At 41.6% G+C, this 57,671-nt stretch carries 47 protein-coding genes, 2 pseudogenes and 1 riboswitch (2 of these 50 running past the window's edge); of the genes and pseudogenes, 15 read left to right on the plus strand and 34 right to left on the minus strand.

What is annotated here, in order from left to right:
* Positions 1-146, plus strand: the 3' portion of a protein-coding gene (locus MCT08_RS14220; protein ID WP_274678708.1) for a PhoX family protein. 1,735 nt of this gene lie to the left of the window's left edge; 146 of the gene's 1,881 nt are visible here — the last part of the coding sequence; its start codon lies off the left edge, out of view; the stop codon is at positions 144-146.
* A gap of 83 nt (positions 147-229) precedes the next feature.
* Here the strand turns inward: MCT08_RS14220 and MCT08_RS14225 are convergent, their stop codons facing one another.
* Complete coding sequence (locus MCT08_RS14225) at positions 230-1,120, minus strand: LysR family transcriptional regulator (RefSeq protein WP_171980073.1); 891 nt, start codon at positions 1,118-1,120, stop codon at positions 230-232.
* A 180-nt stretch (positions 1,121-1,300) separates the two neighbouring features.
* A riboswitch (TPP riboswitch) is annotated at positions 1,301-1,422 on the plus strand.
* Between the two features lie 94 nt (positions 1,423-1,516).
* Here MCT08_RS14225 and thiD point away from each other — a divergent pair.
* Positions 1,517-2,362: a bifunctional hydroxymethylpyrimidine kinase/phosphomethylpyrimidine kinase gene (gene thiD, locus MCT08_RS14230; RefSeq protein WP_274678709.1), complete on the plus strand. Its 846-nt coding sequence runs from the start codon at positions 1,517-1,519 to the stop codon at positions 2,360-2,362.
* Between the two features lie 246 nt (positions 2,363-2,608).
* Positions 2,609-3,364: a phosphatase PAP2 family protein gene (locus MCT08_RS14235; RefSeq protein ID WP_168524879.1), complete on the plus strand. Its 756-nt coding sequence runs from the start codon at positions 2,609-2,611 to the stop codon at positions 3,362-3,364.
* A 128-nt stretch (positions 3,365-3,492) separates the two neighbouring features.
* Here MCT08_RS14235 and MCT08_RS14240 read toward each other — a convergent pair whose 3' ends face one another.
* Both MCT08_RS14240 and MCT08_RS14245 read right to left on the minus strand, forming a co-directional pair.
* The gene (locus MCT08_RS14240) at positions 3,493-4,197 is read right to left on the minus strand and encodes a DUF445 domain-containing protein (RefSeq protein WP_274678710.1); all 705 of its coding nucleotides are present in this window, start codon (positions 4,195-4,197) and stop codon (positions 3,493-3,495) included.
* Between the two features lie 98 nt (positions 4,198-4,295).
* Entirely contained in the window at positions 4,296-6,146 is a 1,851-nt protein-coding gene (locus MCT08_RS14245) for an ABC transporter ATP-binding protein (RefSeq protein ID WP_274678711.1), read from the minus strand.
* Between the two features lie 385 nt (positions 6,147-6,531).
* Here MCT08_RS14245 and MCT08_RS14250 point away from each other — a divergent pair, with 385 nt between their 5' ends.
* Entirely contained in the window at positions 6,532-7,512 is a 981-nt protein-coding gene (locus tag MCT08_RS14250; protein WP_274678712.1) for an arginine deiminase-related protein, read from the plus strand.
* A gap of 35 nt (positions 7,513-7,547) precedes the next feature.
* Here MCT08_RS14250 and MCT08_RS14255 read toward each other — a convergent pair whose 3' ends face one another.
* On the minus strand, positions 7,548-7,955 hold the full coding sequence (locus MCT08_RS14255; RefSeq protein ID WP_274678713.1) for a DUF2007 domain-containing protein: 408 nt from the start codon (positions 7,953-7,955) through the stop codon (positions 7,548-7,550).
* A 1,292-nt stretch (positions 7,956-9,247) separates the two neighbouring features.
* Between MCT08_RS14255 and MCT08_RS14260 the strand changes: the two are divergent.
* A pseudogene (locus MCT08_RS14260) lies at positions 9,248-9,436 on the plus strand (N-acetylglucosamine-binding protein GbpA); the annotation flags it as partial.
* A 61-nt stretch (positions 9,437-9,497) separates the two neighbouring features.
* Here MCT08_RS14260 and MCT08_RS14265 read toward each other — a convergent pair.
* From MCT08_RS14265 to MCT08_RS14295, 7 genes are all read right to left on the minus strand, one after another.
* A complete protein-coding gene (locus MCT08_RS14265; protein ID WP_053311623.1) occupies positions 9,498-9,920 on the minus strand; it encodes a hypothetical protein in 423 nt (140 codons plus the stop codon).
* Between the two features lie 186 nt (positions 9,921-10,106).
* Positions 10,107-10,988, minus strand: coding sequence for an L-ribulose-5-phosphate 3-epimerase (locus MCT08_RS14270; RefSeq protein ID WP_274678714.1), 882 nt, complete (start codon positions 10,986-10,988; stop codon positions 10,107-10,109).
* 8 nt (positions 10,989-10,996) lie between these two features.
* A complete protein-coding gene (locus tag MCT08_RS14275; protein ID WP_053311625.1) occupies positions 10,997-11,644 on the minus strand; it encodes a 3-keto-L-gulonate-6-phosphate decarboxylase UlaD in 648 nt (215 codons plus the stop codon).
* Positions 11,645-11,649: 5 nt separating this feature from the next.
* Positions 11,650-12,471 (minus strand): Cof-type HAD-IIB family hydrolase, encoded by an 822-nt coding sequence (locus MCT08_RS14280; protein ID WP_261916093.1) that lies wholly within the window; start codon positions 12,469-12,471, stop codon positions 11,650-11,652.
* Positions 12,472-12,476: 5 nt separating this feature from the next.
* Entirely contained in the window at positions 12,477-13,169 is a 693-nt protein-coding gene (locus tag MCT08_RS14285; RefSeq protein ID WP_053311627.1) for an L-ribulose-5-phosphate 4-epimerase, read from the minus strand.
* 10 nt (positions 13,170-13,179) lie between these two features.
* Positions 13,180-13,659 (minus strand): PTS sugar transporter subunit IIA, encoded by a 480-nt coding sequence (locus tag MCT08_RS14290; RefSeq protein ID WP_274678715.1) that lies wholly within the window; start codon positions 13,657-13,659, stop codon positions 13,180-13,182.
* A 61-nt stretch (positions 13,660-13,720) separates the two neighbouring features.
* Positions 13,721-15,481, minus strand: coding sequence for a PTS ascorbate-specific subunit IIBC (locus tag MCT08_RS14295; RefSeq protein WP_168524341.1), 1,761 nt, complete (start codon positions 15,479-15,481; stop codon positions 13,721-13,723).
* A 390-nt stretch (positions 15,482-15,871) separates the two neighbouring features.
* On the opposite strand from MCT08_RS14295, the gene ulaR reads away from it, so the two are divergent.
* Positions 15,872-16,627 carry an HTH-type transcriptional regulator UlaR gene (gene ulaR, locus MCT08_RS14300; RefSeq protein ID WP_053311630.1) on the plus strand — a complete coding sequence of 252 codons (756 nt, stop codon included), beginning with the start codon at positions 15,872-15,874 and terminating at the stop codon, positions 16,625-16,627.
* Positions 16,628-16,755: 128 nt separating this feature from the next.
* The gene (gene ulaG, locus MCT08_RS14305; RefSeq protein WP_053311631.1) at positions 16,756-17,823 is read left to right on the plus strand and encodes an L-ascorbate 6-phosphate lactonase; all 1,068 of its coding nucleotides are present in this window, start codon (positions 16,756-16,758) and stop codon (positions 17,821-17,823) included.
* A gap of 125 nt (positions 17,824-17,948) precedes the next feature.
* Here ulaG and glgX read toward each other — a convergent pair whose 3' ends face one another.
* Complete coding sequence (gene glgX, locus MCT08_RS14310) at positions 17,949-19,931, minus strand: glycogen debranching protein GlgX (protein WP_274678716.1); 1,983 nt, start codon at positions 19,929-19,931, stop codon at positions 17,949-17,951.
* Positions 19,932-20,408: 477 nt separating this feature from the next.
* Between glgX and MCT08_RS14315 the strand changes: the two genes are divergently transcribed.
* Entirely contained in the window at positions 20,409-21,752 is a 1,344-nt protein-coding gene (locus tag MCT08_RS14315) for a carbohydrate porin (RefSeq protein WP_176312278.1), read from the plus strand.
* 65 nt (positions 21,753-21,817) lie between these two features.
* A complete protein-coding gene (locus tag MCT08_RS14320) occupies positions 21,818-22,675 on the plus strand; it encodes a MalM family protein (RefSeq protein ID WP_274678717.1) in 858 nt (285 codons plus the stop codon).
* A 273-nt stretch (positions 22,676-22,948) separates the two neighbouring features.
* Here MCT08_RS14320 and MCT08_RS14325 read toward each other — a convergent pair whose 3' ends face one another.
* The 10 genes from MCT08_RS14325 to MCT08_RS14370 all read right to left on the minus strand — a co-directional run bounded on the left by MCT08_RS14325 (position 22,949) and on the right by MCT08_RS14370 (position 36,643).
* Entirely contained in the window at positions 22,949-23,884 is a 936-nt protein-coding gene (locus MCT08_RS14325; protein WP_274678718.1) for a LysR family transcriptional regulator, read from the minus strand.
* Between the two features lie 63 nt (positions 23,885-23,947).
* Positions 23,948-25,786 (minus strand): glycoside hydrolase family 13 protein, encoded by a 1,839-nt coding sequence (locus MCT08_RS14330; RefSeq protein ID WP_274678719.1) that lies wholly within the window; start codon positions 25,784-25,786, stop codon positions 23,948-23,950.
* A gap of 87 nt (positions 25,787-25,873) precedes the next feature.
* Entirely contained in the window at positions 25,874-27,847 is a 1,974-nt protein-coding gene (locus MCT08_RS14335) for an amylo-alpha-1,6-glucosidase (RefSeq protein WP_274678721.1), read from the minus strand.
* 85 nt (positions 27,848-27,932) lie between these two features.
* Positions 27,933-28,556 carry a hypothetical protein gene (locus tag MCT08_RS14340; RefSeq protein WP_274678722.1) on the minus strand — a complete coding sequence of 208 codons (624 nt, stop codon included), beginning with the start codon at positions 28,554-28,556 and terminating at the stop codon, positions 27,933-27,935.
* Positions 28,557-28,647: 91 nt separating this feature from the next.
* Positions 28,648-29,784 (minus strand): ABC transporter ATP-binding protein, encoded by a 1,137-nt coding sequence (locus MCT08_RS14345; RefSeq protein ID WP_274678723.1) that lies wholly within the window; start codon positions 29,782-29,784, stop codon positions 28,648-28,650.
* The gene (locus MCT08_RS14350; protein ID WP_176245774.1) at positions 29,784-30,698 is read right to left on the minus strand and encodes a sugar ABC transporter permease; all 915 of its coding nucleotides are present in this window, start codon (positions 30,696-30,698) and stop codon (positions 29,784-29,786) included. Before MCT08_RS14350 ends, MCT08_RS14345 begins: the two co-directional genes overlap by 1 nt.
* Complete coding sequence (locus tag MCT08_RS14355) at positions 30,698-31,996, minus strand: carbohydrate ABC transporter permease (RefSeq protein WP_274678724.1); 1,299 nt, start codon at positions 31,994-31,996, stop codon at positions 30,698-30,700. The genes MCT08_RS14350 and MCT08_RS14355 overlap by 1 nt, the downstream gene beginning before the upstream one ends.
* A gap of 111 nt (positions 31,997-32,107) precedes the next feature.
* Entirely contained in the window at positions 32,108-33,241 is a 1,134-nt protein-coding gene (locus MCT08_RS14360; RefSeq protein ID WP_274678725.1) for a sugar ABC transporter substrate-binding protein, read from the minus strand.
* 956 nt (positions 33,242-34,197) lie between these two features.
* A complete protein-coding gene (malE, locus tag MCT08_RS14365) occupies positions 34,198-35,376 on the minus strand; it encodes a maltose/maltodextrin ABC transporter substrate-binding protein MalE (RefSeq protein WP_274679070.1) in 1,179 nt (392 codons plus the stop codon).
* Between the two features lie 355 nt (positions 35,377-35,731).
* A complete protein-coding gene (locus MCT08_RS14370) occupies positions 35,732-36,643 on the minus strand; it encodes a LysR family transcriptional regulator (RefSeq protein ID WP_176245771.1) in 912 nt (303 codons plus the stop codon).
* 219 nt (positions 36,644-36,862) lie between these two features.
* On the opposite strand from MCT08_RS14370, the gene MCT08_RS14375 reads away from it, so the two are divergent.
* Positions 36,863-38,494: a glycoside hydrolase family 13 protein gene (locus MCT08_RS14375; RefSeq protein ID WP_274678726.1), complete on the plus strand. Its 1,632-nt coding sequence runs from the start codon at positions 36,863-36,865 to the stop codon at positions 38,492-38,494.
* A 312-nt stretch (positions 38,495-38,806) separates the two neighbouring features.
* On the plus strand, positions 38,807-39,958 hold the full coding sequence (locus tag MCT08_RS14380; protein WP_274678727.1) for a tetratricopeptide repeat protein: 1,152 nt from the start codon (positions 38,807-38,809) through the stop codon (positions 39,956-39,958).
* A gap of 54 nt (positions 39,959-40,012) precedes the next feature.
* On the opposite strand, the gene sstT is transcribed toward MCT08_RS14380, so the two are convergent.
* The 5 genes from sstT to MCT08_RS14405 all read right to left on the minus strand — a co-directional run bounded on the left by sstT (position 40,013) and on the right by MCT08_RS14405 (position 44,256).
* The gene (gene sstT / locus MCT08_RS14385; protein ID WP_168524336.1) at positions 40,013-41,230 is read right to left on the minus strand and encodes a serine/threonine transporter SstT; all 1,218 of its coding nucleotides are present in this window, start codon (positions 41,228-41,230) and stop codon (positions 40,013-40,015) included.
* Between the two features lie 484 nt (positions 41,231-41,714).
* Positions 41,715-42,158 (minus strand): copper chaperone PCu(A)C, encoded by a 444-nt coding sequence (locus MCT08_RS14390; RefSeq protein WP_171980058.1) that lies wholly within the window; start codon positions 42,156-42,158, stop codon positions 41,715-41,717.
* Between the two features lies 1 nt (position 42,159).
* On the minus strand, positions 42,160-42,765 hold the full coding sequence (locus tag MCT08_RS14395; protein WP_171980057.1) for an SCO family protein: 606 nt from the start codon (positions 42,763-42,765) through the stop codon (positions 42,160-42,162).
* Positions 42,762-43,190, minus strand: coding sequence for a hypothetical protein (locus MCT08_RS14400; RefSeq protein ID WP_168524333.1), 429 nt, complete (start codon positions 43,188-43,190; stop codon positions 42,762-42,764). The genes MCT08_RS14395 and MCT08_RS14400 overlap by 4 nt, the downstream gene beginning before the upstream one ends.
* 145 nt (positions 43,191-43,335) lie before the next feature.
* Positions 43,336-44,256, minus strand: a complete 921-nt coding sequence (locus MCT08_RS14405) for a polyprenyl-phosphate transporter (protein ID WP_274679071.1) — start codon at positions 44,254-44,256, stop codon at positions 43,336-43,338.
* 666 nt (positions 44,257-44,922) lie between these two features.
* Here MCT08_RS14405 and gltS point away from each other — a divergent pair.
* Entirely contained in the window at positions 44,923-46,149 is a 1,227-nt protein-coding gene (gene gltS / locus MCT08_RS14410) for a sodium/glutamate symporter (protein WP_053311640.1), read from the plus strand.
* 56 nt (positions 46,150-46,205) lie between these two features.
* Here gltS and MCT08_RS14415 read toward each other — a convergent pair whose 3' ends face one another.
* The gene (locus tag MCT08_RS14415) at positions 46,206-46,949 is read right to left on the minus strand and encodes a PilZ domain-containing protein (RefSeq protein ID WP_053311641.1); all 744 of its coding nucleotides are present in this window, start codon (positions 46,947-46,949) and stop codon (positions 46,206-46,208) included.
* Between the two features lie 137 nt (positions 46,950-47,086).
* Between MCT08_RS14415 and MCT08_RS14420 the strand changes: the two genes are divergently transcribed.
* Positions 47,087-47,374 carry a GNAT family N-acetyltransferase gene (locus tag MCT08_RS14420; RefSeq protein ID WP_168524331.1) on the plus strand — a complete coding sequence of 96 codons (288 nt, stop codon included), beginning with the start codon at positions 47,087-47,089 and terminating at the stop codon, positions 47,372-47,374.
* 37 nt (positions 47,375-47,411) lie between these two features.
* On the opposite strand, the gene MCT08_RS14425 is transcribed toward MCT08_RS14420, so the two are convergent.
* Complete coding sequence (locus MCT08_RS14425; protein ID WP_053311643.1) at positions 47,412-47,903, minus strand: GNAT family N-acetyltransferase; 492 nt, start codon at positions 47,901-47,903, stop codon at positions 47,412-47,414.
* A gap of 133 nt (positions 47,904-48,036) precedes the next feature.
* Here MCT08_RS14425 and MCT08_RS14430 point away from each other — a divergent pair, with 133 nt between their 5' ends.
* Complete coding sequence (locus tag MCT08_RS14430) at positions 48,037-51,309, plus strand: S41 family peptidase (protein ID WP_274678728.1); 3,273 nt, start codon at positions 48,037-48,039, stop codon at positions 51,307-51,309.
* A 185-nt stretch (positions 51,310-51,494) separates the two neighbouring features.
* Here the strand turns inward: MCT08_RS14430 and MCT08_RS14435 are convergent, their stop codons facing one another.
* Positions 51,495-52,466, minus strand: a complete 972-nt coding sequence (locus MCT08_RS14435; protein WP_274678729.1) for an endonuclease/exonuclease/phosphatase family protein — start codon at positions 52,464-52,466, stop codon at positions 51,495-51,497.
* 130 nt (positions 52,467-52,596) lie between these two features.
* Here MCT08_RS14435 and MCT08_RS14440 point away from each other — a divergent pair.
* Positions 52,597-53,786: pseudogene (locus tag MCT08_RS14440) on the plus strand (MFS transporter).
* Positions 53,787-53,862: 76 nt separating this feature from the next.
* On the opposite strand, the gene MCT08_RS14445 reads toward MCT08_RS14440, so the two are convergent.
* The 4 genes from MCT08_RS14445 to MCT08_RS14460 form a co-directional block, all read right to left on the minus strand.
* The gene (locus MCT08_RS14445) at positions 53,863-54,993 is read right to left on the minus strand and encodes an HlyD family secretion protein (RefSeq protein ID WP_274678730.1); all 1,131 of its coding nucleotides are present in this window, start codon (positions 54,991-54,993) and stop codon (positions 53,863-53,865) included.
* Positions 54,993-55,364 (minus strand): DUF3302 domain-containing protein, encoded by a 372-nt coding sequence (locus MCT08_RS14450; protein ID WP_274677377.1) that lies wholly within the window; start codon positions 55,362-55,364, stop codon positions 54,993-54,995. Before MCT08_RS14450 ends, MCT08_RS14445 begins: the two co-directional genes overlap by 1 nt.
* 92 nt (positions 55,365-55,456) lie before the next feature.
* Positions 55,457-57,037: a diguanylate cyclase gene (locus MCT08_RS14455; protein ID WP_053311649.1), complete on the minus strand. Its 1,581-nt coding sequence runs from the start codon at positions 57,035-57,037 to the stop codon at positions 55,457-55,459.
* A protein-coding gene (locus MCT08_RS14460; RefSeq protein ID WP_053311650.1) for a hypothetical protein crosses the window boundary here: on the minus strand, positions 57,018-57,671 show its 3' portion. Its footprint extends 834 nt past the window's final position; 654 of the gene's 1,488 nt are visible here — the last part of the coding sequence; its start codon lies off the right edge, out of view — the gene reads right to left on this strand; it ends in the stop codon at positions 57,018-57,020. Before MCT08_RS14460 ends, MCT08_RS14455 begins: the two co-directional genes overlap by 20 nt.

The following is a 57,671-nucleotide window of genomic DNA, read 5'->3' on the forward strand; positions in this document are numbered from 1 at the left end:
CGCCAGACCAAAAAACTATGTTTATTGGTGTGCAGCACCCCGGTGAAGATGGGGCTCCTTCTCATTTTCCTGACGGTGGTAGTACTAAGCCTCGTTCAACGATAATGATGATCACTCGCGAAGATGGCGGTGTTATCGGTGCATAACGACACCAGTTTAAGTCACTAAACCGTTCAAAAAATAATAACCAGTTGGCTATATGATATTCAGGGAGCTTCGGCTCCCTTTGTTAGTTTTGCATTAAAACTCGGATGCTTTGTAATACGGTTTTGTAGCGAGTGGGTAACTGTCGATGGTATTTCTGTAAACTATAGACCGTCTCATTAATACTGGTTTTAGGCTGGTGCAGCCTGACCTGCTGCTGCTCAACGTGAGCTTCTACCGCACCAAAAGGTAAGACAGTAAATCCAATTCCTTGTGTGATCGGCACTAAGATTTGACTAAGTTGATTGATATAACCGACGCTAGGTAATGAGTCAATGGCAATGCCTGCCAGCGCTTCATCTTGGCTATGTGCAAAATAGATCGAGAGGTAATGCTCGGCATCAGGGTGGCGAATGAGGCCAAGTTTTTGTAACAGTTCTGGCGTGACCTGCGTATTTTTGGTCGAATTTGGTATTACTAAGCACAGAGCCTCTTGACCAATTTGTTGCCATTGATAGGCACCTTGTGCAGGTTTTTGGGTAACAATACCGATGTCAGTCGTGCCATTTTTTATCGCCTCTACAATTTTATTGTGAGGTGCGACTTCGATATGAATGACTAGCTGTGGATGCTTCGTCTGTAGCGCAATGAGCGTCGGATAAATACGCATCGCCATTGCACCAGAACAGGAAATATAGCAGTTGCCAGCGTATGGGTCATCAAAACTCAGTTGTTCCAATAGCTGCAATTCGTTGCGCTTTTGTTCCAATGTGTACTGATACATCAATCGACCTTGCTCGGTAAGATCAAAACTCTTTTTTTCTCGCTTTATCAAAGCGTGGCCGCACGCCTCTTCTAATTTCTTGATGTGCTGACTGACGCCCGGCTGTGTCATATGTAGCTTTTCTGCCGTGCGGGTAAAATGACCGACATCGATCAGAGTTTTAAAAGTATTGAGCCAGATTGGGTTAAGCATCGTCAATCACACGGATAACAAAATATTCTTAATTTAAGATTAAATCATAAACGTATGTTTGCATACAATCATCTCGATGGATAAGAGCTAAACCTGAAAAACAACACGATAGGGTAATACATCGTAGCGTTACCACTCGCTTTTGCTTTTCTATTTTTGCTGACAATTGATATCATCACCGTTCTATAGTCGGGGAGCCAAATATCAAGCTTATTTTAGTTTGATTGGGCTGAGATCGCAGTGCGAGACCCGTTGAACCTGATTCAGTTAATACTGGCGTAGGGAACTATCCACTTTGTCATTGAAAATGAAAACTTGTTTCCTTTTCAATCATGTTGCGGATGTGGTGGACTAATATTAGTCATCATTCCTACGCGCTTACTTTTCGGAGCGTGTATGTTTCAAGCAAATCCTAACTCTCATATTCCTATTGTACTTACCATTGCTGGTTCTGATTCTGGTGGTGGTGCGGGTATTCAGGCCGATATAAAAGCCATTTCAGCGACGGGTGGTTATGCATGCTCTGTTATTACTGCATTAACGGCCCAAAATACGCAGCGAGTCAGTGGGGTCTTACCGATTCCTGTTACTTTTATTGAGCAGCAACTCGACGCCGTATTTACTGACCTCAACATTATTGCGGTAAAGGTTGGAATGTTAGCAGACGCTAATATCATTCAAATCGTTGCGCAGAAATTACGTCAGTATCAACCGCAATTTATCGTGCTTGATCCGGTGATGGTCGCAACCAGTGGTGATCTGTTATTGCAACCAGAGGCGATTGATTCTCTCAAAACCCATCTATTACCGATTGCCACTGTTGTGACACCTAATTTAGCGGAAGCTGCTGCTTTACTTGGTACTGCAATACCAGCTACTGAGGCTCAAATGCACCAAATGGTAGAAAAAATTCGTGGCTTAGATTGCTTTGCAGTATTGCTCAAAGGTGGCCATTTAGAAGATGAAGTGAATAGCAACGACTTATTGATAACAGCGGATAAGACTCACCTATTCCAAGCGCAGCGAATCGCAACGATGAATACCCACGGTACTGGGTGTACACTCTCTTCGGCTATCGCTTCATACTTAGCCCAAGGGGATGAGTTACAGGCCGCTGTTAGTGGTGCGAAACAGTATCTTTCACAAGCGATCAGCTGTGCTGATAGGTTACACGTGGGGCATGGGCATGGGCCTGTCGATCATTTTTATAACTTACGTACTGGTTTGGACTTTAAGCGTTAAATATATCCCCTTCCTACTTGAAGATGCAGCGGTGTTGGCTGCGTTCGTTTACCCCAATCACATAGCCTGCCTATGCTCAGGGGGATAAACTCATTTGCCGCCTACCTGCAACTCCAAGTAGTTTGGGTATAAAGTTGTCGTTTTTTGGCATTTCTTTGCCATCGAATTGACCGCGATTTGATACATTTTACACATCGGCCCCGTTATTATCTCTCTCTATTTTATAGTGCTGTGGTGAGTGATGTGTTGGGTGTAAAGAATCAAATTCATATCAAAAAAACGAGTATGGTTTTGTTGGCGTTGTTTGCCTTATTGTTAATTCCTATATCATATGCTGGTTTGCTGATTGATTTGACTGCACCGGTTAATGAGCAGTTAGGTGCGTTTTTTACTTATTTAACCGATTCAGCAGGTTGGCAGGGCTTTGGTTTGACTTTAGTAACGCTGGCTTTTTTGGTCACTCGCACCAAGTGTTCCAGGAAAATGATGCTTAATCGAGTAATTCAGCTTGGTTTACTGCTTGTGATTGGTATGGGTGCGAAAACTGGTCTAAAACACTTAACGGAAAGTCCGCGTCCCTATACGCAATTGATGACCCAGCAACTGCTTATTCCAAACCCAGAGCATTTTTATAAATTGGATGCTATACAAAAAGCGCAGGTTATTAAAAGTGTTTCGAGTCGAGTTAGCGAGTGGCGTTTGCGTCATTGGCAAGGGGAAATAGATTACTCATTTCCATCTGGGCACACCATTTTCGTCGCCATTTGTTTAGCTTTTTTTGGTGGATTATTGGTTGAACAAAAACATTATGCACTTGTGGCGGGTTTAATGTTGTGGGCCTGCGGCGTGGCGTTTAGTCGGCTGTGGTTAGGGATGCATCGACCTGCTGATTTATATGGCTCTTTGCTATTTGTTAGTATGATTTATCTGCTTGTACCGAGATACTATCCACTGGATCACCCTAAACTAAGGCCAATATTGAACAGATTTCATCTATGTTAAAGGTCAAAGTAAAGTGAGAAGTTACGGTTAAGAAAAATAACTAACCCAAACAACTTCAAATAGGAAAGGTATAATCCAGAAAAAAGAAGCCAGCAAGTTTGATGCTGGCTTTTTACATGTTGATGTGGTTAAGCGAAGAGTGACGAGATTACGCCAATTAAACCGCCGAACACACCGCCCCACACTACGAGCCAACCAAGGTGTTGTTTGATCATTTTTTGCACCATTTCTTTGACCAGTTTTGGGGTCAGTTCATTCAACCGTTGATCTATGATGTTTTCAATATTAGCTTTGATTTCTTCCATCATCGCTGGGGATTCAAACTGTTCTTTTAATGCTTGCTTAACACTCTCGCTTTGGCTGATTTCAACCACAGACTGCTGCATTTTTTCTACAAAAGGTTGTTTTAATGGCTGTAGTGCTTCAGTACCGCCAAACATCGCCAGCATGCCACCAAACGAAGACTGTGCAATGACTTCAACTAATGAATCAAAGGTTGGGTTGAAATCAACTTTGGCGATCACAGGTTCTAGGTTGAGTGTTTTGCTGCCGGTCATTTCTTTATTTAGGAAACGATCAATGTTGGACTCAGTGAAAAACTGTTCCATCATCAGGTTTTTTATTGCCGCTTTGAACTCTTCAAAACGCGCAGGAATGACCCCAGAGCCATACAATCCCGGTACTTTTTCAAACAGCATGTGAATGGCCAGCCAGTTGGTAATGGCTCCAGAGAAAGCAAAAAGGCCGGCGTATAATGCGATTTGGTTGTCCAACTGGTAACCTGCGCCTAATAATACAAGCGCAATAATATTGGTAACTAAGCTCTTATTCATGATCCGATTCTAATGAAGTGAGATTGATTGATGCGAATTCTAAGGAAAAATAGCGCAATGGGGAAGTATCAGCGAAGCAAGCCTCGCTGACTTAAGGTTTATGCGACTTCGTTATTTTCGTCGTCACAGCCAATAAAACCACCGGTTTGATGCGCCCAAAGGTGAGCATAAATACCGTTTTGAGCGATCAGCTCTTGGTGAGTGCCTTGTTCGATAATGTTGCCTTTATCGAGAACGATCAAGCGATCCATCGCGGCAATGGTTGACAGACGGTGAGCGATGGCAATCACGGTTTTGCCTTGCATCAGCTCATTCAAGCTCTCTTGGATGGCGGCTTCTACTTCTGAATCTAGAGCTGAAGTGGCCTCATCCAAAATCAACAATGGCGCATCTTTCAATAACACACGAGAAATCGCAATGCGCTGGCGTTGTCCCCCAGAAAGTTTTACACCACGTTCACCTACTTGCGCGTCATAACCCACGTTACCAAATGGGTCGGTTAGGGTTTCTATGAACTCATGGGCATGTGCTTGTTTGGTCGCTTGAATCAATTGCTCTTCACTGGCTTCTGGGTTGCCATACAAAATATTGTCGCGAATTGAGCGATGTAACAGAGATGTATCTTGTGTCACCATGCCAATTTTACTGCGTAGTGAATCTTGGGTTACTTGATCAATGGCTTGATCATCAATCTTAATTTGGCCGCTTTCTACATCATGAAAACGCATCAGCAAATTAACTAAAGTGGATTTTCCCGCACCTGAACGCCCAACCAGACCGACCTTTTCTCCGGGCTTGATATTGAGCGTTAAGTTACTGATCACTCCTTTGTTTTCACCATAATGAAAACTAACATCGTCAAACTCGATCCCACCATTTTGTACCACCAAAGGTTTGGCGTCTGGTTTATCTTGGATTGAAATGGGTTTCGACAGGGTTTTCATACCATCAACAACCGTCCCCATATTTTCAAACAGAGCACCGACTTCCCACATGATCCATTTCGACATGCCGTTGATACGCAGTGCGAGGCTGATAGCAATAGCGATTGCACCAATGCTGATTGCACTGGTCATCCATAGGTAAATCGATACCGCAGAAATGACAAAAACCAGAATATAGTTTGCTAGCTCAACACACAGATTAAAGCCAGTCACTAAGCGCATTTGACGGTTTACTGTATCTAAGAAACTTTCCATGCCTTGCTCGGCATACTCAGTTTCACGGCGGCTATGAGAGAACAGTTTAACGGTCGCAATGTTGGTGTAGCTATCGACGATACGCCCAGTCATGGTCGAGCGTGCATCGGCTTGCTCAGATGCTACTTTTTTCAGTTTGGGCACAAAATGGAGCTGAATACAGATATAAACGGCGAGCCAAGCCAGCATCGGCATCATTAAGCGCCAATCAGCTTGTGCGAGTATCACTACAATGGCAGTGAAATAGACGGAAACATAAACAAAAACATCAAGTGTTTTCATCACCGTTTCCCGAATCGATAACGCCGTTTGCATCACCTTTGTTGCGATTCGCCCGGCAAAATCATCTTGATAGAATGAAAGACTTTGCTTGAGCAAATAACGGTGCGCCAACCATCGAATGGACATTGGGTAGTTACCCAGCATAGTTTGGTGAATAAGCAACGAATATAGGCCAATCAAGAGCGGCATGATAACCAACAGCAATATTGAAAGGCCAATCAGCGTACTGCTGTTGTCGGCTAAAAAGGTTTCAGGGTTGCTGGTGGAGAGCCAATCAACCAATTTGCCCATAAAGCCAAACAGCGACACTTCAACAACAGCAATAATCGTGCTTAGCAGTGTCATAACAATCAATGGCTTTTCAAAACCACGTGTGTAATAGCGACAAAATGCCCACAGAGTATCAGGCGGCTGCTGTGGTTCCTCTTTTGGGAAGGCTTGGGTAAAGCTTTCAAATTTCTTATACATCGAAAATCCTTATGCCAATTCTCGCTAAAATGTGTGAGACCAAAAGCCTAAAGTGCGAGGATCAGACGTTGAATTCCAGTGAACTGGAAGAGATAGATAATTCGAACAGAAGTATAACGAAATCACCACATAAATGGCGGATTAGTTTTGATACCCCCCTCGTTTATACCCAAACAACTTAATGAGCACCGAGCACTGAATATTCTTTGCATATTCCATGCATATTTTTGAGTGGCGTCCCGTTTTAGCAGTAATTATTGCTGACAAATTTGTAATTTACAGAAAAAGAGTAAAGTTAAGCCGATGAAATAATCATAAAATCAGCAAATCTTTACTTAACATTATGTTTACAATTCAAGTTAAGTAAGTGGAAAGGATAAGTTCTATGATATTACAAGGACAATTGCTCTCACAGCCAGAATTGAAAAACGTACAAAACGCTAATTGCGTTGTGATGGTGCCACCAAAAGAGTTCAAGTTTAATGCACAAACCGCGCAAGATAATGAGTTTCAGCATCAAGTATCGCTAACAACAGCGCAAGTTCGTGAGCTTGCAATGGCCGAATTTAGAACGATGGTTGATTCATTGCGTAGCGAAGGTGTGCAGGTGGTCGAGTTTGATTATCCACTTTCCGAGCAGGAGACTCCAGATGCAGTTTTTCCTAATAACTGGTTCAGTACCACTGCTGATGGCAAGTTATTTTCTTTCCCAATGGCGTGTAAAAATCGTCAGCATGAGGTGAGGCCTAAAGCGCTTATTGAGGCGTTAAAATATGCCGGAAGAGTGGTGTCAGCACAAGATTCGTTACTTGATTATCAAGACAGCAACGCGTATCTCGAAAGTACCGGTGTGATGGTGATGGATCATAGTAACAGGACGATTTATGCTGCTTTGTCGCAACGTTGTGACCGTGAAGTGTTAGAAGATTATGCCAATCGAATCGGTTATCCGCGGGTTGTTTCGTTCCAAACGGCTTTGCCTTCAGGGCAACCAGTTTACCACACTAACGTGATGATGGCGGTAGGTGAAAACTTCTGCGTTATTTGTGATGAAGTGATTCCAGAATTTGAACGTCGATTTGTTGTGAAATCACTGGCGAAAGACAAGCAGGTGATTTCTATTTCATTGGATCAGATGAACCGTTTCTGCGGCAATATTTTGCAATTAGAGACTGTTAATGGTGATAAAGTGATTGCGATGTCGAAATCTGCCTTTGATGCTTTTTCTCCAGCGCAACGCTCACAGCTTGCGAGCCATGGTAAATTGTTGCCTTTTAACGTCAAAACGATTGAAAATATCGGTGGTGGTTCAGTGAGATGTATGCTCGGAGAGGTATTCTTGCCGCCTAGCTGCAACTCCAAGTAGTTCGGGTATAACTCATTTTTTTATTTACTAATAAATTACCTGTGGATGAAAAACTTGTTGCAATTTTTACATTTATAACCATGTTTGAATGGAAATAACGGAAAGCCAATAAGAATAAAAATAGCAAAAGCAAGAGACTTCCCCTTTGTGAATATTACTATTTCATTGCTATTACAGTCGTTGCAGCTGACGTTGTCATTCCCACTGTTGTCTGAAAATACAGCATCAACGTCATTTGAATAATCATGTGTCAGTATGGTGTTTGCTTTACCAAAATCTTGTTCAAATACCCACAGCTTTACTCCTCCTATTGCATCAGAGTAGAGCCACTGAGAATTTATGGTGTGTTCATAAGTTAAATGACAATCGATACCAAAAGAATGAAGCTTAGCTTTTGCTATATATGCCTCATGCGTAAAGGAATATCTAGAAACAATAACCATGACTAATAAATTATGACTTCTATCAATTCACACTCGGGGCCTGGTAAAATCGCATCTTCTGGAGGAGTAATACTTGGGTCACCATAAATAATCCCTATAAATTAAATATTTTATCCATTATCACTGATTCCAATATATAGGTGAACATATATGTATCACTGATGTGATGTATTTTTTAAAAGTTTTGTTTACTTGGCTTAATTTATAACTGTTTTATTGATTTTAATGTAGATCTGTAATTTATGAATAATGCAGAGACCGATTTTCATCATAGGTATCACCCATACTTTTTTGGGGCGGGGGAACCGCTTGCAGCGTTGAGAACTATTTTATAGTAAGTGATGGAGTCCATTACTTACCTTCTCCTTTCCTTAGTTTTTGTTTATTAAATATCTTGTCAGTTAAGAATTCACCGTACATTGCAAAGACATTCTTAGCGCTTCAATGTCGCACGTGGTAGGCGCTCTGGTGCATACTGTTGTGTTTGGTTGGTGATTGTATCTATATGTGGAATGGATTCTTTAACCAGATAAAAGCTTACCAAAGCCTGGATTATATAAAAATCTACATTTTAAGAGAGTAGTGTTAAGACATTAATTTTCGAAAATTTATAATGTGATTTTTGGTGATTTTAAGTGATTTAAAATGATGTTGAATATTAACTTGCGACAGGATTATTTGTTTTTTGATAGTGTTGTTAATAATGTTTTTCACATAAAGTTAATATTTGTTCATTATTTTTTACAAGTTACTAAGGATGTTATGACGTGAAGGGTTTAAGTAGATTTTTTTTGTTGGTTAGTGTTTTATTTTCATCTTGTGTTTTTTCAGAAAGCATTATTCATTCATCTAAGAAAGGAGTGGAGTCGATTATTCCATATAGAATGGAGTTTTTGATACATTTAAAATCTCGAGTTGAAGTTTACGGGGATATATTTTTAACCTCCATCAATGGCCAGCCGACGATGCAAAAAATATGGTCAGTAGATAGTGATCAAAATAACCGAGATTCTTTTGAGTTAGCAGTTCATTCTCAATCTGTATTCAGTGAGGTTAATCTCTCTCCCAATAATAGTTTTACTCTGCGTGGAACTCTTTTTAATAAAAATGCTCCGAATGGTGATAATGTGTTGTGTCATTTTAAAGAGGGAGTTTTTATTACAGAAGGTCAAATAGGTAATAGACTTCGTAATGTATTTGAGGCACCACATCGTGATTGTGATTATCTTCGCTTGCAGGTTTTTTCCCCTGTGGATTTCAACGGAACGCTACCACCAACAGCCGATGAACATGATTACATATTCCCAGAACATCTTGAAGACTATGTTGCTGGTACAAGAGTATTAGCAAGAGATGGCCATATTTATCAGTGCAAACCATTCCCGAACTCTGGTTACTGTGTTCAGTGGAATGAATATTCTAATCAATATGAGCCAGGTTCGGGTTCTGATTGGAATATGGCTTGGGATAAATGGAATTAAAGCCAGTAGTGGCTATGGTTGAAAACTAAGAGTTCAAGCCCACTTTTTTCAGCGGTGGTTATTATTTGGTTTGAATAAATTTGCTATAGGTACTTAATCGGCCATTGATATATTCAATACCACAATGAATATTTTGTTGCGTATTACCAACAATTTGGTATTCAACAATAAACTCACCGCTGATAACTTTAATAAATAAGAAACCATCGTTAACCTTCCATAAACCTTGCAGTTTTTTTTCACTAAATAGATCTTGCTCAACCAGCGTACCGTTAGGTTTGAGATGCAATGTAGAAGAGAAACCATCAACGTTTACTTTGACCCAAGGTTGCTGGTGCGCTTCGTAACTTAGGATTTTACGACGACATTTTACCCACTCTTTCAGTTCTTGTTCTTGTGTTGGAGTCAGTACTGGGAGATCTTCCATCTCTAAAAGAGTGTGATGTTTTTCGTACCAGAATAGTTGTAGATGAAGTAATTTCATTATTTAGTCGAGAATTATGCATCAAGGTGTTAGGCAGGGGGCAACTCTGCGTGATTGTCTTGGTGATGTCAATGGTCTTAAGGAAAACGTACAGCGCTCTCGGGGGAGGGAGCGCTGTACAATCCCTAGTGGGGATAAAATAGGCCCTGCGGTGAAGGACCTCGGAGCATGTTTTTGTTAAGTTATTTACAGGTTGAACAAACGTGGTAAGTCAGCAAAGTCGCAAGCTTGGTTTAGCCTGGCTTGGGCAACTCGAATATTGTGTTTCCATTGATCATCGTGTGCCCACATTTCAATGACTAATGGTACGACACACTGTGTTGCTTTTAAGGTATGGAAAATAGCATCGAAGTGAACCTCTCCCTCACCAATGACCAAATCTCGAAACTGCCCGGGAAACTCAGACGTGACACAATAGGTATCTTTAAGGTGGATTTGCGTGATGTGGGGCATACTCAGTGCTAGTTCTGTGCACACATCATAATTCCAACCTGAAATATTTCCAACGTCAGGATAAGCCGTAAAATAAGGTGACTGAATATCTCGGTTGAGAATTTCAAATTTACTGAGTGAGTTAAGGTAGTTTGTATCCATAATCTCAACAGCTAACATCACCCCAGCTCGTTCCGCCAGTTTTGCCGCATGACGCATGCCTTCAATAAAACGTTGATGTGTTGCTTTATTCGCTGGTTCGTAATAGACGTCATAACCAGCTAATTGAATGGTGCGTATACCCAATTTGTAGGCTAAGGTGATGGCCTTTTCCATGTGCAGCACTGCTTGTTCACGAATGGTTGGATCGGCTGAGCCAAAAGGAAACTTGCGATGTGCGCTTAAACACATCGACTGCAATGGTATTTGGTACTGTTCACATAAGCGGCGTAGCGTATAAATAGTATCGTCATCCCAGTCTAGGCGACGGCGGCGTTCATCAGATTCATCAACCGATATTTCGAGAAAATCGAAGCCAAGTTCTTTGGTTGCTGACAGTTTTTCTTCCCAGTTAAAGGCGTTAGGCAACGCTTTTTCATACAGCCCAACGCGATGACGTTGTAAGTGTTGATACATAACGCCTCCTAGTTCCAGAAACGATCGATTTGAGCGCGTAGTGCTTCAGCTGTTGCTCTTCCTTTTTCACCCGCAAGTGCGCGTCCTGCAATGAAAGTTTTGGCTTTGATGCCTTCGAATAAGTAAAGATCTTCAGGTACGATACCGCCAGTGATGGAAAGCTCTAAACCAAGCTCAGACAACTGACGCATTTTTTCTAGATCTTCATTGGTCCAACTGATTCCTGCCAATTCAGCATCTCTTGAACGATGATAAATGGCTTGTGTGATGCCTAAATCAACCCACGCTTGTGCATCTGCGAAGGTCCAGTTGCCGTAGATTTCAATTTGAATTTCTCTACCCAGTTCATCGGCAATATTTTTACACGCCCCAATGGTCGCTATGTGTGCTGCGGCTGATACGGTGATCCAATCGGCACCGGCTTCAAATGCCATACGAGCCAAAATAGCACCGCCATCGGTGGTTTTCATATCACAGACTAAGATATGATCTGGATGGTTGTTGCGCAGGGTTTTTACGGCGTTCATTCCTTCAGCAAAGGCGAGAATCGTGCCTACTTCAATAACATCAACAAAGCTTTCTACGTTTTTTGCTACTTCAATAGCGGAGATAAGATCAGTTTGGTCTAAAGCGATTTGGATCATTGGTTTGGTCATGATATTTATCCTTGAATTTTGTCACGTATCAGACGGGCAAGCCCATCGTGGTTATTGTTGGTTGCACAAATGAGTTTGGCGTGTGATTTGACTGTGTCATCGGCGTTGTGCATTGCTACACCAAGCCCTGCATACTCAAGCATGGAAATGTCGTTATGGTTGTCACCCACCGCCAGAACATGGTTGGCGTGATAACCAAGGTCGGCGACATATTCCGCAAGACGCAGCCCTTTATTGTTACCTTTTGCAGCAAAGTCGACTCGGTTTGACCAAGAACGTTCTCCGTTGAATTTTTCTTTAACCCACGCTTGTTGCGACAATCGTTCAATGGAACTTGGTAACCCTTCAACCACAAATTTCCAGATGAACGGCTCTTGTTTGGCTCGAGTACTGAATGAATCGATTTTTTCGATCTTTGGCCGATGTTCCGCAGGGTACTGGCTTGCCCATTTCTCCAGTGCTTGCATGTATGCAATCGGGTTACAGTTGGAATAGGTCATCGCATCGGTAACGTACATCACCAGTTTCATTTGAAACTCTTTGGCCAGTGAGAGAAACGTTAATGCATCTTGTTTGTCGATCGCGTTGTGTTTGAGCACTTGATCTTTTTGATAATCATAAATATACGTACCATTACAGCAGATAATAGGTGTGGTTAAGCCAAGCTCTGAGTAATACGGTTTTGCTGCCGTATGATGGCGACCGGTAACTATCACTACATGGCAATGCTGCTGCGCCTGTTGAATGGCCATTTTGACTTCGGGATGGATGGTGTGTTCATCCGTCAAGACGGTGCCATCAAGATCCAATGCGAGGACTTTATACATAGTGATTACCTTTGCCCGTAATAGGCGTTGTCGCCATGTTTACGCAGGTAGTGCTTATCAGACAGCTCTGGTTGAATCTTGATACCGCTATTAAGTGAACGGGTTGCTAACGCCATCGCAGAGATCTCTTCCAGTACTACCGCGTTATGCACTGCATCATTGGCATCTTTACCCCATGAAAATGGGGCGTGTCCTGCCACGATGACACTCGGAACCGCCATTGGGTCAATATTCCGATGTTTGAATTCTTCAATGATCACCAGCCCAGTGTTTTGCTCATAGGGACCAGAGATTTCATCGTAAGAAAGTTTGCGAGTGCAAGGAATATCACCGTAAAAATAGTCAGCGTGCGTGGTACCTAATGCTGGAATATCAATTCCGGCTTGAGCCCAAATAGTGGCGCTGCGCGAGTGTGTATGCACCACACCACCAATGCTTGGATATGCTTTATATAGTTCGATATGGGTGGCGGTATCGCTGGAGGGGTTGAGATGACCTTCAATGATATGACCATCGAGATCGACGACAACGATATCGTCCACTTTCATGCCATCGTATTCAACACCCGAAGGTTTAATGGCGATGACACCAAGTTGGCGATCAATCTCAGAGACGTTGCCCCAAGTAAAGGTCACTAAACCATATTTGGGTAGTTTGAGGTTTGCGTCGAGTACTCGCTGTTTCAATGCATTGTACATAATATCCTCACTAAGCCATTTGAGCTGCTAAAGCTTCATCAATCACTTTATAAACATCATCTTTGCTACGGCAACGGCGCAGTTTGTCGAGATCGACACCGCTTTCGCTTTCTTCATCGTCAAGCACTTGTGTTACTTCCATCAACCCTTCCATATGCTCATCAGAAGAGCTTCCCGCCAGTGTGATCAGCACATCGACAGGTTCATCTTCACCATCAAAATAAATCGGTGAGTCGAGTGTCACTAAGGCAAATGCGGTTCTAATGACACCATTTTCAGGGCGTGCATGGGGCAGGGCAAGGTTTGGTGCAATAACAATATAAGGGCCTAATTCTTCAACACTGCTGATGATGGCATCGTGGTAGCGTGGGTCTATCGCACCGGAGGCGATGAGCATATCGGTACCGATTTTGATCGCTTCTTTCCAGTTGTTAGCTGATGCTTGCAGTTGAACCGAGTTGTTATCGATTAATGACTGTTTGAGTCCCATAATTCTATCTCCAGAGGTGGTGCCAGTCGGGCTGGCACCTATTGTTTTTGTATTGAGTGGGTTATTTCAGTGTCACAAAGTTTTTGTCGATAATATCGAGTAGTTCATCACCGAAAGAGTTCGGGTTAAGCATGTTTTGTACACCGAGTACAAATTTGCCGTCACCGGGTTCCATCTCTCCAGATAGATGTTTTGACGATACAATGATGTCGGTTGAGGCCAGTTTTGACTTGTAGTCAGACACAGCACAGGAATCCATGACGTGTGGAATCCCTTTTTTCTCTAAGTATTTGCCAATTTTCATTTTCATCATCATCGAAGAACCTTGGCCGTTACCGCATACCGCTAAGATGCTGACAGGGCGAACACCATCACTCGCTTTAATTGCTTGCTCTACCGCCGCCATTACTTCTGGCTCTTCGGATACTTGCACCATGCCTTGTGCGTCTTCTTCAGCACGAAGTTGTTTCGAAGCAAAGAACATGTACACACCAGCTAGCGCTACAAGGACAAAGAAGAACAAGTTAGACGCTGACAAACCTTGCATAATAGGAGGGAATACCAATGCCCAGTCAGCCATGCCCATCCAACCACTAAACTCTGTACCGTGTTGGTTGAAGATATGAATAGCCCAAGCAGAGCCAACCACTTCGATAACACCCATCACAAAACAGATCTTCATTACTGCGCGCCAGCCGCCAAAGTGGTTGGCGAACACACCAATCGTTGCGTTAGAGAAGAACATCGGGATAAAGCCAGGAATGATCATGATTGGCGCATCAAATGCCAACATCGCAAGAACCGCGGTAAATTGGCCGATAGCACCCCACATGAAACCAAATACCATCGCATTGGGTGAAAAGGCATAGATAGCGGCACAGTCAATGGCTAGTACCGCATTAGGGATCACGCGTTCTGAAATGCCTTTGAACGCTTCAGAAAGTTCAGCCACAAACATACGCACGCCTGCGACAATGACTTGAATGGCTACCGCAAATTTCAGGCCCGTTTCAAGAATGTAGATAGACCAGTGGGTCTTACCTGCCATTTCTTGTAGGTTATCCAAGCCAAAAGAGAGCAAGATAATGCCGAAAAATACCGTCATCACGATGGCTGTTGCTGCGATGCTGTCATGGAAAATATGCAGCCATTTAGGCAATTCTAGGTGATCAACACTTTCATTTTTATCACCTAATTTCGGTGCCACTTTAGTGGCGATCCAAGAGGCAACTTGTTGTTGGTGACCAATCGAGAAGCCTGCGCCACCCGTGACCGCTTCGGTTGGTTTGAACATGATGTTTGAAGAGATCCCCCAGTACAATGCCATCAGTACTGCGGAATAGATGATGGTTTCCCACATGCTTGTGCCTAGCACTAGGTAGAACACTGCTATCAACCCAGCTTGCTGGAACATGATGTGCCCGGTAAGCATAATGGTGCGGATGCCCGTGTATCGGCGAAATAGGACCAGAAGAATGTTGATGCCGAGTGCAAGAAGAACGGTATAGCCTACCCAAGAGTAGTTATCACCCATGATCTCCATAGTTGCCATCATTGATGTATAGGGATCAATCACTGACCCGGTCAAACCGTGATATTCGGACAGCTTAGCAATCACAGGTTTAAAACCTGCAACCAATGTGCCTGCTCCGACTTGCACCAACATAAAACCAACGATGGTTTTAATTGATCCTTTGATGATGGTGGTCGCGTCTCTTCTTAATAACCAGTATCCAATTAAGGTGACTAAGCCTAGCAGCAAAGGTGCTTTAGTCATGACTTGGCTATAAAAAATGTAGAAGATATCGTACAAGAACTCCATATCTTTACCCCTTGATTATGTATTTGTAGTTATGTTTATTCCCGTCTTACTAGAAGCTGGGTGTAGGTTCGAGTGAATAAATCAGATTGTTTTGATCTTATTCAGTTTTTGCTCACGAAATAGACTTTACCAATCAAAAGTAATCATTCAATGCTCATTTGTGATTATTTTGATTTTTATCAATTTTGCCGTTAAGCGAAAGTATTATTTGATACACAGGTCACTAAAAAATATTTATTTCAATTTAAATCAATGACTTATTGTTTCTTGTGATCCGATAGGAAATTTTATCTGCATAGTGTTTGACATAATATGGTCTGAGAAATAGAATCAAAACAAATCATTAATAGTCACCAAGTAATCACTTGATGAAAAAATAAGGTGATAACCATGAACGAAGTACAGAGACATAATGAAATCCTGTCTTTGCTAGATAACATGCGCACCATTAATGTCGCGCACATTATCGACAAATTTAACGTGTCGCCTGCGACGGCAAGGCGTGACATTTCGAAACTCGATGAACTAGGTAAGTTAAAAAAGGTTCGTAATGGCGCAGAGCGTTTAGAGATTAAAAAAAGAGCTTGGACTCCGCTCAATATTGACAGTACGGATCATTTCCATGAGAAATCAAATGTAGCGATGGCTGCGGCAAAGTTGTGTAAACCCGGCGATAGCGTGGTGATCAACTGCGGCTCAACCGCTTTCTTGCTTGGGCAAGAGCTATGCGGCCAAGATGTACAAATTGTGACCAACTATTTCCCGCTCGCGAGCTATCTCATCAATGAAGATCATGACGATGTGATTATCATTGGAGGTCAATACAACAAAGCTCAGAATATTTTCCTAAACCCCGCACCGGATGCGTTAGGTGGTTATGCTGGCCATTGGATGTTTACCAGTGGCAAAGGTTTAACGGAAAACGGCTTGTATAAAGCCGACATGCTAACTGCCGTGGCAGAGCAACAAATGCTTGAACAGATTGGCAAGCTGGTTGTGGTGGTTGATAGTTCAAAAATTGGGCAGCGAACTGGTATGTTATTTTGCTCGGCGAACAAAATTGACATTGTGATTACGGGTAAAGATGCCAACCCCGATGTCATTGAAGGACTTCGACAGCAAGGAATAGAGGTCATGCTCGTGTAGATGACGTTTATTCTCTAACCCATTCTAATAAATAAAACATTGGCTCAGTGTCTTAATTTCAGATTAAGACGCTTAGCTCCCTACATCCTAAAAATTGTCTAACTTATTGTGAAATAAAAGGTATTGTTATGAGTAATGTGAATGAAATTACCCGCGAGTCATGGATTCTTAATACATTCCCAGAGTGGGGAACATGGCTAAATGAAGAGATCCAAAATACGGTTGTGGAAGCCAATACTTTCTCGATGTGGTGGCTTGGTTGTACTGGTGTATGGCTGAAAACAGAAGGGAACACCAATATTTCTATCGATTTTTGGTGCGGAACCGGTAAGAAAACGCAAAAAAATGCATTGATGAACCCTCAGCACCAAATGATGCGTATGGGCGGGGTGCGAGAACTGCAACCTAACCTCAGAACTTCGCCTTTTGTGATGGACCCATTTGGTATTAAAGAGATTGATGCGGTGCTAGCAACACATGACCATGCTGATCACATTGACATTAATGTTGCGGCAGCGGTATTGCAGAACTGTGGTGAGCATGTGAAATTTATTGGCCCGCAAGCTTGCGTCAATTTATGGCTGGGTTGGGGAGTACCAGAAGAGCGCTGCGTTGTTGCGAAAGTCGGTGATTGTATTGAAATTGGCGATATGAAAATTAAAGTGCTCGATTCGTTTGACCGAACTGCTCTGGTTACTTTGCCTAAAGGGGTTTCGTCTTACGACAAAGCGATTTTAGATGGAATGAATGATCGCGCCGTCAACTATTTAATCGAAACCACTGGTGGTTCAATTTATCACTCTGGTGATTCTCATTACTCTAACTATTACGCTAAACACGGTAATGAATATCAAATCGATGTGGCTTTGCTTTCTTATGGTGAAAATCCACGTGGTGTGACCGATAAAATGACCGCATCTGATATTTTACGTGCGGGTGAATCATTAGATTGTGAAGTGGTGATCCCATTCCATCATGATATTTGGGCGAACTTCCAAAATGACCCGCGTGAAATTGAAGTGTTGTGGCAAATGAAGAAAGATCGCCTGCAATACGGTTTTGCCCCGTTCTTCTGGCAAGTTGGTGGTAAATATACTTACCCGACAGATAAAGGTCGCATGCATTACCAACATTTTAGAGGCTTCCGCGATATCTTTGTTGATGAGCCAGAATTGCCATATAAAGCGTTTCTATAATGTAACCAACAAGAGGCCGAATTCGGCCTCTTTTCTTTTTCCTATTCTAACCCACGGATTTCAGAAGTTGCTATCATTTCTAAGTCATCACGTAGAGAATGGTAGGTAACAGTAATACGTTGTACTTAAAGGATTACTTGCTCTATTTGTGCTGGTGGTTGATAGTGCAAAATGGTCATTGAAGTTGGTGATTGCAATAATTCATTTTCAGCATGACCGGGCTGTACATTGCGCAGGTTGGTGTCACAAATGACTTGCCAATTTTGGTCGCGATCACTAGGGAGGGTAAAGCGAGCCGGTGCGTTAGTTTGGTTAATGAGATAAAGCATTTCCGCTCCGTCTGTACCAATGCCCATATGCAGAGCAACCGAACTTAATCGATTCCAATCATCATGCTCCATTAAAGTGCCATCAACACGACGCCAGAAAATGCGGTTACAATTTCGTTCCTCGCCACTAAACGCGCGAATGAAGGGCACCATGTAGGTTTGGCGTGCTGCCACCATCTCTGCTAGCCAGTCTTTAAAATAGGTTTTTCGCTCGGTCATACTCCAATTGAGCCAACTGATCTCATTGTCTTGGCAATACGCATTGTTATTGCCTTGTTGGGTGTGTGAAAGAACATCTGCACTCAGAATGTGTGGAATACCAAATGCAAAAAGCAGGCTGGCCATCATATTACGTTTTTGCTTTTCACGCGTGGCGATGATCACCATATTCTCGGTTTCGCCTTCAGTGCCATAGTTGTCTGAACGGTTATCGCCGTGCCCATCTCGATTTTGCTCACCGTTCGCTTCATTATGCTTGTGTTTATAAGAAACCAAGTCCTGCATGGTGAAGCCATCGTGATAGGTAATGTAGTTAACTGTGAGTTTATATGGCCAATTTGCTGCGCTATAAAGGTCACGAGAACCCATCAAACGGGTAGCAAATTCTTTCAGGTAACCTTGGTCACCACGCCAGAAGCTACGTGTAATATCACGCAGTTTGTCATTACATTCGTTCCAGCCGAGTGGGAAATTACCCACTTGGTATCCGTTAGGCCCAATATCCCACGGTTCAGCGATAAGTTTGATGTGTTTTAAAATAGGGTCTTGGGCTACGGCTTTGAAAAAAGCGGCATCTGGGCTGAAGTTATCGCCATTACGGCCAAGCGTTGCCGCGAGATCGAAGCGAAAACCATCCACTTTATACTCGCTAACCCAGTAGCGTAGTGTGTCCATGACAAGGTTAAGCGCTGGTTGATAAGAAAGATCAACCGTATTACCACAGCCAGTAAAATTCGCGTAATGCTGGCCATGCTTAAGGTAGTATTTAGGATCGAGTGCTTTTAAATTAAACACTGGGCCATCTTCGCCACCTTCAGCTGTGTGGTTATATACCACGTCTAATATCACCTCAATACCGTGTTTATGCAGCTCTCGTATGGTCGTTTTTAGTTCAATGACTGCATCATTTTGGGCATAGCGTGGATCGGGTGCCATAAATAAGTAGGGGTTATAGCCCCAATAATTCACTTTTCCCATATCTAAAAGATGAGGCTCATGCATGCATGCGGCAACAGGTAGAAGCTGTAATGTGGTGATATTTTGTTGGCGATAAAATTGCAGCATTTCATCGCTAACCAAACCTAAATACGTTCCTCGCAGCATTTTAGCAATCTCAGGATTGCATTGCGTCACCCCTTTGACATGCGTTTCAAACAAAACCGTTTCATCGCGTGGAATATTAGGTTTAGTGCTAGATTGCCAATCAAAGCGATCATCAATCACGATACATTTCGGCAACTGAAAACTTTTTTTGGAACTAAAAGGGGTTTTGTAGTCTAAGTTTTTGTCTATCGCTTTTGCGTAGGGGTCTGAAATATAGTGTGGCTCTTCTTCATTTAAGATTACATACCCATATTTCTGACCTGCTTTTACGTTTGGTATATAGGTGTGTTGGATACCTGCATATTCATTGTCTAATGCATGTGTTGCGTAGTTACCCTCATCATCAAAGAGTGCGAGTAAAAGTTGTTTATTAGCCGGAGCATAAATAGCAAAGTTACAACCCGCTTCGTCAACGGTTGCTCCTAATGGGTGAGGGCTAGAAATAGTACTTTTCATAAGGTTATCTTTATTGTTATGTCGCTTCACATCGTCGTCGGTTTAAGTAAAAAGCTTTGTTGTTACTAGGTCAAGCGTCTAATGAATAAAATGTCGATGTAATTTTATTTCATTTTCATTGCCTAATTGTAGTGAAATAGTGATCAGCTATGCATTTTGTATTCCCTTTTGTCAGAAGTAATTGATCTCCTCCCCCTGAAATACGTGATCGATGATTCAAAAACACCATACTGTAAAATTTCTCCTCCTTTCTCCTCCCCCTTAAATAACTTTAGGGTGGAGGAAGCCATCCCCTTACGCCTTTAGTAATCTTCTCACCGTTGAAACAACTGGGGACCTAGTCCCGTCTTACCTCTTCTTTTGGGTTCTATCTGTCAACTGCCTTGCAGGTTCCAATAGGAGAAGAGAGAAAGTTTTAAATATTGTCCGTAATTAAAATTTTCCAATAAATATAAATCGTCCTTAATGGAGTTAAGAATGAAAAAAGTAAGTGTAATTGCTGCCGCAGTGGCATCAGCATTGTTTGCCGGTTCCGTATTCGCTGAAACAGAAGTAGCGCTAGATGCAGTGTCTGGTGATAGTGCTGCACCAAAAGTAGAAAAAGTAAATGGTACTGATGTACTTAAAGATGGCTGGGAAGTGCACGGCTATGCTTCTATGAACTTCCGTATGGTAGATGGTGAAACGGTTGATACTGAATTTGGTAAGCCAGATTACAAAACAGCAGGGACACACGGTAAGAGCACTAACCAAGTTGAATTTGTAATCAAAAAGCATACAGAGCATGCAAACGGTGTTTGGTCTGACTTTGTTGTTCGTACTGAGTATGGTAATGGCAACTCATACGCATACTCTTCGCCAGGTAGCCAGAAGGCGAATGACACTGCCCAGTTTGAAGTAAAAGAGACTTTTGTTGAAATTGGTGGTTTGTCATATTTAGGCGAAGATACTTCTATTTGGGGTGGTCAACGCTACTTAAACCGTGCTGCAGGTCTACTTTCTGGTGAATTCTGGAAACAATCTTCAGGTGTTGGCGCAGGTATTCAAACTAAACTTGCTGGTAATACTGCTGGTTTTGCAGTAGTTACTGCTGATACTGATGGTGATATTAATAATGGGCCAGGTGCTGATGGCCGTGAGACGTTGATCTCATATGATTTATATTACTACGGTGTCGATGTTGGTTTTGGTAGCTTAGACTTTGATTTCAAATACATGGAACAAGCTAACAAAGACAGCAACGCTGATGATGGCTTCGGTGCTGCAATTACGCTAAATACTAGCTACTACGGCCTAGATGGTTGGACTCAGAATGCGATTGCTTACGGTAAAGGCGTAGCTCAAAACCGCGGTGTTAACTTTGGTAGTTGGTCTGGCGGTGACGACAATGCTGAGTCTATCTTCTTGACTTCTTACGGTGTGTTGAATATCTCTGAAAACTGGCAAATGGGTTCTGAAATAACTTATTTTGCAGCGTTGGATGAGTTGTTTGGTGCTGATGACTTGAAACGTTTTATCGTTGCGGTTCGTCCATCTTATAAAGTAAATGATAATTTACGTATCGAAATGACGGGCTCATATGCTCATGAAGAAGGTGCTGAAGGTTACTGGGGCCGTACTGGTGATGACGTAGAAAGCGATATTTTCAACGTGGAATTAGCCGCTGCATTTACGGTCAATGCTGATTACTTCGGTCGTCCACAAATCAAACCATACATCAGCTATATCTCTGCTGATGATGAAGCAAGTGCATCACAAATTGGCATCAAAGATGGCAAAAACGAAACAGTTATCGGTGTTCACACTGAAATCTGGTTCTAAATCAAGTAAACTTCAAGGCAGCCTGTTGGCTGCCTTTTTTGCTTTGTAAATGATAGAGAATAACGATGAATAATAAAAAATCATTAATAACCCTTATCCTCGGAACTGCTTTGACTGCCTGCGGTTCGGTCCCATCGACCTCAAATATTGCATCTATTGAACCTATCCCATACGAAAAAGTATGCTGTAATCGCTATGCTGAGTTTCCTTGGGTTGAGCTACAAAGCAATGAAAGTATTGAGTTTGATATTGATGAAAGTGCACCTATTGGCCACTTTTCTGATGGGAATAGCTATTTTAATGCTTTTCAACTTCCTCATCGTTCAGCAAAAGTGCAAATTCGATTGAGCAGTTATATGCTGAATAATTCGGTATTCTCACCCAAAGTAATAATGCTAGATAAAGCCTTTAATATTGTGTCAGAAACTGAATTATCACAATTTGAAGTTGAAACATCAGACGCTTTTACGAGAAATCAGTATCGCTTGGATTTTAAAGTTGACGCAACTAAGACACCTTATTTTGTGATTTATACGCCCGAGCAGTACTTAGGTCAGAAAGTAAAAGTCGATCATCCAGCAAAAGTGAGAGCAAAAGAGCTAGGTGAAGCTATGCCGATGGTTACAGATCCCACTTATGTTTCGGAACACTTTGGTAAGCTTAAGGTAGAGTTAAAGACATTGTCATTACAGTCTTATCAAGCAGATAAATCCGTTGAAAAACCAGCACCTAAAGTAGTATCAGAGCAAACTGTAGTGACCACGATTGTTCAGCCAGAAACGAAAAAATATTACATATCTGCCATCGAAAATGCAGTCAAGGCTGGCGATGTGGCGAAAGCTCTGAGTCTCTTAGACGAAGCGAAAATGTTGAATGTTGATGGTGCGCAGCAAGCATTCATTAAAGCAGTTAATGCAAAATAATTTAAAATTCACCCGAGGCGTTCCGATTAGAACGCCTTTATTTTTTAGGGGGCAATATGCATTTTAATTCCAAAAGATTGATTCTTCTCCGTGATTTTTATATGCATTAACTTGATAAAAACGGATGGTTCGTATCTATCTGTCTTTTGATTATGTTATTTTGGGTGTAGTCATGAGTTTTAATTTAGAGTTGAGAGCCTGCCACTATAACTCAAGATCACCACGTTGACGTCATGACCTGAAATACGCACCTTTTTAGAACGAAGAGTAAAATTAAAACTCGCCTTTGATTTGAGGATTGTTTTTAATTAACTCCTTGAATTGCTCTAACAGTTCAATGCTTTGTTTATTTTGTTGACCGTCTTTATGTAAGTAAGCCCCAATCGTTGCTTTGCTGAAACACTCCTTCATCTGTAAAGGTACAATATCAAAACCACCAAAGTAATCTCTCATCGTCATTGGATAAGGCAAAATAGCATCACTGTTTTGTAATAAATCAATCGCGGTTAGTAGTGAGTTAGTATTGTAGATAACCTTCTCTTGTAAATAGTGACGTTTTTGAAAGGTCGTTAATTCTTCATTCTGCTGCTGAACTAAATGCGTAAATCGTTTTTTTGCGGCCCCTAAATCAACCGATGGAAAGCGAGCAATATCTTCATTGCTGCAGGTGATTTCTAGTAAAGGATGCCCTTTTCTTACATAGACTTCTTCACTACATTGGAAAAGAGGATGGAATAATATGTCTTCATATTGTGCTAGGCCGAGTATTTCATGACCGACAAAAATGCTGATTTCATCACTGAGTAATAAATTCATTAATTGCAGATGATTCCCCACATCAATCAAGATATTGCTGTGGGGATAGGTATCTCTAAAATTTTGTACGCAGTCTCGAATAAACAAGTGCCACCATGCGTCACCACAACCAATTTTGAGTTCGGTTTGATGTCTGAGTTTGTTCTTCTCTAATTTATTGAGGGTGTTTTCATAGAGGTTTTGCATTATTTTTGCTTGCTCGTAAAGTAACTCACCACTGGAGGTTAGATTAATCCCTTTTGAATTACGATTAAACAATTTGCTGCCTAGCTTCTCTTCTAGCTTATGCATGTTGTGGCTTAATGTCGGTTGACTTAAACAGAGGTTATTAGCGGCTTGGGTGATGTTTTGAGTTTTAGCTACTTGAATGAATTGAATCATTAATTTAAACATAATAGCCCTTTATTTTAATAAGAAAGAGCTATTTTATGTGGCTTACTATTTGATATCTAGCAATTACTTTTTATTTTGATACATGGCGAAGCTAAAGGGTGCCAATGTTAACATCTCTTTTAATTTGCAATCGATTTCGTTATAAATATCAATGACATTACGATTCGATAGTTCATCAGGAAGAGTAATATCGGCTGTGTTATTACTGTTATTCATAACAATAGTAATACACTCGTCTTTTAAGACTTTTTGGTAGATAAGGCATTGCTGCTCATTATTACTCATTAACCAATTAATATTATGAGTACGTAGAGCTGGGTGTTGTTTGCGTAATTTGATGATCTGCATGATATGTTGCTTCATGCTCATATCATGCTTGCTCTCATCCCAAATCATGCATTTACGATTTAATGGATCGGCTCCGCCATCTAAGCCAATTTCACTACCATAATAAATACACGGTGTACCACTGTGGGTAAATTGGAATAAATAGGCCAGTTTCACTTTCTCTTTATTGCCATCACAACGGTGAAGAATACGAGCCGTATCATGGCTATCTAATAATGAAAACGCCACTTCATTAACCGTAATAGGGTAGCTTGCATTCACGTCATTGACTGCGTATTTGAACTGATTGGCACTGAGGTTTCCATGAGCAAAAAATCCTATCATGGCATCGGATAATGGGTAATTCATTACGGCATCAAATTGGTCACCAGCAAGCCAATTCATCGAGTCATGCCATGCTTCACCCAAAATATAGATCTCAGGTTTAATCGCTTTTAACTCATCACGAAAGCGTCGCCAAAAGCGTTGATCAACTTCGTTTGCGACATCTAAACGCCACGCATCGATGTTGAAATTACGCACCCAGTACTGACCAACTGCAAGTAAGTATTCCATCACTTCTGGGTTTTCGGTATTTAACTTTGGCATGTTCTGCGCAAAGGCAAAGGTGCGATAGTTGAGATACTCTTTACTGTGCTGATCTTTTTTAGACTCGTCTATAAGTGGGAATTGTTCAACATAGAACCAATCAATGTATTTTGAGTCTTTGCCGTTTTTGATTACATCTTGCCATTGAAGAGAATCGGCACCAATGTGATTGAATACGGCATCTAGCATGACTTTCATGCCACGTTTGTGGGCTTCTGTAATTAGCGTTCTTACCGTGTCGTCATCACCAAAAGCAGGGTCAACTTTTAGATAATCAACGGTATCGTATTTGTGGTTAGTCTTACCTTGAGTAATCGGCGTGAAATATAAGCCGGTAATACCGAGATCTTGCAAGTAATCAAGGTGGTCAATGACGCCTTGTAAATCACCCCCAAAGAAACTGTTGGTTTTTGGATCTTCAGAGCCCCAAGGAAGAGCATTGCTTGGTGAGATTGAGGGATCACCATTGGCAAAACGCTCAGGAAATATTTGATACCAAACCGTCTCTTTTACCCAATGTGGTGGGCTAAATACATCGATTGGGTTCATGTATGGGAAGCAGTAAAAATTGAGTAATTGGCTTAATACGGGATCAGCATCATCTGTAATGGTGAAAATTTGTTTTTCAGTAACGAGCAGTGTTTCGTCTTCTTTGCCTTCAAGAATAAAAGCATAACGAGCACGGAAAAATCGTGGTTGTGCTTCGCAGAACCAGTAATCAAACAATTCTGTTTCACACTCTTTTTCCATGACAAAGTTTTCGCCGCCACTCCAACCCATGGCATCTTCTGCATTTAGGTTGCCGCCGCCGCCACCCGATGTCCAATCGTATGGATCACCAATTCGTAATGTGGCGTTATCGATTTCGCCCTTTGCTGTACGAATGCGTAAATGAAGCGTTTCTTTATCATAAGTATAAGAATAACTTGAGTGAGATCTATGATAGATCGCTGCTTTTGTAATCATGATTAATACCGTTTAATGAAAGTACCAACCCGAATAACTTCTGACGTAATAGCCACCCAGGTTGGTATAATATTTAAATATGAAATTCTATTTTTGGTGCGTTTGTTCGTAATATTTCACGACGCGTAATACTTCACTGACGCTCCACGCTTGGGCGAAACAACCACGAGATTGATTTGGTGCGTAGCCATCATAGATTTCAGCCAATTGGCCAATACAACCTTCATATAGGCCATCTTGGTTATGCTCAATAAACTGTTCAACAATACGAACTAAGTCTTTATCTTGTGGGAATTGGCGTAAGATCCCCATTAAGAATTGACCAATCATAAAGCCCCAAACTGTGCCTTGGTGGTAGGCCATGTCTCGGTCAAAATGCGAACCTGTACATATTGCTTTAAATTCAGGATCACTCATTGCTAGCGAGCGTAAACCCAACGGTGAATACAACTCTTTATAAATGGTAAGAATGACAGAGCGTGCTCTTTCTTGACTTAATATTGGGAAGGGAAGGCCAACGGCATAAGCTTGATTTGGGCGAATTTGTTGGTTTACTTCCCCTTCTTTAATCCAATCATTTAAGTACCCTGCATCATTGTAAAACTCATCGTTAAAGGTGGTTTTTACTTGTTCTACAAGGGCTGGTAATTCCGGCATCGGTTTATTCAGTTTTTGATTAAAGAAATCAAGAATAGAGAGCGCATTAAACCAAAGGGCATTAATTTCTACTGCACAGCCGTGTCTTGGTGTTGGTACGATATCGCCGTAACGAATATCCATCCAAGTCAGCTGATCAAAACCGCTGCCACCGCTGATCAAACCGTTATCAAGCATCTTAATCTCAAAGTCAGTACCGTTACGATAATGCTGATAAATGTTAGTCATACACTCGTATGCTTCATCACGGATAAACTCTAGATCGCCGCTCGCTTGGTAGTATTCATATAAGCTAACAATGAACAGTAGCGATGCATCAATGGTGTTATACATTGGCTCAACCCCAGCTTCAGGGAAAAGATTCGGCAGTACACCCCGGCGTTCGTAACGGATAAAAGTACGGAAGATCTGTCTTGCGTCTTCAAATTGATTGGTTGATAAATTACAGCCCCATAATGCAATCATGGTGTCACGGCCCCAATCGGCAAAGAATGGGTAGCCCGCAATGATGGATTTGGATTCTGTTGAGTCGCGATCTACCACAAACTGTTCGCTGGCACGAACCAATTGTTTTCCAAATCGGCTCTTTAGATTAGCGTGCTTGATGTACTCTTGTTGGCGCTTAATTTCTGCGTTAATCATTTCATCGGCAGTCTGTGCTTCTAGAGAAATGGCGCGATCTTCTTGTGCTTCAAATACTATCGAGAACTGCTCGTGCGTTTCAGTCCCAACAAAGGCAATGGTATGAAGCGCTACTTGAGCATCTGTTGCAGGACGACCATCGCGAGCATCATAAGAAAAGTACAGACCTGACTCATAACGAGGGGTATCCAATGCTGAATCTGCCCCATTGTGACGATAAATAAGTGCTTGACCGTTACTGGTGATTTTGCCTTCTTGATGCGTAAATTCTTGTTGTCTTGATAGGTTCTGTCCTTTTGCACAGAAGTGATATTTTGGTGTTACATTCAATGTAAATGCTTGTTTCAATGGATTGAATATTTGATAGTTAACCGCAAGACGGTTTACCCCTTGAGCCATCACAATCGTTTTGGTGATTTCAATACCACGGATACGATACGTAAACTCTGGAAGATGAGTTTGGGTAAAATTATCAAACAGTAGGGTTGAATCTACTGTGTCATATGGATTTACATTGGCTTGTGAAGAGAGCGGGTAAGGTTCGCCACTCGCTACCGTAATGCGGTCATCCAAATGACGAACAAAATTAAAGCGATTGTTTGGTGCAACAAGGCTTGCCATAAACAACGCATGATCACTTCGACTGCAAGAGCCAGCAAGAGTAAGAGAAGAATAACCACCTAATCCATTCGTTAGCAGGTAGTTCGATTCTTCAAGGCGATCCATATCGCGAAAATTTGCTTTAGAAAGAGAGATTTTCATGTGAACCTTACAATTAAATATCAAATGTTATCCCGTGTTTATTTTATTCACGCTGTAGGTGTTAAATTAACGAGGGAGTTTATAGTTAGCTTTTAATTTCGTTATAAACGAGTAACAGTTTTTGCACTTCGCCTTGGGTGTACGCGAGATCTTGGCTCTTTTCGTATCCCCACAGCGACGTAATTTGGACGTCATCTTTAGTCGGTGTTACTTTGAATGCCGCAATGCGTTCTTGCTCATTATCAGAAATGAAAAACAGATAAGGCTGAGGTTGTGTAAGCAGCGCGTTGTATTGAGAAGGCGTGGTATATACGGCATTCACGGCTTTGACGTTTTTTGTGCCATAAAATCGCTGGGCTTCGGCCAATACAGGTAATGCCATTTCTTGCAGTTGTTCGTAACTGCTTTCTACATGAAACGAGCCACAATCACTTGGGATCTGATCACGCAGTGCTTTGTATTGGGTATTAATGGTTTCTAGCGGCAGGCTTAAATAGTTATTTTCAAACTGTTGTGCAGAAGCAAATAGCTCATCATTATTCACACATTGTTTAAAATTTTGCTGCTGCTCAGTAAAGGTTGAGTAGTCAAACGATGGCTTAGGAAGGCTGCTGTAAGCAATAATAAAGCCGGTGATGAAAATAACGACAGCGACAGCAATATGAAGCATATAGTCATGAATGCGTTGAAGTTGGCTGCGAAAATTCAAAATGTGACTCCTTTCTCTACGGTGTAAATATGCTCTATAAGGCCACCTTTATTGCCCTCAATGAGGAGAGGGCAATAAAGGTGGCTGTGTTCTATTTCTTAAATTCAGCCGATTTGATTGAGTACTTGATGGACTCTTCCGTCTCAGTATCAAAGAAATGCAGCTTGGTATTATCGATAACTAAAGTGATTTTCTCGTCGATATCAACGTCTGGTTCGCCGGTGCCCAATGTGCCTACAAACATGTTCATTGGTGCGGCATTAAAGAACACGTTAATCGCATCACCTAAGTATTCGCTGTTAAGTGCGGTGACTTCAAAACAACAATCAGGGAATGCATCGCGGTATTTTTTGCCAGAACGAATGGCACTAGAGCGTGCGCCTAACGTAACTGATTTTCCGTTGTAGCCTGCGTCGTTTAGGATCTGTTGGTCACTTTCATTCAAGGTAATCGTGAAAGAGTGACACATGAATTGGCCGCCTTCGTAGGTTCCTTCAATAAGGTTCATTGATGGCATACCCATGAAAGTCGCTACAAAACAGTTTTTAGGGTTAGTAAATAACTCTTTTGGTGAACCAATTTGCTGAACTTCACCCATAGACATTAATACGATGCGATCAGCCATGGTCATTGCTTCAACTTGGTCATGGGTTACGTAAATTGTGATTGCACCTTTAGCTCTGTGCATACGAGAAATTTCAGTACGGGTTGTGGTACGTAATTTCGCATCTAAGTTACTTAACGGCTCATCCATTAGGTACAATTTAGGTTTACGAACCATGGCTCGACCTAAAGCCACACGTTGACGTTGCCCGCCAGACAATTCTTTAGGTTTACGTTCAAGGTATTCTTTTAAAAATAAATCGTCAGAAATACTATCAACCGAGTTTTTGATGTCATTACTTGGATAATTACGTAGCTTTAAGCCGTAGCCAATGTTGTCACGTACTGACATGTGTGGATACAGTGCATAGCTTTGGAATACCATTGCGATATCACGGTCTTTCGAGCTTACGTTATTGACAACTTCGCCATCGATAATGAATTCGCCGTCGGTAATGTCTTCGAGCCCTGCAATCATACGTAGGGTGGTGGATTTACCACAGCCAGATGGGCCAACAAGAACAATGAATTCCCCTTCTTCAATATCAAGATTGAAATCACGTACCGAGCAGGTGTCAGAATTAGGGTATTTTTTATTGATGTTTCTTAATGAAATTTTGCTCATTAGCCTTTTACTCCGCCAGACGTTAAGCCGCCCACGATATAATCTTGAAATTTATAGAAAACAATAACAGGCGGAATTGCTGCTAAGACTGCGCCTGCCGCGAATACGTTGTAGCTAGATTCTTTAATATTATTGATAAGGCCCATAAGGCCAACAGCCAATGTTTTTGCTTCTGAATCCATGCTTGCAATCAGGAACTTAGGCATGATGATGTCGCCAATTGGGCCCAAGAAACAGAAGATAGCGATAACCATGATCATTGGTTTTACTAATGGCAGCAGTATCTCTTTGAAGATCTGCATTTGAGTTGCACCATCAATTTTTGCTGATTCATCTAACGCACGAGGAATCGAATCGTAATAGCCTTTCATTAAAATTGTATTCATTGTGATGCCACCTGTGGTGTAGATGAGGATCATAAAGATATACGTATAAAGTGTGGCGTTGGCAGAGCTGTAAATACCGATAGAGTTCGCAATCGCATACAGAGCAATTAAGCCACTGCCTGATGGGATAATTTGAATAATCAGTAATGACATTAATGCACTTTTACGTGATTGGTAACGATAACGAGAATAAACAAACCCCGAAATTGTCACGATAAACGTAGAAAGGATCATTGTAATTATCGACACTAAGAAGGTATTTCGGTACCAACTCAAATAAGGCGTATCATTGAAAAGCTGAACAAAATTTTCCGTCAAACTGAAATTTTCAGGCAAGAACGACGTAGAGTACAGTGAGTTACTGACGTTAAATGCACTCATTAATGTCAATAATATCGGGTATAGAATGATCACTGACATTGAAATCAGAAACGCGTAACTAAAGATAACACCCATGTTTTTAGTGATGACGTGGCGGTTTAAACGCTTCTTTTTAATTTGGCATTCTAAAGGAATGGCTCTGTCCATTACATAACCTCTTCATTTTTAAAGGCACCTGCTTTTAGCCATGAATATAAGACCACGGCACCGACAACAGTACTGGTAATTAAGGTATACACCGCCGCTTCGTTGTATTTCGCATCCATCATTAATCGGAAGCCCAGAGATGAAATGGTATCTAGCGGTTTGTAAATTGAACCTACCGTTTGAACTGTCGCTTCGCCCAACATATAAACGATGGTGACGTTATTAAAGTTGAAGGTAAATTGGGTAATAAATACAGGGGCAACACTTATTAATATCAAGGGTAGAGTGATATCAAAGAAATTAGTCCATGCGTTACCACCATCAATTGCACTTGCTTCATATAAATCATCAGGGATGGTTTGTAATACCCCCGTTACCAAGATAAATACGTAAGGGAAGCCTAACCATGCTTGGATTAAAATGATGGTGATTTTGGCGTAATCAGCGTTTAAGAAGAAGCCAATTGCTGTGCTTACATCGTATTCATTACCGGTGAAGAACGGGATAACCATAGTGTTCATGCCACCAACTTTTGAGAAGAACAGTTGGAAAACAAGAATGGTTAAAAAAGCAGGGACTGCCCAAGGTAAAATGTACACAGTACGGAAGAACTTCTTCCCTCTGATGTGTTTATTGTTTGCTACAACGGCAAGGAGTGTACCTAGAACAATAGTCAAGGCTGAAGCACAGAAGGTCCAGGTTAGTGTCCATGACAAGGTTTCTTGGAATGCAGCAGCAGTACGTTCGTTCGTGAACAAACGCTCAAAGTTAGTGAAGCCTTTCCATTCAATTAGAAATGCAGGCGGTAAAACAGGGCGTTTGAAGTTAGTAAAGGCTACGACAATAGAAACAATCGCTGGCAATAAAGCAAAAACAAACAGCAATATGAATTTAGGTGCTGTAATTAGATTAGGTACGATTTCGTGTGATAATCCGCGTACTTTTTCAGTAAACGTAATCGCAAAACCAGATTCATCTATTTGTCGTTTTACGTCTTGTGCATCGCGAGCAAAGGCGTAGTGCAATGCGAAAAAGACCAAGATCATCATTGCGCCAACGGTTGAACCCACCATGATAAGAAAAGAATCATCTACAAAGCGCTCTGCACCAATAGTGATTTTTCCATTCGGTTGTTCGACAGCCAATAGACGAAAATTAGGAAGGGTAAATTGAATAAAAACCAATATCTCTAAAGCCAATATAGAGAACCCAAATAAAGCCTCTCGCATTCGACGTAGTGCAAGATGCCCACTGCCAGGAATCAGCATAGAGAGCCAGAATACAAACGGTTGACTCATGTAAATAACCTACTTATTTATTAGTGTTGTGTAGATATGTCATGTCTTTGTATTACACGATGCCGAATGCACTCGACATCGTGTAGTTGATTTGAAAACTAAGCTAGCGGATTACATGTCTTCGATATCAATTTCGATCGTATCAACGGCGGCGTCTAATACGGCTTTGACATCTTGACCTTGTGCGATTTGAGCAAGGCCTGTTTTCATTGGTCCCCACACTTTCATGAACTCTGGGATGCTTGGCATAGGTTGGCCGATATTTGTCGCATCAAAGATGGCTTTGTGTAGAGAGCCTTCTTTATAATTGACAGATAGGTTAGGTGACACTTCACGTGTTTCTGAATACCATTTGTTTGCATTTTCAGGTGTTGCTAAAAACTTGATGAAAGCACGCGCGCCTTCTTGGTTGTCACTGTAACCATTAATTGTCATCCCTTTCGTGCCAGTTAGCGCTTTGTATGGGTGACTGCCATCCCAGCTTGGGATAGGTGCTGCACCAACATTAATGCCTGATTTTTCAATGTCAGCAATTGCCCATGGACCGTTGATAATGGCTTTTACTTTTCCTTCCATGAAGTATTTCATCATGATGTCATAAGCAACGGTGTCATCTTGCATCAATGTCCAGTGACTTACGCCACTGTTATATAAACTTTGAGCCGCTAAACCTGCTTTGATTGAATCTGGTGTATTTAAACCAATATCTTGTGGGTTGTTGTCTTTGAAAATGTAGCCGCCATTAGACATAAATAGGCCGCCAGTAAAGTAGAAATCAGTAAATTTTGCAGCCCAATCTGAAGGTGGAATTTCTTGCAGTGTTTTTGGTGCTTCTTTTATCATGTCTTTGTTGTACAGAAACAGAGTCGTATCTGTAGACATTGGAAGCATGTAGGTTTGGCCGTTATAGGTTGATGCGTTGGTCGCTGCATCTGTGTAGCCGTTAACGGTAAAGTTGGTTGGAGCAATTAAATGTTGATCCGCTAGTTCACCAATACGGTCATTTGGGATCATGAAAATATCAGCAATGTTGCCTTTTTGAGTTGGTAGCGCTGCCAGTAAATCAAACATGCTTGTTGCTGCTACTTCAACCTTAAAGTCTTTTCCTTTATTGAACTGCTCTGCAAGTTCGGTGAAGTAAGGGACATAGCTTTTTTCAACACCAATAACGATGTTTTCTGCAGCCATTGCAGTGTTACTTAGTAATAGGGCAGTTGAAACGGCAAGCGATAATTTCTTAATCATTTTATTGTTCCTGAATAGGGGTAGAGGTTTAAATCGATAAAATCGCGCTGGTATATAATTCAACCATATCAATATCTTATATTTGGTATTGGGCGGTCTATCTCGAAATATTCCTACGATAGATTTTTGTCTGTTGATAAGGCAAACGTCATGAGGTGATCATAGGCCTTTGGTGATATACGGTGAAATGCTATTTATGTTTGGCGCCCATAGATAAAATCAATATCACATAGATAAATGTTATCTAACGCAACGATATCTAAGGTATGCATGGTCTTTGAAAAGTTAAAAACGTGAAGACAATAACAGTCTGTAGGAGGAGATAAAAAAGAGACAAAGGAGAAGAGATTTAGTGGTGTGCTTGCAATAAAAAGGTGACTATTATCTTCCCCCCTTTATGTTATGCAACCCAGGTAAATTTAGGGACTCAATCTTTTGGGATTTCTCCAGCCATTCGTTTTGTGTTGTCGGAAAATGAGCATTTTCACCCTCAGATTCGTGGTTAACTCAAGCCGTAAAACAGGCAAGATTCTTTGTTTTCCTCAATCAGTTTTTGGCGTGTTGTGAATCTAGCGTGCGCAAAGTATGGAAAGGGCAAGTCAATCGATTATTTCGTATTTACTGAAAGTCTTGCTGATTGAGTTTACCTGCTCCAAAAGCTTGGTTTGTTGTTGAAAGGTGGGCTTTGCTTTGTCAGCTAATTTATCACGGCTCTCACTTGGGCTGATTCTTGAATTACTCAACCATTGTAATTGTGGTTTTTAGTCGAGTAAAGTCGGTTTATCTTCTTGAATTTGAATAACAAATGGCTCAAGAGGGATTGCTAACGCGTGGCGGTTTTATCTCGGTGATTTTAGAGAGTCTAAGTGTTGAAGTCATTACTGAAACCTACAAAAAGGGGTACAGTAAACTGTACCCAAAATATGAACATGAAAATTGTGTTTATCGTTATTGAATTATTTAGTGATTTGTTTTGCAGCCATATCTAATGCTTCTTTAACCCCTTGTTTTCCTTGCATAGCATTATCAATCGCAGCCCCTTCAGCAAACCAATAGGCGGTCATTTGTGGAATGTTTGGCATGATCTCACCATTTTCAGCGTTAATCATTGTCGATTTAATTCGCTCATCACTTTCGAGTAGTTTTTGGAAGGATTTAAGAGTAACAGCCCCCAGTGGTTTGTCGTCATTCATTATTTTTAATGACTCATCTAAAAATAAGTAGTTTTCTAAGAACTCAACAGCTAAGTCTGTATTTGGGCTTGCAGCATTAATTCCGGCACTTAAAATACCGACAAATGGGTTGCCTTTACCATTATGTAGGGTTGGCAATACGGCAACGCCGTAATTTATGTCCATTTTATCTAAGTTGCTCCACGACCAAGGGCCATTGATTGTCATTGCGACGTCTCCTTTACTAAATGCCGCCTCTGACACTGCATAGTCCATATTAGGGTTAACAATTCCCTGCTGCACCATATCAACTAAAAATTGAAGACCTTTGATACCTGCTTCATTATTCACGCCAGTGCTCTTTGCATTATATCCACCTTCAATTTTTTCGAAGGCATAAGCACCTCCAGATGAAATGATTGGCCATGTGAAATATGCATTTTTCACATCCCACATAATGGCTTTTTTACCTTGTTTTTGCAGCTCTTCTTCGATGCTAGGGAGTTCCTCCCATGTTTTCGGTGGTGTTGGTAAAAGATCTTTGTTGTAAATTAATGATGGTGCTTCAATTGCTAAAGGGTAGCCGACTAATTTTCCATCAACAGTCACCGCATCCCAACTAAAATCCACTAATTTGTTTTTGAACTCTTTGCTTGGTTTTATTTCATAGAGCAAGCCAGACTCTGCGTATCCCCCAAATCTGTCGTGAGCCCAAAAAATAATATCGGGGCCACCACCCGTAGCGGCATGTTGCTGGAATTTGGCCTCTAATGATTCTGGGTGCTGAACAATGATTTTTATCCCCGTATCTTGTTCAAATTGTTTACCTATTTGCGATAAACCTTCATAACTTTTATCGCCGTTGATCCAAATCGTTATCTCACCCTCTTGCATCGCTATGGCTGGTGCAGCCATTAATGTGACGAGTGTACAAATGGACAGGTTCTTTATTGTTTTTTTCATCATTATTTTCCCGTTGATACCAGAGGTTCGAATCAAGAATAGGTTCTCGAATTCTTGAGTTGTTTATGTTCTGGATTCAATATAACGGCTTTTTATAGCAACAAGAAATAGACAAATATAGATTTGTTATAGTTAAAATCAATACCATGTTGTTTAGATTGATAGAGGTCAATCAAGTGGAGTATTCTAGTTTGAAGCCTCTGTATTAAAAATGTGAACGAGTCCAAAAAACTTTTTCTTTGTTGTTTTTTATGGTGTTCACGATATGCCTCCACTTAAGCATGGAGGCAATGAATTATGAAAAATATGATCATAATGGTACTATAAGTGAAGATATTGCAGCGATTTTTAATGCCTAAACATGAGTGGTTAAAATATCAATGAATGTCGTTATTTTTTCATCACAAATGCCTTGTTTAGTGTAAATACCAACATTGCCTTTTTTTTGGGTATTGATCACCAACGTCTCCATATGTTTGGATGCCATCCAGTTGCACATTCTGTCACTATAGGGCATTACGGCATCGATTTTTTCTAATATATCTAAACTAGCAAATAACGAGTCAATATCATAAATCGTTCTTTTGTTTTCTCTCTGTTCACTATATTGCTGAGCAAGTGATGCATGTTCTGCTAGCACCGAGCGGTGACGTGCATGGTCGGGTGTGACTCGTATTATTGGATATTGAGATTGCTTGAGCAACAACTGATCCTCACTGCACTTTTTCTTTTGTAATAGAGGGTGCTGTGGGCGAACGAATATAGCTTCTTGGTCTTGTAGGAGTGGGTGGAAATTGACTTTGCATCGCTCATGCAGGCCATGGACTTCATGCCCAATAAATAGATCGATGTCGCCTTGCACTAAATGGTGAATAAGCGATAGGTTATTACCAAACTCCAAGTGTATTGAACTATGAGGAGTCTGCTTTTGGTATTGTTCGACGGTATTTTTTACAAACAATTCCCACCAGGCCTCTCCAGTTCCTAGTTTTAATTTTCCTTGGTGTCGTTGCTGCATATCGTTGAACTGGTGCAAAAGGTATTGGTGTTTTTCCTGTTGATCTTGGACATATTCTTTAAATATCTGTCCATAAGCAGTGAGCTCAACCCCCTTTGAGCGTCTAACAAAAAGCGCAACCCCCATTTCATTTTCCAGTTTTTTGATCGCTGTAGTTAATGATGGTTGGCTAATATGCAGTTTTTCAGCGGCTTGTTTGATATTACTTTCCAATGCAACCATAAGAAAATATCGATGTATTTTATCCATTGAATATGACTCTCGACTGCATTAACTCTATCACATTAGACTTTAGTCACATTTTAAGCGATTACTTTTTAGTCTGACTGAAGATTAATTCTATGCAGTGATTTTGATTATGATTATGATATAGAAAATTACTATATCATAAGCGGGGTGTTCTATTTTATCTTTGCGTTAGATCTCATTATGATGTTTAGTAGAGCATTTAATATAGAGATAAATATCATGGAACAACAATGGTGGCATAGCGCGGTGGTGTATCAAATTTATCCGCGTAGTTTTTGTGATTCGAATAATGATGGTATCGGTGATTTAAATGGCATTATTAGCAAGCTCGATTACATCGCGGACTTAGGTGTCAATGTCATTTGGTTGTCTCCTGTGTATCAATCGCCCATGGATGATAATGGTTATGATATTTCAGATTATCAGGCGATTGCCAAAGAATTTGGGGCGATGGAGGATATGCAACGCCTAATGACTGAAGCCAATAAGCGCAAGATCAAAGTGGTGATGGATTTGGTGGTTAATCATACTTCTGATGAGCACTCTTGGTTTGTCGAAGCTAAAAAATCAAAAGATAACCCGTACCGAGATTACTACATTTGGCGTGATGCAAAACCCGATGGAGGTGTACCGGATGATACTGGCTCAATTTTTGGTGGTAGTGCTTGGCAGTGGGATGAAGAAACACAGCAATACTATTTCCATTTATTTTCAAAGCGCCAACCTGATCTAAATTGGGAAAATCCCAAGGTTCAGCAAGAAGTGCACAACATGATGAACTGGTGGATTGATCAAGGTATTGGCGGATTTCGATTAGATGTCATCGATTTAATTGGTAAAGAAATTGATAAAGGCATTACTGGGAATGGTCCGCGTTTGCATCCGCTGCTACAGCAAATGAATGCTTCCACATTTGGTGATAAAGATTTGCTGACCGTTGGTGAAACATGGGGGGCTACACCCGAGATAGCTAAGCTATACAGTGCGCCCAGTCGTCGTGAGTTATCTATGGTTTTTCAATTTGAGCACATCACTTTAACGTGGGAAAACGGTGACAAATGGAATCCAATCCCGTTGGATCTCAAACAGTTTAAGCAGGTGTTAACGAAGTGGCAGGTTGAGCTGGCTGATCAAGGTTGGAATTCACTATTTTGGAATAATCATGATCTTCCTCGTGCTGTGTCGAAGTACGGTGATGATAAACAATACCGAGTTGAATCTGCAAAAATGTTAGCGACAACATTACATTTTCTAAAAGGTACGCCTTATATCTACCAAGGTGAAGAAATCGGAATGACGAATGTCGCGTTTGATTCACTCGAGCAATATAAAGATATTGAAACGTTGAATTTTTACCGAGTAAAAACCGAATCCGGTGTTTCACACCAACATATGCTTGATGCTATTCATGAAAACAGCCGAGATAATGCCCGTACGCCGATGCAATGGAATGCTTCTGAACATAGTGGTTTTACACAAGGTAAGCCATGGATTGAAGTTAATCCAAACTATCCACAAATCAACGTTGATCAAGCACTGGCAGATAAACAGTCGATTTATTACCACTATAAAAAATTGATTGAGTTGAGGAAAAATCTACCTGTGATTGTGTATGGCGGTTTTACCCCAATTTGTGCTGACCACGGGCAGGTTTTTGCCTATGAGCGTGAACATCAAGGTGAGAGAATTTTGGTGGTAAATAACTTTTCTGCTACAGAATTAAGTTTAGCGCTACCAGAGCAATATTGGGCTCGTACTGTTGAATGCTTGATTACAAACTATCAAATGATCGACCGGTTAGATAAGGAAATAGTACTTAAGCCTTATCAATCATTTGCTGTTAAATTATAAGCCATTTCTCTATGGTGAACCACACTGAGCCCAAACCTCAGTGTGGTGATAAACCCCGTATGTTGCGTTTTTCCTGTCTCGACACTCTTCTATTCCCCCAAACTACAAACTATGGCGCAATTAGCGCAATTGCGCATAACACTCTGCAAAAGAGTGCGGTACTATCGTTCCGTACGTTTCTACAATTTTGATGGTGTGGCTGATTATCGCCACACTATTTGCGTAAAAAGCATCGATAACCGTCAGTTTTTCTCAAATATTGAGGAAAATGGTCGATAATGACATTAATCAATTAAATAAGATTTGAATTAAATGAGCACTATTGGGATTGCCATTGGCGCAACCGGACTATCACTCATCCTTATTTTTGTATGGATGCTGTCTCTATCGCTGCGCAAAAAGCGGCTAGAAGAAGAGCGAAAAGCAAGAGAGATCGCCTATCGTAAAGCGATTGAAAAGTCACGCGAGCAAGATAGACAAGATCGTTTATTTAAAGCAGAAACGGGCCACGTTCCGACCATTTTATATTTAGCCAAAGAGGCGGAGCGTACCAATATAAAAGAAGCTATGTATTGGTATGACAAAGCAGCAAATTACGACAACATTACCGGCATGTATGGGGTTGTGCGCATTTGTCAAAAGTTTCGTGATGATCTGATCCTCAGACAAAAAGCGAAATTTTGGCAAACCTATATTGCAGGGCTCGAAGGAAATAGCACGGCCAAATATGAAACGGGTATCGCTTTGGTGAATGGTCGAGGCGTTGAAGCCAATGTTGCCAAAGGCGTCAGTTTGATTGAAGAAGCCGCAGAAGATGACTTAATTGAAGCGATCATCTTTATGGGGGATTGGTGTGTCTCTCACGATAACATTGCCCCCGCTCCTTCGGACTCTACGTTTTGGTTTTCAAAAGCAGCAAAGTTAAATAGCCCACTAGGGCAGATGAAGCTAGGGCTTAACTACCTGAAAGGGGTTGGGGTAGTAATGGACCACAACAAAGCGTGCTATTGGTTAGAGCGCGCTTCAGAAAAGGGCAATGCTGAAGCCATGTACCATGCAGGGGAAGCATGGATAGACAAAGGACCTAATGGTAACGCGATTGCGTACATTTGGCTTTTTTTATCGGCACATTTTAGTTATGAGCCAGCCAAGGTGCTTCGAGATCAAATTGGCTCACGTATTGGTGTGGATTCTGTGGTAGGGCTGCAATCTCTGGCGAAACCTTTAATGAAGAAAATCGGCGCAGGGACAGTCAGCAAGCATTCCATTATCAAAGCACTGAACAAGCTTTATAAGCGTGGTATTCATATTCCACAGAAAGGGGAGCTGGCTGAGGATGACAATCTATTCAGTCACTCAGGAGAAAGTTTGTTGGATGACAATCCATCTTCTCCGGAAAGCGCGAGTCCACAGAAGGATGTTCCTTTTCCATTGGACTTTTCCAGTACTTCTATCGATCGATAGAGAGTGTAAAATAAAAATCCCCAGACAAGTTGCTGGGGATTTTTTATGGGTGATTTAAGCGCCTTTATTGTGTTCGGCTTGGCAAACCGCAGCAGTAAATACTACGTCTGTTGAGCTGTTCAGTGCGGTTTCGGCAGAGTCTTGAATTACACCAATAATGAAGCCAACGGCTACTACTTGCATTGCGACATCATTGGAGATTCCAAACAAGCCACACGCCAGTGGGATCAACAATAATGAACCACCTGCTACGCCTGATGCGCCACAAGCTGAAACGGCTGCGACTACACTCAGCAATAGCGCGGTCATAAGATCAACTTCAATACCAACCGTATTTACTGCCGCTAATGTTAATACCGTGATGGTGATGGCTGCGCCTGCCATATTAATGGTTGCACCTAGAGGAATAGATACAGAGTAAGTATCTTCATCCAATTTTAGCTTTTCACATAACGCCATATTTACGGGGATGTTTGCCGCACTTGAACGAGTGAAAAACGCGGTAACGCCACTTTCACGTAGGCATTGGAAAACCAACGGGTATGGGTTCTGGCGAGTTTTCACATAGACAATGATTGGGTTGACTACCAAAGCGATGACTAACATCGCGCTAAGCAATACGAAAAGAAGGTTAGCGTAACCAGCAAGTGCTTCAAAACCAGTTGTTGCAAATGTTGATGCCACTAAACCAAAAATACCAAACGGCGCAAGGCGAATGATGAAACGCACAATTTGCGAAACGCCATGACTTAAGTCTTCAAATACCGCTTTGGTTGTCGCTGATGCATGGTGAAGCGCTAAACCAAGACCAACAGCCCAAGCTAGAATGCCAATATAGTTAGCACTCATCAGCGCATTCACTGGGTTATCAACTAGTTTGAATAGCAGTGTATTTAATACTTCTGCAATACCTTGAGGGGGTGTTGTGCCTTCTGCGCCAGCAACAAGCGTTAATGTCGTTGGAAACATAAAGCTCAGTACGACAGCGGTTAGCGCAGCGGTAAAGGTGCCAACAAGGTAGAGCACTACGATTGGACGCATATAAGTGTGTTGGTTTTTCTTTTGGTTCGCGATTGATGCCGCAACTAAAATAAAAACGAGGATTGGTGCAACCGCTTTTAGTGCACCAACAAAAAGGTTACCAAGTAAGCCCGCACTTTGGGCGTAGTCTGGTGAAATGGTTGCTAATAGTCCACCGAGAACGATACCGGTGAGTATTTGCAGAACCAAATTGCCACGCGCAAAACGGGCGAAGATATTGTTGCTTTGCATAGTTATCCCTGAAATAAATCGAGTTATACCATTCCCATTTGAAGACGCAGCGGTGCTGGCTACATTCACTTATCCCTAATGGAGATGAACTCACTCGCCGCCTACCTACAACTTCAAGTTGTTTGGGTATATCTCCTGTTTACCTGAAGGCCATGAGATGACTCTATAGCTTCAGTGTTCGTTGATATATTGAGTTATAGTGACTTCAGTGGTTTCCCCTGAAGGGAACAATATTAGCCACCCAAAATAATGTGTCTAGAATTAATTGATAATTAGCATAAATAATTAACGAATATACCTAAATGCAATCAAAAATGGATGAAATGTAAATGAAATGTAGCGATTAATTGCAAGGCAGAGGGCTTAGGGCGTGTCAGTCATTGTTGAGGTCGAGTTGCTAGGTTAGCTAGATGAAGGATATCGGTTATCTATTGGTGAGGTGGTGAGTAATAAAAGGGATGAGTTTCCCCATCCCTTTTTCATATTAATGGTGCGCCATACCGTTCATAACTTTTTTCACTGGTACGGTAAGCATTTGTTGTTCACCGTTTGCAAAAGTGAGTGCAACATTAATTTCTTCACCTTCGGCGAGTGGTTTTTTCAGGTCAAGTAGCATGATGTGAAAGCTGCCTGGTTTGAGTTCAAGTTTGCCCTGTGCAGGTACTTTGAATTGTGGAATTTGGCGCATTTTCATCACATCGCCTTCGGTAATAACATCGTGTAATTCCACTTTGCCGGCTACATCAGTTTCGGCGGATACAATAAAGCGATCTTGGTCGCCGTTATTCATAATTTGAGCAAAAACAGCGCTGGTTGTTGCTGTTGGTGCGGTAGCTCGCGCGTAAAGGTGATGAGCCATGATATCCGATTTTGCGTAAGCGAATGGACTAAGGGCTAAGGTTGCTAGCAATAGTGTATTGAGCTTCATGTTATTTTCCTTCTGATGAAGTCGTTATTGTTTTGATGGCTTCCACAATAGGCTCTGGTGAAAGCGTATGAGGGACTTTGGTGATCAGTGTTCCATCGGGTTGTAGAAAGTAGAAATAGGAGCTGTGGTCTAAGGTGTATTTGAGCTCTGAGCCTTTGAGTTCGGTCTTGCGGAAGATAACACCATAGTGATGCGCCAATGGCGTGGTTATTTCCAAGGGAGCAGATAACCCTTCAATCATCGGGTGAAAATATTGTGCGTATTGATGAGAATCATTAGCGCCATCACGCTCAGGATCCAAGGAAATAAACATCGGACGCAGTTTGGCCTTGGTATCGTCATCAATTTGGTTCAGCGCTCCAGACAACATGGCAAGTGATGTTGGGCAAACATCTGGACAACGTGTAAAGCCAAAATACACAATACGTATTCGTGGGTCTTGCGGGTCAAAAATGGCGACGGGTTTGTTGTCTTTGCCAAATAACACCACATCAGCATTGTTTTTCGCTTCTATGCTGTCTGATGGTTGTTGTGAATCAAAATACGCTTTTAAACCTAAGCCGCAGGTAAAGGCAACAACCAAAATTAGTGACCAGTTTTTACTCATCTTTCCATCCTTATTGCAGGGAAAACTTGAGTTGAGCCATCAGATAAGTCGCCAATCCAAGTCATTTGTTCAGTGGTGCATACAGGAAGTATCACCTCGGTGGTATATAACCCATTCTCATTTTTTGTTAGTACATACTTAGCGATGCCCATATCCATCTCTAACCCCTTTAACGACAGAACGAGCTTATCGCTTTGAGCCTTTGGCCAATCGACCGTTAAAGTATTGGCCACAAGTGGTTGAGAGGTGTCCTGCGCTAATGTCATCGATACCTCACCTTGTTGACATGGTTTGCTAGACAGTTGGCAATATTGGCTGATATCTCGTTGTGTTGAATAGGAAGAGAGCCAATGTAGGATGTCACTACTGAAATAGCCTGCGAATAAAGCAAGGGCAAGGGCACAAATTTTTATTGCATTATGCATTGGGTTGAGATTCCAGGCGGTAGTAAAGCGCAAATGTTATCACAGACGTAGCTAAGTCGTTGCTACAAATAGGGAAAGTGTGGATTCAATCAAGAATAGTAAGGTGAATTTTCCCACCTTACTTTTCATCATTAACAATGGAGATTTATACGTTGTGGTGCTTTGCGTATTTCTCTAAACCAAGCACCAAGGCAACAGCGCATAGCATGAGCACAATAGCGAGTGGCCATTGCGAGGGTTGCGAGGTTATGGCCTCAAATTCAAAAGGTGATAAATTATGCTCAACTAAAGGCACTTGTTCTCCGTGGGAATTGATACGCCATGTAATGGTTTCTTTCCAGGGCCAAATTTTTGGCAATGTGCCAACCATTAGCCCGGTTAGAAAAATCAACGTTAAGTCTCTAAAGCGTTTGAGTAACCAAGACAAGATATGAGAGAAACTGAGTAAACCGAGTACACACCCCATCAGAAAAAGGGCCAATATATCGATCTGCATTGCTTTGACTGCGCCGAGTACTGGTGCGTACATACCAATTAAAAGCAAAATGAAACTGCCGGAAATGCCCGGTAAGATCATTGCGCATATTGCGATAGAGCCAGCGATAACAATGTTAATCGCGGTCGGTTCGAGTTGCATCGGGTTGAGCACTGTTATGCTGTAGGCGAAAGCGATACCGAGTAAAAACAGAACTAATCGTGAAAACTTGATCTGTTCAATCTGTTTTAAAATATGAAAAACAGAAACAATAATCAGACCAAAGAAAAATGACCAAATAGGAATGGGGTGGGTCGCGAGTAGCCACGAGATAAGTTTCGCGAGCGAAAGAATGCTCGTGAATACACCGCCAAATAATGCCATGAGGAAGAAGCCATTAATATGATTAAAAGCAGCAACAAACCCCTCTCGTTTCCATAGGCCTAGCACGCTCGGGTTAATACGGCGAATACTTTCAAGAAGCGTATCATAAACACCGGTGATAAAGGCAATAGTACCACCGGAAACACCAGGAACAACGTCTGCGGCACCCATCGCCATTCCTTTTAAAAATGTACTGAAATAATTCATTGTGTCTGCGTAATCTGGAAAATGTGGTGCGAAGTATATACTGAAATAATGGCAAAATGCTTGCGCAATACATTTACCCATTCTGGATTTGACCTAATATCATCGATGATCTCATTTTGGTAGCTTCTCATTGTTTGATTGCAACTAAATGAGTATTGTTTTGCGGCTTGTTTGCAATTTGCAATTTGCAATTTGCAAGGGTGGTGCTGATTTAGGGTGATTTTATGTGATTTAACCTCAAAAAAGACCAGTTTTAAAGTTGGCATGTATCATGCACGTTTGTGGGTGACCCTTCTTAAAGCCGAGGGTCACCTAGCCAACTGACGTTGTTAGTGAATGAGTTTGTTCACACTATATATAAGCCAATCGCACTATTGCGGTTGGCTCTTTTTTTTTCTATTAGGTATGATACACAACTCTGGCTTCCCCACTGATTGCCTTTATTGGGTAATTTCAACTAGGGTTTTAGTCATCTGTCGACCTAAGCATTATAGCTTACGTGTCCGTCAACCCCATATTTAAACACTGTAACATCGTTGATTATTCAACATATTTATGAGGATGAGCCGCATCGGTCAGTCGTATTTTTTTCGAATTCGTTACGTTCAAATGTCCTGAATTCGTCGCTCATTAAGGAAGATGAGTGAAGCAATAGTAAGAGGTTATATGCATCATTTAATTTCCATTGGGCCACTAGAGTCTTTCCTAATCGCTATTAGCGTGCTTTTTTTAGGCCACTTCATTAACACAAAACTGCCTATTCTGAAAAAATTCAATATTCCGGAACCCATTGTGGGTGGTTTGATTGTAGCTATAGCTATCACTTTTTTGCATTTTAATGGTTTAGATTTAGAGTTTTCTCTTCCGTTGCAGAACACATTCATGTTGATGTTCTTTAGTACTGTTGGCCTTGCAGCTAACTACACTCAGTTAATGAAAGGGGGCGCTAAGGTGTTTCTTTTTCTGGGTGTCGCTTCGTTTTATATCATTATTCAAAATGGTGTGGGTGTTTCGTTGGCAACGGCATTAGGTCTTGATCCGTTGATGGGTTTGATTGCTGGTTCTATCACCTTGTCTGGTGGGCATGGCACTGGTGCTGCGTGGGCACAAACCTTTACCGATAATTATGGAATGACCAATATTTTAGAAATAGCGATGGCTTCAGCTACGTTTGGTTTGATTATTGGTGGCATTATCGGTAGTCCTGTTGCGCAAAAATTGATCAATAAAAATGGCTTTGAGTCAGAGTACGGCCGAGGCACGAAAACACACGATAAATTCCCTGAGCTCGTAACTTACAACGAATACGAAGAAGATAAAGTGACAGCGAAGAAAGTGATTGAAGTGCTGTTTATTTTGTTGATTTGTGTCACTGGTGCTAAGTATCTAGAACAATGGGTGAGTACGTTTGATGTCAAATGGCTGATGATCCCAGATTTCGTTTACGCACTATTCATTGGTGTATTTATTACCAATGTATTCGAAGTTACCAAGCTGCATAAAGTCGATGCAGAAACGGTTGATATTTTAGGTACGGTTTCTTTATCACTCTTCTTAGCCATGGCGTTGATGAGCTTGAGGTTGTGGAATATCTTTGATTTAGCGATTCCATTTCTCGTGATTTTAGCGGTGCAGTCGGTAGTGCTTGGTATTTTTGCTTACTTTGTGACGTTTAAAGTGATGGGCTCAAATTATGATGCCGCCGTTATGGCTGGCGGGCACTGTGGTTTTGGCTTAGGCGCCACCCCGACCGCAGTGATGAATATGGGGTCGCTTGTTACGCGTTACGGACCTTCTCCGCAGGCTTTTATGGTTGTGCCTATCGTGGGAGCTTTCTTTATTGATATTGTTAATTTAATCATTATTCAAGGCTATATTTCCTTTGTAGGCTAGAAACAAAAAGCCCTAGCAATGTGCTAGGGCTTTTTTTGATCACATAATTCATGGCGCTATTTTAAGGTGAGTTTCGTACCATCAAATTTTAGTTGGCCGAGTAAGTTTTTCGCATTTTTCACGCCTTCTTCATCAAATTGAATCCCATAACGAGCATAGTGCAGTGAGCGCTGTAAGTTACAAACTTTACCAACTAAGGGAGCGAAAACTTTACTGCCACGGGAGTCGGCAAAAAGCTCGATACTAATTTTGTCGCCGACTTGGAAAGTTCGTCCAAGCGGTGGTGCAACAAAACGACAGCCACTCTTAGAGAGATCACGTACTTCACAATCTGATTTATGAGTACCGACGATTGCTTTACCAACCAAATTCACATCATAACGGGCTTCTTTACGTAGCTGAGTGACTTGCATAGTGTTTGGGATCGAAAGCATCGCAAGTGGAACTGGCTCTTGCAATATATTCATTAATTGGCTACGAAAGTGGATCATTGCGCCTTCTCCTCGAGGGGAAATCGCACGTACATTGACCCAAAAACCTTCTTGGAAGAAAAAAGCCAAATCGTCAGCGGAAATTTTAGGTATTTCAATCAGAATATAAGTGTTTGAATGGGTGCCGATGAACGGAGTTTTACAGATGAACTTGGTGCCAACGGGGGTTGTTATGCTTAAGGTTAACTCACTGCCGTGTTCAACCATTGACAGTGCATCAGTGCTGTTGAGTGTTGACAACGTTTTATTACGTTCCGTTGTTCTATTTGGGCTCTGTTCGCCCTTTAGCACTGCCGACTGCGAATTCATTTTCTACTCTCCATGATGCAGTAGCTGCATTTCCATTATATTTTTTGTAATAAGCTAAATTTTAGAGTTAGATGTTAGAAGATTCAATTCTATCTACCATTAATTTATTTGAGTTAAGTATCAAATAGGAGAGAAGTATGTCTGATAAAGTACAACATGACACTCAAAATCATCAGTATTTAGTGCATTTGGAAGGGGATTTTTTTGCCACTGTGCAATACCAACAGCAAGGTGAGGTTCTATTTATTACCTCAACCCGAGTACCTGATGAGCTGCAAGGTAAAGGGTATGGCAAAATTATGATGGAAAGTGTGTTACCACAAATAGAGGCAAGTGGTTATAAAGTAAAGCCTATTTGCAGTTATGTTGTTCATTACATAAATCGCCATGAACAATGGCAGCATTTATTGCATGACGAAGGTTAAAAAATAGCTCACCGATAAGGTGAGCTAAATAGTATCGTTAGCACTTGATGCGGGCCATATATAAAGTATTAATAAATTTTCCATCGCGAAAAGAGGCACATTTAGCTTCGCCTTCCACTTCAAAACCAAATTTTTTGTAACAACTAATCGCCTGCTGATTGTCAGCATTAACCTCAATCTGGACTCGTTTAACATTGAGCCAGTTGTCGGCCAGATCCAAGACCGTTTCAATCAATTTACTGCCAACACCAACGCTGTGAAAATCATCATGAACTCCAATGCCAAAAGTTGCACAATGCGCAGTGCGAGGACGTTGAGAATGCTCCATACCAATATTACCAACGACACGCCCATCAATCTCAGCTACAAAGCTATAAACACCAATTGGCATGTTTTCAAGGCGCTTTTGCCACATAGTGACGGATGGTTTTGGTAATTGTAGTGTTTCTCGTTGAGCTTTGGGTTGTGAGTAAATATCACACAAAGCGTGAGCGTCTCGTATTTCTGTTGGTCTGACAATAATTTCCATTCATTTATTCTCCATCTCTAGTTGCATCACCTAGAATCTATCTATAAATTCTGCAAATGAATAGTGTTTTATTATATAAGTTTTTGATTATATAAATGAATCGCTCAAAGATGATAATAATAAAGGAAGAATCATGCCCTTGCGAAAATACTCATTAAGCTCGCTATCTCTTGCATTACTGTTTACTCAACCCAGTTCGGTTATGGCTGAAATATCGGCCGCTCCTTCCCCTGAGATCCCCGTTTCTCACACATGGATGAGAGACGTCGCGATATCACCCGATGGACAGCAAATTGCCTTTACTTACGCCGGACAGATCTGGTTAGTATCGTCGCAAGGTGGTGATGCGTTTGCTTTAACCAACGGTGATACCTACAGTCAGACGCCAATTTGGTCTCCAGATAGTCAATCCATTGCTTTTACTTCTGATCGTTATGGCAAAGGTGACGTCTTCATCGTGCCTAGCGTGGGTGGTAAAGCGTTGCGTTTAACTTACCACGCTAGTCTGGATGTGCCTTATGCTTTTTCAGCCGATGGTAAGCAAGTGTATTTTCGCTCAGCACGCTTAGGAGATAGCCAAGCTAATCTGATGGCAGGATATGGAGGAAATCAAGCGGATCAGCTTTATGCGGTATCAGCTCTAGGTGGGCGAGAGAAGCTCGTGTTACCTATTCCCGTAAGTTCACTCTCAGTCAGCGGTGATGGCCAACAGTTTTTATATACCGATTGGCCTTCTTATGAGCAAGAATGGCGTAAGCGTACAACGTCTGATGCGGCGCGAGATATTTGGCAATTTGATCTTACTACCGGCAAGCATACGCAATTAACTCACTTTGAAGGGGAGGACCAAAATGCGGTGTGGGCTGATACGCAGTCGATGTACTACCTATCTGAGCGATCTGGTTCTTTTAACGTTTGGAAAAAGGACCTACTCGATGGTGAGCCTGTTCAAATAACATATCACACAGATTTACCAACACGGTTTTTATCGGTGAGTAAACAAGGTGATTTAGCCTATGGTTTTAATGGTAAGGTTTGGGTGAAATCAGCACAGGAAACAGCACCATATCAGATAGACATTGCGATTCGTCGAGCCGATTTTTCTGATGGGCGACATTTTGTGAATTTGAATTCAGAGGCGACAGAAATAGCGGTGTCTCCAGTATCACCAGAAGTGGCGATTGTTGCACGTGGGGATATTTATGTGGTGTCAGCGCTATCTGGAACGACCAAACGGATTACTGATACGCCTGCCACAGAGCGCAATATTTCGTTTTCAGATGATGGTTATCGCATTATTTATTCCTCTGAACGAAATGGCAATTGGGATATTTTCCAAAGTTATGTGAATGACACTGGCAAAAGTTTCTCTACCTCATTAGATATCCAAGAGGAGATCTTATTTGATGGGGAAGAGGATGAGTTTCAACCGCTTTTGTCTCCGAATGAAAAGCGGATGCTGTACCGTGAAGGGCGAAATAACCTGAAAGTCTATGATATCGAGCAAGATCAAACCTACACATTGCTCGATAGCCAACAGTTTTATTCCTATTTCGATGGAGACATCAGTTATTCGTGGTCGCCAGATAGTGAATATATTGTCACGCGCAACCGTACTATCGCCAATAGTGATGTTCTATTAGTTAAGGTCGATGGTAGTGAAGAGCCGATTAATTTAAGCAACAGTGGTTTTTCCGATATACAACCTAAATTTAGCGAGGACGGTCAAATTGTCTATTGGTTGAGCGATATCAACAGCTTGCGCCAAATTGATAATATGCCCGTACAGTATGATGTTTACGCCCTGTTTTTAAATCAGAAAGCTCAATTTAATGCTTTTAAGAATGAAGAACAAAAATGGATGGATGAAGAGGTTGCGGCGACTTTGGGAAGCGATGTTCAGCATGCACCTGTTGATCCAACTATCGTTGAAATAAACGGCTTAAAGCATCGCAAATTTCGTATAACACCTTATTCGCTATCGCCACTTTATTTTCATTTATCACCAGATAATAAATACTTGGTTGTTGCGCACTGGTCTGGTGAAGGTGTTGAGTTCAGTGAATTCAATATTGAAACGGGTGAGGAGGTGTCACTGTTTACTCGTAGTGCTGATGATGTTAATGCCATTGATATGACCAAAGATGGCGAAAATATCCTTATCATTGGTTCTCAAGGTATTGAGCGTTTGAATGTTGTTAATAGTGAGACCAAAGTATTTGATTACAATGCCGATGCTAACTACGACTTTAGAGCTGAAATGAACTATATGTTTGATCATGTTGTTCGTTTAACACAAAGTAAATTTTATGATGCCGATTTGCATGGTATTAACTGGCAGCGGTATGCTCAAGAATATAAGAAGCAACTAGTAGGCATCACTAATTACCAAGATTTCGCCGAACTTCTGAGTGAATTAGTTGGTGAGCTGAATGCGTCACATACCGGTGCCTTTTTCTTTGCTGAACGATCTGGGTGGGAAATTCCTGCTTCTTTAGGTTTGTATTATGATGATCATTACCGTGGTAAAGGGATTCGTGTGAAAGCGGTGCTACCAGGTGGTCCTGCTGATACATACCAAACCTTGCTTAAATCTGGATCCATTATTTATGCGGTTGATGGCAAAGAAATCTTGCCTGAGCAGGACATTTATTCGCAACTCAATTTCAAACAAGGAAAGCTGACACGCCTAACGGTTTTATCTCCAGGTGAAAAAAACGCAAAAAGCATGAATATTGTGCCAATCAGTTTGCAGCAAGAAGGTCGATTAGCGTATGAGCTTTGGGTTGAACAACGTCGTCAGATGGTTGAAAGTTTGTCAAATGGCCGCTTAGGCTACGTACATATGGCGGCGATGGATGCGCAAAGCTTTGAGAAAATGCAAAACGATATGTTTGGTGTTGATAATGACAAAGAAGCACTCGTGGTTGATGTGCGTTTTAACCAGGGTGGATTTCTAGCCGACCAAATGATGATGATCTTGTCTGGTCAGCGCCATACGGTAGAGGAAACTCGTGACGGATACCAAGTTGCTTCTTACCCAACTAGACGTTGGGCTAAGCCTAGTATCATGTTAGCGGATGCAAACAGCTATTCGGAAGGATCTGTTGTGCCTCATTTTTATAAAAGTGAAGGGATAGGCCTGTTGGTCGGAGAAAGGGTTCCCGGAACAGGAACCGCTGTACTTTGGGCTCAGCAACAAGAGCCTAACTTGGTGTATGGCATTCCTCAATTAGGTTTAAAAGACGTTGATGGTCATTGGTTAGAAAATCAAGAGGTTGTGCCTGATGTTCTCGTCTATAAAGAGCCTGAATCGGTCACTAAAGGCGAGGATAAGCAGTTGAAAGTTGCAGTTGAAACCTTACTGAAACAGCTCGATGAGCAATCAATGGTTAATAATCCATAACAGTTAAGGCGAAATTCTAAGCTTTACATCATACCCCTTCCTACTTGAAGGTACAGCGGTGTTGGCTACATTCGTTTATCCCAATCGCACAGTTTATCTATGCTCATGGGATGAACTCACTGGCAACTTCAAGTGGTTTGGGTATAAACAACGTGTAATAGATCTGAAGCCCCTTTATTGGGGCTTCAATTTGTTTGGGTATATGTTTTTAATGTCACGCTAACCAGTGCGTGATCGGTGCTGTAATGGTCTTGTTCAAAATTAGGGTTAATTAAATGTTGATCGATGACTTCGTAATGGCTGACGTAAGCTTTAGCACTGTGAACCGAGGGATTAAAATCGCTTGAAAGCAGGATATAGTCAAGTACCGCCCCCATCTCCCCTGCATAATGAGTCGGCTTGCGGGGTAAGTCAGAGTGCTGGGCGTAGAGATTCCAACTGTCGTGAACTGTGAAAGCAGCCAACGCAGATTGCGTATCAGGCTGACGATATAGAGCATTTGATAGTAGACCGATAAATTCTTCGCTGGTTAGCGGTTTATTGAAATCTCCCATGATCACAAAAGGTCGAGTGTGCTGCCGCTTAGTCTCTATAACATATTGATGCAGCAAATTTGCTTCGTAACCACGTTGTACCGTGGATAACCACCGACCTAATGTCTCTTGTTGCCATCTATTAATCATACTTGGTGACTCAACCTCCCACTGAGTTGGACGCTGAGACTTAAAGTGTACGATATAGACATCAACAGCGCCGAGTTCAGGAAGTTCAATAGTAGCGTGCAGTGGGATGCGATTAAATGTGAAAGGCACAGTTTGGTTGGGTAATCTGCTTTCTACAGAGCAGACTTGTAGCAAAGGGTATTTTGAGGCGATGGCGACCACAGGGTGTGTGTAGATATAATCATCAACAATGTGCGGTGTGTCGATAGTGGCGAAATAAGGGTAGCCAATGGTGCTGACTTGGTTACGTAGCTCTTCGATGCTGAACACCTCTTGGAACGCAATAACATCGGCATTGATGTGTTGAATTTTTTCACTAAACCATCGTTTTTTCTTTAGCCATTGTGCTTGGGTATAAATATTATCAAACTGATAAAAAGCATTTGGTGGCGTCAAATAGTTGAATAAATTAATAGTAGCGAAGCTAGTAGACATACCTATCCTTTATATTGCAGCTCAACATCAGTTTATAACGAAACGTAAACCTTGGGCAGTGCTAATCCCGTCATTGCCAAACTCGAATCAGCATGCGTATTATGTTGTTACATAAATGTAAGGAACCATCATGAATTCTAGTTCTTCTCAAGGGTGGCGTACGCCACAAAACTTCTTATTAATCATCTCGATAATTGTCCCAATAGCCTTCTCTAGCTGGATGGCATTGCTGAATAATTTTGTGGTGGAAAAAGCTAATTTTGATGGTTCCGATATTGGCCTATTACAAAGCGTACGAGAAATCCCCGCTTTTTAGCTTTCACAGCGGTGTTTGTTTTACTCTTCATGCGAGAGCAACGTTTCATGTTGCTGTCATTGGCTATGCTAACTTTAGGCACGGCCATCACTGGTTTCTTTCCATCGTTGATAGGTTTGTTGATGACTACCTTATTAATGTCGACAGGTTTTCATTACTTTGAAACGCTTAAACAATCATTGTCGCTGCAATGGTTGAATAAGGATGAAGCACCTGAAATGCTTGGCAAGTTGATTTCGGTAGGAGCTTTGGCTTCACTCATTACTTATGGTGCGCTCTGGGTAATGCTAGAGATCTTCACACTTGATTTTAAATGGGTATATACCATCACTGGAGGCATTGCTTTTTGTCTGGTTGCCTTGATCGCGTTTGCCTTCCCAGAGTTTCAAGCGCAAGTGCCGCAAAATAAAAAATTGGTACTGCGTAAGCGCTATTGGCTCTACTACGCATTAACCTTTATGAGCGGTGCCCGTCGACAAATTTTCACCGTGTTCGCGGGTTTCTTAATGGTTGAAAAGTTTGGCTATTCAGCAGCCGATATTACGTTATTGTTTTTGGTTAACTATTTGTTTAACTTTTTGTTTGCAAAGCGAATTGGGAAATTTATTGGCGTTGTCGGTGAGCGCAAAGCATTACTGTTCGAATATGGCGGTTTAATCTGCGTTTTTATTGGTTATGGTTTAGTGCAAAATGCACATTGGGCTGCGGCACTGTACGTGATTGACCATCTTTTCTTTGCTTTAGCCCTCGCCATTAAAACTTATTTCCAAAAAATTGCTGATCCTGCCGATATGGCATCCACCGCAGGGGTTTCGTTTACTATTAACCATATTGCTGCCGTCGTTATTCCTGCAACATTTGGCCTTATATGGCTCGTTTCTCCTGCTAGTGTTTTTTATATTGGTGCTGTTATGGCAGCAGTTTCACTGATTTTATCACTCAATATCCCAATTAAGCCGGAAGAGGGCAATGAAGTTCGGATTTTACGTTGGAGTGATAGATAGCCACAGTGCAGACAGAATAAAGTAAAAGGCAATAAAAAGGGTCGATATCGACCCTTTTTGATGTTTGTGAGGATGGTTAGTGATCCAGATACAAAAAGTTTTGCCAACTCTTCATTCGAATCAAAACCTTACGCATAATGGAAACGTGGGTGAAGCTGTCTGAATACACGGCAGCTTCGAAAGCAGTACCCAACGGAAGATTATATTCGTTTAGGTCATCGTTCATTTTTAGGGTTACGAGAACTCGTCCATTAGTCCGTAGAGCATCTGTGCCTAGCAATGCACCACGCGCTTGAATTTGGCTTTCGCCAATTGCAGGTAGCACGTCAATCACTTCGCCTTTAAATACTTTTCCTGGGAGTGCACGGAACAAAAACTCGGCTTCAAACCCTGGTTTTAGGCGTTGTAATGAATTTTGTCTAAATGCGGCGGTGTAGATTTTTTCCTCGCTGTGCACAAAGGTCATAACCGGTGCCAATGGTAGTGGTGTCGCCATTACACCGGGACGAAGCGCCAATTGAGTAACGTAACCGTTGGTTGGTGCACGTACAACGGTCTGTTCTAAGTCGAATTGTGCTTGTCGTAATTGAGCAATTAAGCGCGCTACGGCTGTATTCTCGCCACCAATTTCAGAGTCTAAGGCAATAGCAGCCTGTTCCACACGGGCTTGAGCAACATCGACAGCGGCTTCAGCTGCTTTATAGGCTTGGCGACGAGTGTCTAAATCTTGTTCGGTGAAAGCACCTTTGTCGTACCCTCGTTGATAGCGCGAGTATTCACGCTTGGCTTTGTCTCGATCAGCAATTGCTTGAGCTTTTGACGCTTCTGCTTCGATAACGTCTGATTCTAAACCGAGTGCACTTTGGCTCGCTTCTTTGATTTGAGCTTCAACTTTTGCTACTTCTGCTTCAAAAGGGATGGGATCAATTTTAAATAATACATCCCCTTTTAAGACGGGCGTGTTCGGTTGAACGGGAACTTCAATCACCTTGCCTCTCACACCTGAAACGACAGGCGTAGTCGAGAATACTTGATTACCCATTTGTGTGAAGGGATGGTTGTAGTTCATGAGCAAAATAAGAGTGCCAATCAGCACAACACCGCCAAGAACCGCTGTCGGTACCGTCCATTTATTCAATGGAATTTTGAAAACTTTAAAAATGGTGATACATAAAGCGGCGTAGGTCATTATCAGAAGTAAATCCATTATTTAGTCTCCTGATCTTGTGCTTGGTTTAGATTTTGCTGTGCTTTTAGCGTATTAACTTCTTCATTTAACTTGCTGATTTGGTTTATTAATTCATCGACACGGTGATGTATGTCGTGTTGCTCTTCTTGCAGTTTAGCAAACCCCCAACCTCGGTCCTTACGCCATAAAGTGGCCCAAATCCAAAGAAATGGCCAAATGGTGTGTAAGGTAAATAAACTAACCCAGCCTGAAACATGGATAGCGTCTTGATGTGGGTGGTCGCGTTCTTTAGCGATTTCATAGGGGATATCGTGAATCACTATAATTCCGTAAAAAATCACCAAGGCGACAAAGACGAGCAAACCGAGGGCAAAATAGTCTAAAAACATAAGATATCCTTGAATTTAAATAAGTTCATTCCATGAATGGTCAGATAAAACTTACTTTAGTATAAACAAATAATTGGACCTGTAGCATATAGTTATTCGGTACATACTTGATTGCGCCCATTGGCCTTGGCACGGTATAAGGCTTTGTCTGCACGGTAGAAAGTGCGCTGTGTATTTTCCCCTTCACGATGTAATGTAATACCAATACTGACCGTTAAGCCCCGTTCACCCAAAATATCATGCCAACCAAATTGATATATCCGCTCTCGGTAATTTTCTGCGTGCATTTCGGCTTGATCGAGCGACGTATCTTCTAAAATAACAAGAAATTCCTCGCCACCAAAACGTACACAGGATGACCCTCTGAATTTGAAGTAACTTTTTAATTCATGTGACACACTGACAATCGCTTTATCACCCACTAAGTGACTCAGTTCGTCATTGATTGATTTAAAGTGGTCAATATCAATCACAAGAAAAGCGAACGATTTTTCATGCAGTAACAGGTCTTTCAATTTTACGTCTAACCAGCGACGGTTGTGCAAGCCAGTGAGAGGATCAGTAAAGACATCTTGCTGTAGTTGTGCCACTGTATTTTTTTGGCTTTCTGTTGTTTCCTTCAATTCTCGGTTTTCGATTTCGGATAGAATCAGTTTTAGTTGAAGTTCAAAGCGCGATAAACGGCGTAGCTGGTTCGCTCCGAGCTCACCGATGGGGATGTTCTTCATAAGATCAGTTTCGATGCGAAAGCTTTTTTTCTCGTATGAAAGGGCGGCTTGATAAAGCCCTTGATGTTCGCAAATGGCGCTAAATGCTTGGTATAACTGTTTTGCTATCACGGGTGAAGTATGACGTTGTAAACGTTTGTCAGTGCTTGCTAATAGCATATTAGCAATGTGAGATTTGCCAATTCTCGCCAAGCAATTTGCCGTCTCAATTCGGATCATATTCGACAACCAAATTGAATTGACGTTGCCTGCGCTGTATTGCACGTTCGACAGTGTCATCAGGGCTTTATCAACTTGATTTTGGTGAAGGTAGAGCCTCGCTTGGTACAGCAATATTTGGCCTGTGAGGATCTTATCGCTGACTAGAATGCTGAGCTCTTCACACTCTTTGATCAGATCGTTGGCGGCTGAAAGCCGGTTTAGGTTGATGTAACACGCCAACATATAGAGCTTATAGCGAAGCCTTAAGGAACGGCTAGAAATGGCATGATCAATACTGTCGACTTTTTGATAGTAACGCAGTGCGCGGCTGTGTTCACCATAAGCATCACAAAGGTTGCCCATCCCTAGTATTGCCATTACGTATTCATCAATGTAGCCGTTATCGACAGCAATATTTGATGATGATACATACTCACTGAGAGCAGCTGTATAGTCACCACTGTCCACTAAACGCTCACTTAAGCTGTTTTTAACCGATAAAATAATATGCGCATCTTTAGGTAGTTCAAGTAACTCAAGGGCTTTTTTTAGCTCTTCAATACTTGCCATGGGTTGGTGTAGTTCGGCGCGATAGTCGGCACTGATAATATAGCTTAAGGCTTTTTCTTTTGGCGTGGTGGCAACGTGTTGACGTACATGATTCCAGAAAATAATGGCCTCTTCTCCGGATACAGATGTTGCATCTAAGCCAGTATCTTGAATTTTATTGAGTAGTTCTTCCATGTGACCATTCCTGAGGTTGGCTTTCTTCGAGTTGTTCTAGTGTGAATGGGAAACTCAATATGTCTTGGAACATCACTTTAGGTAGTGGGCCGGTTAATCCTTTTCTCATCCAAGGATAAATTTCTATCATTTTGGCAAGTACATGAAAAACATTGAGTGCTGTGTCGCCTTTGTCGGCGAGTAATAGACCTAACCGTTCACTGCTCAAGCGTGACACCAAGTCTTTCTTGTTACACAGCGAATGAGCAATTTCAGTACAAACATCAAGATACAGTGGGTCATTATGCACTATCACGATAATGGAATGGTTGGAATGTTTTAGCTCAGTTTTAAATAACATCAACTGTTCCCACCAATATGTTTCTGAAACTACGTTTGATAGGTGTTTTTCGGGGTCGTATTCATGTTGACCGCGAATACGATTAATGAGTTTGCGCGCTCGCTGTTCGAGTTGCCGTTTGGAGGCTCTGGCTTTGTCCAAACCAACCCGTGAGGTTTGCTCGCGTAGCATGTCAATAGAGAAGTGGCGATACTTTTTAAACGCGGCCAGTGAGGCTTTAAAATCACCACGTTGTTCTGCAACTAAAGATTGTTGGTAGCATATTTGTGAAAGCAATTCACCGTGATCAAAAGA

Source organism: Vibrio aestuarianus (genome assembly GCF_028858425.1).
GTDB classification, from domain to species: Bacteria; Pseudomonadota; Gammaproteobacteria; order Enterobacterales; family Vibrionaceae; genus Vibrio; species Vibrio aestuarianus.

What these genes read in the sequence shown, in the direction of transcription:
- MCT08_RS14225 (WP_171980073.1), bottom strand. Translation starts at nt 1,120, where the DNA reads ATGCTTAACCCAATCTGGCTCAATACTTTTAAAACTCTGATCGATGTC.
- thiD (WP_274678709.1), top strand. Translation starts at nt 1,517, where the DNA reads ATGTTTCAAGCAAATCCTAACTCTCATATTCCTATTGTACTTACCATT.
- MCT08_RS14240 (WP_274678710.1), bottom strand. Translation starts at nt 4,197, where the DNA reads ATGAATAAGAGCTTAGTTACCAATATTATTGCGCTTGTATTATTAGGC.
- MCT08_RS14245 (WP_274678711.1), bottom strand. Translation starts at nt 6,146, where the DNA reads ATGTATAAGAAATTTGAAAGCTTTACCCAAGCCTTCCCAAAAGAGGAA.
- MCT08_RS14250 (WP_274678712.1), top strand. Translation starts at nt 6,532, where the DNA reads ATGATATTACAAGGACAATTGCTCTCACAGCCAGAATTGAAAAACGTA.
- MCT08_RS14255 (WP_274678713.1), bottom strand. Translation starts at nt 7,955, where the DNA reads ATGGTTATTGTTTCTAGATATTCCTTTACGCATGAGGCATATATAGCA.
- MCT08_RS14265 (WP_053311623.1), bottom strand. Translation starts at nt 9,920, where the DNA reads ATGAAATTACTTCATCTACAACTATTCTGGTACGAAAAACATCACACT.
- MCT08_RS14270 (WP_274678714.1), bottom strand. Translation starts at nt 10,988, where the DNA reads ATGTATCAACACTTACAACGTCATCGCGTTGGGCTGTATGAAAAAGCG.
- MCT08_RS14275 (WP_053311625.1), bottom strand. Translation starts at nt 11,644, where the DNA reads ATGACCAAACCAATGATCCAAATCGCTTTAGACCAAACTGATCTTATC.
- MCT08_RS14280 (WP_261916093.1), bottom strand. Translation starts at nt 12,471, where the DNA reads ATGTATAAAGTCCTCGCATTGGATCTTGATGGCACCGTCTTGACGGAT.
- MCT08_RS14285 (WP_053311627.1), bottom strand. Translation starts at nt 13,169, where the DNA reads ATGTACAATGCATTGAAACAGCGAGTACTCGACGCAAACCTCAAACTA.
- MCT08_RS14290 (WP_274678715.1), bottom strand. Translation starts at nt 13,659, where the DNA reads ATGGGACTCAAACAGTCATTAATCGATAACAACTCGGTTCAACTGCAA.
- MCT08_RS14295 (WP_168524341.1), bottom strand. Translation starts at nt 15,481, where the DNA reads ATGGAGTTCTTGTACGATATCTTCTACATTTTTTATAGCCAAGTCATG.
- ulaR (WP_053311630.1), top strand. Translation starts at nt 15,872, where the DNA reads ATGAACGAAGTACAGAGACATAATGAAATCCTGTCTTTGCTAGATAAC.
- ulaG (WP_053311631.1), top strand. Translation starts at nt 16,756, where the DNA reads ATGAGTAATGTGAATGAAATTACCCGCGAGTCATGGATTCTTAATACA.
- glgX (WP_274678716.1), bottom strand. Translation starts at nt 19,931, where the DNA reads ATGAAAAGTACTATTTCTAGCCCTCACCCATTAGGAGCAACCGTTGAC.
- MCT08_RS14315 (WP_176312278.1), top strand. Translation starts at nt 20,409, where the DNA reads ATGAAAAAAGTAAGTGTAATTGCTGCCGCAGTGGCATCAGCATTGTTT.
- MCT08_RS14320 (WP_274678717.1), top strand. Translation starts at nt 21,818, where the DNA reads ATGAATAATAAAAAATCATTAATAACCCTTATCCTCGGAACTGCTTTG.
- MCT08_RS14325 (WP_274678718.1), bottom strand. Translation starts at nt 23,884, where the DNA reads ATGTTTAAATTAATGATTCAATTCATTCAAGTAGCTAAAACTCAAAAC.
- MCT08_RS14330 (WP_274678719.1), bottom strand. Translation starts at nt 25,786, where the DNA reads ATGATTACAAAAGCAGCGATCTATCATAGATCTCACTCAAGTTATTCT.
- MCT08_RS14335 (WP_274678721.1), bottom strand. Translation starts at nt 27,847, where the DNA reads ATGAAAATCTCTCTTTCTAAAGCAAATTTTCGCGATATGGATCGCCTT.
- MCT08_RS14345 (WP_274678723.1), bottom strand. Translation starts at nt 29,784, where the DNA reads ATGAGCAAAATTTCATTAAGAAACATCAATAAAAAATACCCTAATTCT.
- MCT08_RS14350 (WP_176245774.1), bottom strand. Translation starts at nt 30,698, where the DNA reads ATGGACAGAGCCATTCCTTTAGAATGCCAAATTAAAAAGAAGCGTTTA.
- MCT08_RS14355 (WP_274678724.1), bottom strand. Translation starts at nt 31,996, where the DNA reads ATGAGTCAACCGTTTGTATTCTGGCTCTCTATGCTGATTCCTGGCAGT.
- MCT08_RS14360 (WP_274678725.1), bottom strand. Translation starts at nt 33,241, where the DNA reads ATGATTAAGAAATTATCGCTTGCCGTTTCAACTGCCCTATTACTAAGT.
- malE (WP_274679070.1), bottom strand. Translation starts at nt 35,376, where the DNA reads ATGAAAAAAACAATAAAGAACCTGTCCATTTGTACACTCGTCACATTA.
- MCT08_RS14370 (WP_176245771.1), bottom strand. Translation starts at nt 36,643, where the DNA reads ATGGATAAAATACATCGATATTTTCTTATGGTTGCATTGGAAAGTAAT.
- MCT08_RS14375 (WP_274678726.1), top strand. Translation starts at nt 36,863, where the DNA reads ATGGAACAACAATGGTGGCATAGCGCGGTGGTGTATCAAATTTATCCG.
- MCT08_RS14380 (WP_274678727.1), top strand. Translation starts at nt 38,807, where the DNA reads ATGAGCACTATTGGGATTGCCATTGGCGCAACCGGACTATCACTCATC.
- sstT (WP_168524336.1), bottom strand. Translation starts at nt 41,230, where the DNA reads ATGCAAAGCAACAATATCTTCGCCCGTTTTGCGCGTGGCAATTTGGTT.
- MCT08_RS14390 (WP_171980058.1), bottom strand. Translation starts at nt 42,158, where the DNA reads ATGAAGCTCAATACACTATTGCTAGCAACCTTAGCCCTTAGTCCATTC.
- MCT08_RS14395 (WP_171980057.1), bottom strand. Translation starts at nt 42,765, where the DNA reads ATGAGTAAAAACTGGTCACTAATTTTGGTTGTTGCCTTTACCTGCGGC.
- MCT08_RS14400 (WP_168524333.1), bottom strand. Translation starts at nt 43,190, where the DNA reads ATGCATAATGCAATAAAAATTTGTGCCCTTGCCCTTGCTTTATTCGCA.
- MCT08_RS14405 (WP_274679071.1), bottom strand. Translation starts at nt 44,256, where the DNA reads ATGAATTATTTCAGTACATTTTTAAAAGGAATGGCGATGGGTGCCGCA.
- gltS (WP_053311640.1), top strand. Translation starts at nt 44,923, where the DNA reads ATGCATCATTTAATTTCCATTGGGCCACTAGAGTCTTTCCTAATCGCT.
- MCT08_RS14415 (WP_053311641.1), bottom strand. Translation starts at nt 46,949, where the DNA reads ATGAATTCGCAGTCGGCAGTGCTAAAGGGCGAACAGAGCCCAAATAGA.
- MCT08_RS14420 (WP_168524331.1), top strand. Translation starts at nt 47,087, where the DNA reads ATGTCTGATAAAGTACAACATGACACTCAAAATCATCAGTATTTAGTG.
- MCT08_RS14425 (WP_053311643.1), bottom strand. Translation starts at nt 47,903, where the DNA reads ATGGAAATTATTGTCAGACCAACAGAAATACGAGACGCTCACGCTTTG.
- MCT08_RS14430 (WP_274678728.1), top strand. Translation starts at nt 48,037, where the DNA reads ATGCCCTTGCGAAAATACTCATTAAGCTCGCTATCTCTTGCATTACTG.
- MCT08_RS14435 (WP_274678729.1), bottom strand. Translation starts at nt 52,466, where the DNA reads ATGTCTACTAGCTTCGCTACTATTAATTTATTCAACTATTTGACGCCA.
- MCT08_RS14445 (WP_274678730.1), bottom strand. Translation starts at nt 54,993, where the DNA reads ATGGATTTACTTCTGATAATGACCTACGCCGCTTTATGTATCACCATT.
- MCT08_RS14450 (WP_274677377.1), bottom strand. Translation starts at nt 55,364, where the DNA reads ATGTTTTTAGACTATTTTGCCCTCGGTTTGCTCGTCTTTGTCGCCTTG.
- MCT08_RS14455 (WP_053311649.1), bottom strand. Translation starts at nt 57,037, where the DNA reads ATGGAAGAACTACTCAATAAAATTCAAGATACTGGCTTAGATGCAACA.